The sequence below is a fragment of the Veillonella sp. CAG:933 genome (assembly GCF_000431435.1).
Taxonomy (GTDB): domain Bacteria; phylum Bacillota; class Negativicutes; order Veillonellales; family Veillonellaceae; genus Veillonella_A.
In genome coordinates this window covers 27229-84899 of sequence record NZ_HF986263.1, presented here as the reverse complement: position 1 = coordinate 84899, position 57671 = coordinate 27229, and the positions used below count along the sequence as shown (strand labels likewise).

Sequence of the window (57671 nt, the reverse complement as noted above, 5' to 3'; positions counted from 1 at the left end):
GTTATTATTCGTAACATCGTGCTCATGTTGAAGGCTCATGGTCTGATTGATTCTCGTCAGGGCACGTCCGGCATCAAGATTGCCAAATGTCCGTCGGACATCACCTTGTTAGATATTTTCAACGCCGTGGAATCCCTCGATAACGGTCAGCTGTTCAGTTTTCATGAAAACCCGGCTCAGGATTGTCCGGTCGGCAGTCACATTCATTGTGTGCTGGATGGCCGTTTGGAGCAGATTCAGAGTGCCCTTGAAAAAGAGTTGCAAAGTATTACGTTAGCATCGATTATTGAAGATGCGGAAACGCAAATTGCTAAAGATGAAGCAGCGGCCAATGCCGATTGTTCGGAGCTGGTATAAAAACTATGCTCGGAGCTGGTATAAAAACTAAATAATTGAGCAGAGAACCCCGTGTCTCGGTTATGTAAGAGCTTATCCTTCAGGAAAGTTACGTATCATGACCGAACGGGGGTCTTTTATATTGACTATGATATTTTTCAAAAGTTTATTGACTGAATAATCGTAAATTTTTTGAAAAATATCGATGTTATATTGCGGCCTTTTGGAGGCAGTGTGATATAATTAAATATATGAGACAGATATTCAAGATTATTTATTTTTCAAAAATATTGATAGCGAACTAATAAGGAGGTAAAAGATGAAATCGTATGACGTAATTGTGATTGGTTTCGGTAAAGCCGGCAAAACTTTGGCCGGTAAATTAGCAAAATCCGGCAAAAAAGTAGCGTTAATTGAAAAAGACGCTTTTATGTATGGCGGTACTTGTATTAATGTAGGTTGTATTCCTTCAAAACGTTTGATTACAGATGCGGCGTTGTCCCCTGATGCATCTTTTGAAGAAAAAGCGGCTTATTTTAAAAAATCTATTGAAGGTAAACGTCAATTGACCGCTGCGTTAAATCAGGCCAACTATAATAAAGTAGCTCAAGCAGGTGCTGAAATTATTGATGGCGTAGCATCCTTTGTTGATGCTAAGACTATCAACGTTAAAACTGCTGATGGCGATTTGACGTTGACCGCGGAACAGTTCTTGATTAACACCGGTTCCACGCCGGTAATTCCTAATATTGAAGGCGTACGTGATCCAGCGACCGGTGAACTTCAGGCAGGCAATAAACTTTACACATCCCAGACGCTCATGGATTTGGATGAACTTCCTGAACGCCTTACTATCGTAGGCGGCGGCTATATCGGTTTGGAATTCGCGTCCATGTTTGCCGAATTCGGCAGCAAAGTTACGATTATTCAAGATTCGGATGTATTTTTACCGCGTGAAGACGAAGACATTGTCGAAGTAATTCGCGAAGTTATCAGCGCTAAAGGCGTTGAAGTGATTACCGGTGCGGCTATTAGCGCTATTAAAGACGGCGTAGTAACTTACACAGCTGACGGCGCTACTAAAGAATTAGCCGGCGATGCTGTTTTGATTGCTACCGGTCGTCGTCCAAACACCGACGAGCTTCAAGCTGAAAAAGCGGGTATCAAAATGACGAACCGTGGCGCTGTTGAAACAGATGAACACTTACGCACCAGCGTGCCTAACATCTGGGCTGCCGGCGACGTTGTTGGTAAATTGCAGTTCACCTACATTTCCTTAGATGATTACCGCATCGTTTTGGATGACATGATGGGCAACCGTCAACGTACCACTGAAAACCGTGGTGCTTTCGCATACTCCGTATTCATTGAACCTCCGTTCTCTCGCGTTGGTTTGAATGAAAAAGAAGCTAAAGCTCAAGGCCTCGAATATCGTGTTCTTAAAATGCCGGCTAACGCCATTCCAAAAGCTAAAGTACTTCGCGAAACTGAAGGCGTGTTAAAAGCTTTGGTAGCTCCAAACGGCAAAATCTTGGGTGCACAACTCTTCTGTGCCGAATCCCATGAAATGATTAATATGATTAAACTCGCTATGGATCATGACTTGGGCTATGAAGTACTCCGCGACTTCATCTATAACCACCCAACCATGTCTGAAAGCTTGAACGATTTGTTTGCGTTATAAGATGCTCTTTATGAATAGTATCGAATTATAAACATAATGTAATAAAACAGCAAAACTCCTTAATATATCAATGTATTATCGATATATTAAGGAGTTTTTTGTAATTTATACATGTTAGAAGAAAATTTGACAATTTTAAGACCTTACAGGAATAAAATAACTACAATATATCAAGTGTGTAGTTAAGCAAGGTATAAATACGGAGGAAAGGAGACAGGAAGGTTGATGGATTCATGATTTAACAATCAAGTGGAGAGGTGAGAGGTATGAATAAGTACTCCATCGAGAGTAAGTTACAGTTCATTATTTACAGTATTTTAGGCATTATTATATTCTTTGTACCGGTTACAATTGGCGGAAAATCGACGATTCCGCTGGATCACATTGTTACGTATATTTTAAAAATCCCGTACTTCCAGCCGGTATATGGTGCTTTGTTTGTTATTCTAGGGGCGGTCTTGCCGTTTATCAACAAGACGTGGAATAAGAATACGACAACAACTGTGTTCTCTTTGCTGAATATATTGGGGATTCCATTTATTATCATGGCTCTCATGAATGTGGGACCGGAATTTTTAATGAATAAGAGTACGATTCCGTTTATTTATTCTAAAATCGTAGTGCCGGTTATTACGATCGTGCCGATTGGGGCTGTATTCTTGGCTTTGCTTATTAACTATGGTCTCATGGAATTCGTCGGAGTTTTCATGCGTCCTGTTATGAGACCACTGTGGCAAACGCCGGGGCGCTCCGCTATTGATGCGGTAGCATCCTTTGTAGGCAGTTACTCGGTAGCCCTTTTAATTACGAACCGTGTTTTCAAAGAAGGTCGTTATACTATTAAAGAAGCCGTTGTTATTGCCACCGGTTTCTCCACGGTATCAGCTACCTTTATGATTATTGTGGCCAAAACTCTTAATTTATTGGATGTATGGAACTTATATTTCTGGGCCACCGTTGTTGTTACCTTCCTTGTTACGGCTGTGACGGCGCGTATTTATCCAATCAGTAAAAAGCTGGATACTTATTACAACGATGTACAGGGGGAAGTGGAACGCGTTGTTGTGCATGATAAATTCAAAGTCGCTTTTGAAGAAGCCATGGAAGCCAGTTCCAAAGCGGACGGTATTGTGACCGGTACCTTTCATCATCTCCGTGACGGCCTCGTGTTGGCCTTAAAAATTGCACCGTCCCTCATGTCGATTGGTGTACTGGGTATTGTTATCGCCAATAATACGCCGGTGTTTAACATTTTGGCCTATACATTGTATCCGTTTACCTGGATTACGGGCTTTGAAGAACCGTTTTTAGTAGCTAAAGCGTTATCCCTCGGTATTGCGGAAATGTTCCTGCCCGCCGTTTTGGTTACGAAATTGAGCTTTGAAGTTCGTATGTTGGTTGCTATTACCTGCGTTTCCGAGGTATTGTTCTTCTCCGCATCCATTCCATGTATGATGGCTACGGAAATCCCGATTAAACTCAAAGATTATTTCATTATTTGGTTTGAACGTGTGGTCTTATCTATTTTGATTTCTGTACCAGTTATTTATGCGATTAAGTGGTTAATGTAGTGTTCCGTAATTATTTCTGATGATACGTAAATAATGCAGTAGTGTTGCATTTGGAGCGGTCAGACGGCTATAAGCGTCCTGTGAATTCAAATTGTGAATTATCGAAATAGATTAACAAACAAAATTAATAAATATTCCCTGATAAATTATATATCAGAAATCATAAGATAATATTCCTGTTGGTTGCCTAATAGATAACTCCTTGAACTTTTTGGGAGTTATCTTTTTTTGTTCCTTAAAACATTTAGTATAGTAACTTTGGTCACTGAAACCTACTGAGGTTGCAATTTCGGCGATAGATAAATTGGTATCTCTGATTAAGTCGATACTTTTGTTTATCCGATAGAGTATTAAGTAATTGAACAACGATTCTCCGGTGACTTTTTTAAAAAAGCGACTACATTCGCTTTTGCTGATGGAAACAGATTTTGCAATTTCCTCCAGCGTTATTTTTTCTTGAAAGTGATTTTGTATAAAGGAAAGAATTTGTTTTAACCGATCATTTTCATAGTAGCTTTGCGGGACTTCATCGCTGTCTTGTGAATTAGATTTTAGCAATAAATATGTTTCTTTAAAAATTTCCAATATATCAATTTCTACATCAACTTCAAATAGTTCCGGTGTTTCTTTTATTAATTGCTGAATGTTAATTATTTTATTTAGGATATTTTTTGAGTTGGACTCATTACCGGATAATTTTAAGGCTGCTGGAATAGGTGACTTAAGAATCGGGTTTATATATCGAGAATAAATTCGTCCGTGATTATCGTGGGCGATAAAAGATGGTGGAATATCTAAACAGATGTAAGACGCGGTTGAAACACTTTTATTTTGTTTAATGAGATGTATCTGCTGATAGTTAATAAAAAAACCGTCTCCTTTTTTTATTGAATATGTCTGTCGGGGAAGTTTTATATCAATGATACCTTCTGTTACATAACAATATTGAAATGCTTGATGCCAATGCCAATTAATGAACTCATAGGTATGGGGCGAAAATGTAGTTGTAAAAATTGAAATATTAAAACCGGGGAAAATAGGTTTTATTAATTCTTGTTTTGAATGATCAAAGGTAATTTTTTTCTCTTTCATTCTTACGACCTCAATATTTTTATAAAATTAAGATTTTTAGTGATATAACCATAAATTAATAAATGGTATAGTGAGTATAACAATAAATCATTGAAAAGGGAAGTGATGAGATGCGTATTTTTAGCAATGATGTTATGGAAGTGCTGATTAATAAGGGTTTAAGAGAATTTAGAAGTGATGGTTGTTTTGACTATAATGAAGCTTTAGCGGCTAAAAAATCACATGAGTCATTAGAGGCTTATCAAAAAACACCTTTGGTTCACCTTGATGGATTAGCAAAAAAATTACAAATTTCCAATATCATGGTTAAAGATGAATCGAAACGATTCAGTCTTAATGCATTTAAAGGTTTAGGTGGCAGTTATGCTATGTTTCGTATTATCTGTGAAGTTCTAGGTTTAGATTATCAAACAGCACAACTTAAAGATTTATTACAAGATAAATTTAAAGCGACCTTACAAGCGATTGAGTTTGTTACGGCAACTGATGGGAATCATGGTAAAGGTGTTTCATGGGCAGCCGGAATTTTTGGTTGTAAAGCACATGTCTATATGCCAGCCGGTTCTCAGGAAGTTCGGGCCGAGGCCATTAGAAATGCGGGCCCTGCCGATGTTGAGATTACAAAGTTTAATTATGATGATACTGTTAGATTTGCAAAGAGCCAAAGTGAAGCAAACGGTTGGTATCTTATTCAAGATACTGCTTGGGACGGTTATGAAAAAATCCCAACTTGGATTATACAAGGTTATTTAACTATGATTCTTGAAACGGTTGAAGAGTTGGGAACTAAAAAAATTAAACCAACCCATGTTTTTTTACAAGCCGGGGTCGGGGCTATGGCTGGCGGTGTAGTAGGCTTTTTAAGTGATTATTATAAAACAGATAAACCGATAATTGTAATCGTCGAACCGCAAGTAGCTGACTGTATTTATAGATCTAAGCTGATTGATGATGGCGCGATGCATTCTATTGAAGGCTCGCCTTTTACGATTATGGCCGGCTTGAACTGCGGTACACCGTGCAAAGTAACCTGGGGTGAACTAAGTAATCTGCCTGACTTTTACGTATCTTGTGCTGATAGTGTAGCAGCTTGTGGAATGAGAACATACCATAAACCGCTTTCCGGTGATGCTCAAATTATTTCAGGCGAATCAGGAGCAGTAACAATGGGGGTTGTAAAAACTATTTTAGCGGATGAACGTTACAAGTCATTGAAGGAAAGTATGCAATTAAATTCGGATTCTAAAATTTTACTCATAAATACTGAAGGTGATACGGATCCAGAGAATTATGAGGCTATTATTTCCGGAAAATTATTCAAAGAAAACTGTTAGATCTTCTTATAATAGGTTGGTTAATAGATAGAGGGATAGGTATGAATACGATGAAACGGGAGTTGACTTTTTCGTATGCCGCATTTGTAATGGGCGTATGTTTTGCTTTCATTATGATTCCGGCTGCTGTGTTTGGAGTTAAAATTCATGTTATGTTTGTACTATCGTGGCTAATTGCGATTCCACTTTGTATGAGATTGGGCTATACCTATAAAGAGTTACAAAGTGGGATGTTGGACTTTATTCCTAAATGCATTATGCCGGTTCTTTTAATATTAACTACCCCCGGTGGTAGGATTTCTTGGAAAATATTGGCAAATTCCAAGAGACTAAGGGATGTATGATTGGATGGTTTGATAACAATCGTACAGCCTGCAGCCAAAGCCGGCGCAATTTTCCAAGCAGCCATGAGGAACGGGAAGTTCCAAGGAATAACCTGGCCTACCACGCCGATTGGTTCATTTAAAATAAGGGCTAAGGTGTTTTCATCCAGCATATTGGCCGAGCCTTCTTCGGCACGAATAGCACCGGCAAAATAACGGAAATGATCAACTGCGAACGGCACATCCACAGCGCGCGTTTCACGAATCGGTTTCCCATTATCGTAGGACTCAACCATGGCAAAATGCTCTGCCTGTGCTTCTAATTTATCTGCAATTTTTAATAAATATTCTGAACGTTCCTGAGGACTTGTTTTTTTCCAAGTTTCAAAAGCAACACTTGCTGCGGTTACTGCTGCGTCAACGTCTTCTTTAGTCGCTTCCGCCGCTATAGCCAACAATTCACCGTTGGCCGGACTATGTACTTCATAGGTGCCACCATCACTGGCCGGTACCCATTTATTATTAATAAATAAACCGTATTCCTTCTTTAAGTTCAATGACATAATCCTACCTCCTTATAATTATCGAGTTATTAACGAATAATGCTTATCAGAAAACATCTAATGTTTTCTATATACTTATATTACGTCAATAATATGCAGATTTCAAGTCATAATTCCTAGGTATTTTGTATACATTATGATTGATTTAATTGAATTTCAGGTAAAAATAGAGCCGGCTTGTTTGTAGCCGGCTCTATTTGCATCAGAGACAATATTTACTTATTTATCATTTTGGAGCGCATCTTTCAAATGCTAACAATCTGATGACTTAATGCTCTAACGACCTGATGACTTGATGATTTAACGACCTAACAACCTAACAACCTGACAATCAGCTGCCCTGACAACTAGATAGCTAGGAGTAGCGGCTCTTTCCTCGTTGGCAAAAAGTCGCCAAATCGAGTGTTTCAATGTCAATTTCCGGAAAAAAGAAATAGATATAGAACTGTGTATCTTTGATGATTCGCTCCTGACTCTCAAGAGCATTTAGCTCACGAGCCTCTTCGGACATGTTAAAGCCGATTTCTAAAAGTTCTGCTTCAACCGACTGAACCAATCTCGTTTGAGTTTGAATCGCATCTTCTATGATTAAGTGATAGACATAGGCAAATCGATTCATCGCATTGGCAAATTTTTCTTTCAGTTCGCCATCAAGATTGAGTTGCTTGATGCGGAGAATATAGTCTGAGAACGTGTAGCAGGAGTCGATGAATTTGGATAGGTCACGTGGGTGCATGGGGGGCTCCTTGTATTAAACTAATTTTCTCTTTATGTTACAAATATTATGCCCTAGTGTTTCGGGAATTGATTTGTTCTATCCGCAACTGCTTGTAACCCATCATTATTCATTGGATATGCTAAAACATTACTCTGTTGTGATATTTCTGATTTATCAGTCCAGAGTTCACATTGGCTGATTACCGTACTAATGGCAAAATCATAGTCCTCTGGAGGATATTTGTATTTCTTTAACAATCGCTTAACCATTTTTCTCATAGAAGCCCTTGCTGTTTCTTTCTTTTGCCAATCAATTGTTCTATTCTTACGCAGCTGCTCAGTAAGCTCTTTAGTCAAAGCTACTAATTCGTCATTTTCATAAAAATCTTTAATATTTTCCGGTTTAGTTAACGCATCATAGAAAGCAAGTTCTTCCTGTGAAAGGCCCAATTTCTCACCATTTTTATAAAGATTCTTAATTTCCTCGGCTGTTTTCAAAAGTTCTTTTATAACTTCTTCATTAGTAATTAAGCCATTATAATAAGAATTCATTAATTTAGTGATTTTTTCAGAGAATTTTTCAGACTGTACAACGTTAGTTGACTTATAAACACTAACTTGATCCAACATCAACTTTTTCAACATTTCAACAGCTATATTTTTCTCCTTCATTTTTGAAATCTCATCCAAAACTTTCGGATCAAACAGGCTAAAAATCTCACCTTTAGCCTTGCTACTATCAAACAAACTAATAACTCCATTACATTGAATGGCTGCCTTTAACAATTCATTGATTTGTGCATTAATTTCATTAAGTGACAATGTTCTTCCGCCATCCCCACCATGCTTAATTTTAATTACAGTCGAACGAATGGCTTCCATATATGCAGCCTCTGCGCGTTCCCTTTCAAGAGTCATACTGGAGCAAAGCGAATGTGCTTGTTTCAGTAACAAAGCTTCTTTCAAAAATAAATCTACTCTCTCAGGTTCATGTGGATCTAGGACAAAATTTACACCACCAGATATAAGTCTGGCTTTCACAAGTGGTGAGCCATTAATAAAATCACTAAAGTCAAATCCATGCAATAAGTCTTTACATACTTGCAACTTCTCTTGGAATTTTGGATATGCTTCTTTAGCAATATCCATATCGCCATATTTAGACTGATCACGCTTAGTATATTCTTTCATGGCCGCTTTTAATGCCGATGCAATACCAACGTAATCTACAATCAAACCGCCTTCTTTATCCTTAAAAACACGGTTTACACGAGCGATCGCCTGCATTAAATTATATCCATACATTGCTTTATAGATATACATAGTGGCCAATGAAGGAACATCAAACCCAGTCAACCACATATCTACTACGATAGCAATCTTCATTGAATCATTATTATCTTTAAACCTAGTGGCCAATTTTTCTTTGTGAGCCTTAGTACCAATAACTTCTTTCCAATCTTCCGGGTCATTATTTCCGCCGGTCATTACTACGCCGACTTTTTCTTTCCACTCCGGACGAAGCTCCAATATGCGTCTATAAATCTTCATCGCAATTGGTCTGGAATAAGCAACAATCATCGCCTTACCGGTTAATAAATTAGCTCTGTATTTTTCATAATGCTCTATAATATCGCTACACAATGAATCGATAGTAGAATCAGCACCTAATACGCTCTCCATCTGGCCTAACATTTTTTTACTTTTTTCAATGGTCTCTTTATCTGACTGTTCTTCCAACACATCATATGTAGAGTCAATTAACGCCAATGTATTAGTATCTAATTTTAAATGGACTACACGGCTTTCATAATATACCGGTCTCGTAGCACCATCTTCTACAGCTTGAGTCATATCATACACATCAATATAATCGCCAAACACTTCTCGTGTATTACGGTCTTTAGCTGCTATCGGCGTTCCGGTAAATCCAATGAAAGTAGCATTTGGCAAAGCATCATGAATAATACGAGCATTACCAATAGACGTATGCGCTTCAAGTTCACCCGCTTCATTTTTTGACATTATAATACGTTCTTCAAAACCATATTGCCCACGATGAGCTTCATCCGCCATAACTACAATATTGCGACGCTCTGACAAGGGTTTCTCACCACGTTCAAACTTAAACATTGTTGTAAAAATTATGCCATTTACACTGCGATTTTCCAAAAGTCGAGTTAAATCTGCTTTACTTTCAGCCTGTTCCGGCTCCTGACGTAAAAACTGTGCACATTGCGAAAATTGAGTAAAAAGTTGATCATCCAAATCGATACGATCTGTCATAACAACTATAGTCGGGCTCTCTAGAACTTCTTGTAACAAATGAGCATAGAAGACCATGGATAAGGATTTACCCGAACCTTGAGTATGCCAAAATACACCGCCCTTACCATCAGTTTGTGTTGCAACCTTAGCTTTCTCAATCGCTTTTTTACGGCAAAATATTGGTGATATCCAGCTAGCACTTTAAATCGATTTGTAGGTGTTCCCGAAAAAAGGATAAAATTCTTTATAATATCCAACAATCGCTCTTTTTGAAACATACCTTCATAAAAAGTATCAAACGAGGCATACGCCGTTTCTTCATAATTACCATCTTTAGTTTTCCATTCCATGAAACGATCCATTCCGGATGTAATTGTACCGGCTTTATTCGTCGATAAATCACTAATTACGCAAATGGCATTATAGTAAAACAACGGTGGAATATCCTGCATATAATTTCTAATCTGATTAAATGCATTTTCTGCAGTAACTTCATCTTTAACAGGAGTTTTCAGCTCCATAACAACTAGCGGTAACCCGTTTATGAATAATATCACATCCGGACGCCGTTCTGCATTTTCAATGAGAGTAAACTGATTTACAACATAAAAAGTGTTATTGTTTACATTTTTATAGTCAATTAAACGTACAATTTGAGAATCCTCTACCCCATTCGCAAAAAACTTTACAGTGATGCCATTCTGCAAGTAATCCATAAATCTAATATTTTTTTCCAATAAACTGCCCGTTTCTAAATCATGTAGTTTAAGGAGCGCCTCATCAATTGCCTCTTTAGGTAGTTCGCGGTTAATACGTGCCAAGCTATCTTTTAATACATCTTCTAACAAAGGGCTTGTATAATCGCGTTCTACATCCGGCGCATAGAGATGAGAATAGCCCATTTCTTCAAACAATTCTATAATCGCCTGTTCGTATGTATCTTCATTAAATAAGTTTGGCATAATTAACCTCCTTTAGATTTTTTTGGTTAATGAGGTGGTGGAGAGATAAACAATAATTTAGTGGCTTAAGGTGTAAGTTCTCCTGTCATTAATTTTGGTAAAATGAAATTTTTTTGTTCTGCTAAAAGATAATTTTCTTTTTCATTTTTCTTCATATATTTAATAATAGGATGTACTAATTCCATGTATTTCTGAAGTTCTGCTTGAGGTAGCATAGGTATTAATAGTGATTTAATTGTTGTTAAACTCAAATTAGCCTGAACTGCTTGTTGCACATGCCTTTTATAATAGTCATTATGCCAATTGCCTAAAAAGGAACTATATAAATATTCAGGTAAAATCTTATCTTTATTTACTCTAATAATCGCAACAGCTTGATTTGTATTGGCAGGGAGAATACTATCATCTACTAGTGCAAACCGCCCTAATGTACCTGCAATTGTAAATAAAATATCCCCTGAATGAAGTATCGAACGTTTTAGGATAAAGTTAGTGGTTTTATTAATATATGAAAACTTTTCTCTATTAAACGAATGATTTTCAAGAATAGATTCAACTTTTATAAAATTTATTCCACTATTAGTAAAATTTTTTCCTAAAGTAGTAGGTGTTGTTCCTTTTGTAATTAATTTACATAATTCGGATAAAGGCGTTAATTTAAAAGAATGAAAATTCGGATTATTAATTACAAGATGATTGAATATAATTTTTGCTTGTTGCTCTAAATTATTGTTTATTCTTCTATTAATATCAATCTTCAATTCAATTGGTTTTATCATTGATACAATTTTTTTTTGTACTTCGACGTTTGGCAAAGTAATTTTAAACTTTTTTAACGCCTCAATAGTCAATGCTTTTTGTGTAGAACCTATACATTTAGAGTCAATCTGATTTTGTGCTTCATCTGATGTAAGCCAAAAATATAAATAATCAGGTATAATCTTTTCATTAGACCTCAGCCAAGTAAGGTTCCCATCTTTAAAATAAAAATTATCTTCGTTAACTAACCATGGAACACCTAATGTTCCTACAGAGGATAAAAGTATATCGCCTTTTTTTGGCACATCGTATTTACTTTTAATCTCTTCATATCGTTCTAGTGATATAAATAGTTCTGTTGATACAGTACTACCATTATGCTTTTCAATAATTTCTTTACCTCTATAGAATGGGATTCCCTCAGTTTTATATTCTTTTGCAAAAATTCTTTTACTTGATGAAATTGTACAAACATCACCTAAACTCATGACTTGCCACACTTTATTATCTTCCTTCCTAACCTATATATTTTCTGTGTGCTATTTTTACATTGCTTTGTCTAACCATAGCATATTGCAATGTTGTATCTATTTTTCGATGACCTAATAGCTGTTGTAATTGCTCAATAGGCATGCCTTTATCTATCGCCATCGTTGCTAGCGTCCTCCGAAACTTATGCGGATGTACTCTTTGCAACCCCAAATTCTTACCCAATTTTCTAAGTCGAGTTTCTATTCCATTAATACTTAACCTGTTGCAAGGTTCCTTTAAAGATACAAATAATGCCGGATTAATATCTGAACGACTTTCTAAATAGTTTTGCAGATGAATTTTAGTTCGAGCATCAAAATAAACTATTCTTTCCTTATTTCCCTTACCAAAAACAATACATTCTCTTTCATTAAAATCTATATCATTTCGATTTAGAAGAACCATCTCACCAACACGCATACCTGTTGATGCTAACATATCAATCATTGCTAAATCTCTTAATTCAGTGCAGCTATCACGTAAAAACTCCAACATCTCATCAGAATATATTTCTTTAACACTTACACCTGTTTTTACTTTGTGAATTCTACGCACTGGACTTTTTAGGATATAATCCTCATCTTCAAGCCAAGAAAAGAAGCTAGATAAAATCCGACGAATATTATCAATTGTCACCTTGCTAGATTTATTTTCTTCTTGATACTTTGTTAAATATTTTCGTATATCATCCGTTACAATTTGCTTAACAGATTTCCCAAGTGTTCCTAATAGTTTTTGTATTGTTGATTCGTAATATTTAAGTGATTTTTCAGAACATCCTTCAATTCGTTTTGCCGATAAAAATAATGCTAAATAATCCCTTTCTTCGGCACAACAGTCTTTATGTTTAACAAGATCATATTGAAACAAAACATGCTGCAATACTTCCTGCAAAGCTTCACATTGAGCATTATTCATATGGGGCAACATCATTTGGATAATATCATTAATAAAAATAGTCTTCATAGTTATCCTCTCATAAAAGAGAATAACTAAGGAGTGGAAAATTCTCACAAAATATTCCCCACTCTCGGAAATATAAATATATTCTTAAAATAAGATAAACAATAATTTAGAGCAACAAGCATTAACTCTATTTAAAGCATTTTTTATAGATTATCAACCTTATAAAGGAACGGTTCCACTATCATGGCAAAGAGTTTCGCTAGATGAAGTTTGTACAAAAATCACCGATGGCGCCCACTATAGCCCAATTGATACTCCAAATGCTCCTTATCCTATGTATTCAGTTAAAGATATGGAAACCTATGGTTTCACTAACAATGATTGCAAACATATTACTAAATCGGAGTTTGCCAAAATGAAGAAAAATGACTGCGTCCCCTTGCCTAATGATATTCTTGTAGCTAAAGATGGGAGTTACTTGAAAGAAGTTTTTATCTGTTCAGAATATAAAGAATGTGCGATATTATCTTCCATTGCAATATTTAGACCTAATAATAATATCATTGTGCCTGAAATTTTACTTTATCTTTTAAAGCAGCCCTCAATAAAAAAAGATGTGGGGGACAACTATGTATCCGGTTCAGCATTACCAAGAATTGTATTAAAAGATTTTAAAAAATACACTTTTATTCTTCCACCAATGGTAGAGCAAATAAAAATAAGTACTATTCTTCATGAGATTACAAGGAAAATTCAAGTAAATACAGATGAAATAAAAGTGCTTTCATCCTTGCGAGATTATTTACTCCCTAAACTGATATCTGGTGAGATTAGTGTATCTAAAATGCTTGTTGCTCTAAATTATTGTTTATCTGATTATTTAATTCAATTTTATCATCGATTGAAGATAAAATTCGCCCAATTCTTACCTGTTTCTCTACATTCTCAGGAATATCAACCTCTAAATCATTTATATCATTTCTGTTTACTGAACCAAAAACAGTGCCACTTTCTTTACTAATAAGATCAGATACATAATATTTCATCATATAATATAAAAACTCTTGATTACCATTTTTCATTCGTAAAGAACAGACTCCGCGGCCTAAACACATATCTCTGGGCGTAATATTCAATGCTCCTACTGGTGCTCGAACGCTCATTATAACATCACCAGATTTAGCTAATTTTGTCATAACCGTTGTATAAGTATCAAAAGTAGGATATTTTAATCCAAAAGTCCTGTTGCCCTGTAAAAAAGGATATCCTTCACCTACTTGATTATAATAAATAGACTTAGGCGATTGCCCCATAGTAATATCTACTATTTCTCCTAACTTACATTTCATACCCGATAGCCTCCAAGTTCTTTCGAATTTCAGCCTCTAGTTCATGACTTTTTTCAAACATTTCTGCAAGCTCAGATGTAAGTCTTGCCATTTTTTCTTCAAATGGCTCCCCATCATCTTCTTGCGCTTCAATACCTACATAACGACCTGGTGTAAGGATATAGTCTTGTTTAGCAATTTCTTCTGTATCTACTACAGCACAATAGCCTTTTTCATTTTCTAATGTACCATCAACGAAAGAGACATAGGTATCACCTATCTGCTTAATATCTTCTTCTGTGAGTTCACGGAGTTTACGTGTCACCATAGACCCCATTTTTCTGGCATCAATAAAGAGTGTTTTGCCTTTTTGTTTCTTTTGTTTATTCAAAAACCATAAAGAAACAGGTATCTGTGTCGTATAGAAGAGTTGTGTCGGCATAGCCACAATGCACTCAACTAAATCATCATTAATGATATTTTTACGGATTTCACCTTCACCACCCGACTGTGATGATAAAGCGCCATTTGCAAGAACCATCCCTATTTTACCTGCCGGAGCTAAATGATAAATCATGTGCTGTAACCAAGCAAAGTTGGCATTGCCTGCCGGTGGCATTCCGTATTTCCAACGAACATCTTCTTTTAACTGTTCAGCTCCCCATGGTGACAAGTTAAATGGAGGATTTGCCATAATATAGTCAGCGCGAAGTGTTGGATGCAAATCGTTCAAAAAAGTATCCGCTGAATACCCGCCCAAATTAGGTTCAATTCCACGAATAGCTAAATTCATTTGCGCCATTTTCCATGTAGTAGGGTTTGAATCTTGGCCATAAATAGAAATATTACTAATATTTCCGCTATGATTTTCTACAAATTGAGCAGATTGAACAAACATACCTCCTGAGCCACAGCAAGGATCATATACTCGCCCTTTATACGGTTGTAAAATCTCAACTAAGGTTCTTACAATGCACGAAGGTGTGAAAAACTCACCGCCTCGTTTACCTTCTTGTTCCGCAAACATTGATAAGCAATATTCATACGTACGTCCAAGTATATCCTTTTCACTGCCATGCTCAATCATCTTAATATTAGAAAATAGATCAACAACATTGCCAAGTCTGCCTTTATCTAATTCTGGGCGAGCAAAGTTTTTAGGTAAAATGTCTTTAAGTCGTTTATTTTCTTTCTCAATAGCACGCATTGCATTGTCAATAACTACACCAATTTCAGGGGTATGAGATTTAGAAGCTATATCACTCCAGCGCGCACCACTAGGGACAAAGAAAATACCTTCTGAAGTGTATTCGTCAATATCTTCCTCAAATCCATCGCCTTCTGCCACTAACGCCTTATGTTTATCTTCAAATCTATCTGAAATATATTTTAAAAAGATTAAGCCTAATACTACTCCCTTATATTCTGAGGCATCCATATTACCTCGTAGTACACAGGCTGCATCCCATATTTGTTTTTCAAATCCAACATTAACTGTATTTTTGTCCGCCACAATTTTTCTCCTTTACAAGCCTAATTAATCCTCAGTAAAGAAGTCTGTATCAAGCTTCTTCACGGTGTAAAGATTTTCAACAGAAACTCCAAGATTATATTCTATCATCAATTCCATAAGTCGTTTGCCATCAATGAGAACTATTTTTTGTAGCAATTGTTTCGCCACATATTCTCTAGCTTCTGATGAAACCTTAGCCGTTGTAATAAATATTCCTTTAGCCACACCTTGGCCGGCTAATGCCCCTAAAAACTTCTGAATTTCCGGGCGTCCTACTACCGAATCCGGTTTCCATTGTTTTGCTTGCGTATAAATTACATCAAATCCTAATCGATCCGCAGCAACCATACCATCTACACCTTCATCACCAGATAACTTTGTAACAGAATTTAAAGATAACTCAGCTGATCCATACCCCATTTTAATTAACAACTTAACAACAAGTTTCTCAAATTCATATGGTGTCATTTTCATTACTTCAATCAATAATGCATCCGCTAATGATGAATTTAGTTGATTCATTGCATATTCAATTAGCTCCTCCGGACTTTTATCATCAGATTTAGGAGCAAGAGGGGTATTTCCGCTACTTTGTATTCCTGGCTCAACGTGCACAAAATCGCGAAAAGCTTCAAATTGTTTTAAATAGTCCAATATAATATTATCTACACCATCTTTTAAAGCAGCTTTACCTAATTTAGTTAACAAATAAGAACCTCTTTGAGGTCTATCAATCAGTCCTGCTTTCTTTAAATAAGTACAAGCCCAGCTTATGCGTGTATTAACAACTAGTTGACCACTTTCTAACTGTTCAAGGCAATCATCTTTTGTCAATTTAAATGCAGAAATACAATACTCTCGAATTTCTTTTGAAGTATGCAACGTAGCATCACTTAAACATTCAATAACTGTAGGAAAAAACTCAAAATACTTAGGTATAGCCATAAACTCACCTCAACAGATACCTTTTACCTAATCATCTTACTAAGTTATCGTCACTTTTAATCTTATATTTAATTATACCTTAATCAAGGAGTTTTGGCTTGATAAAAATAAACTTATATAGCATTAATGCGGTTTGAATTCACATATCCGCTCAAACCGCATTTTCAAATCAGCATATATTGTTTCATCTTAAATCAATCAACAGAACTAACGCATTTTCACGTTTCCCGGTTTTAACGCCCCTTCGGCGTAATCCCCATTTCACTCAAATTATCAATGGTAAACGGATATTTCCTTGCCAGATCCCCCATATCTTTTTTGCTAAAAGCCCCGTACTTCATCCCATAGGCCTTCACCACATAGGCATTGCCGTAGATGTTCGTGCCGATTAGCATGCTGGCGTTGCCATTATAATAGTTGTCATCAAGCGGGCAAAAGAAGGGATTTATCAATTCAGCTTCCATCCTCTTGATGGAGTTTTTAGCATCAACCACAAATACATAGCCCGCCAGACGATAGGCCCCAAATATATCGACTTTGTGAAAACTTTCGTGCTTGCAAATATCCAGTATCTTGCCCCAACCATGGTTATCGGTCTCAATGGTAATAAATTCAGAATGGCCGTCATACCCGATTTTTAACACTTTATCCCGTTTCATAGCAGCAGTCCTCTATCCCCTAAATAGCAACGATCTCCTATAGCCTAATAAGTTTTGTAAAAAAACGCATTACCTTATAATATTCGACTACATGTAATGCGTTTCCTCTTTTATGAGCTAATTTTTCGGGTATTTTACCTGCTTTTTCTTACTAATTTCATATGGCTCGCTTGGTGCTATTTTGGCTCCTCATCGTCCCCTTTAATCGGAAATGGATATACTTTTTTCAACTCCCTAATATCCTCATCATAGAGGGCACGGTAAGTGCCATTATCAAATTTCACGACATAGGCATTTCCGAATATATTTCGTTCCGCAAGCTTTGAGGCATTTTCATTGAAAAGTTCGGCATCATCGGCTTTAGTAAATCCCTTCCGGGGGTCTTTATTAAACGGATTAATCGTGTTGTGACCATTTACAACGATATAAAAATTCTTGCCTAAATTTTTAACTTTAATTTTCCGTATACTACAGAAGTGTCTATGTCGTGCGGCACCGGCTATTCCGTCTTGACCATAGGGCCCCGCCTCTACTTCTACAAATCGAGATACACCATCACGCCCAATCTCCAGTTCTTTATATTTTTTCATAAAAACACGCTCCTTACTCCCACACGACAACTAATTATCCGATTCGGCCATTTTATTCAACGTCTCCGGCTCATTCCCGCTATCAACCTCAGCCACAGCAGTTTTTTCACAGGACAAACTCGCTACATACTCCACTAAAAGTTGTGCCAACCAATTGCCCCTACCAAGGCTTTTACCATTCACAACCTTCGTAGAATTATTAACCAAGCTATAACGGGCCAACACCTTGCCTTTTTCATCACGCAAGGTCATGCTCCCGCGCATTTCCCCGCGAATGGATGCCACCACGCGCCCGTCTTTTTTATACGGCAACATAACTTTATGCATCTTCATGTACTCCTCTTCGTCTTCATAATGAAGGCCTCGACTGCCTTCGATAAAATCTTTGCGAAACATAGTATCCCCCTTAACTCAGCATAGGCCTCTTCATCTATACATCTTTCTATATGCCACTTCATCTATACATCTTTCTATATGCCTCTTCATGTATGCATCTTCGTATATGCCTCTTCGCGTATATATCCGCCGGCAGGCCTGATTAACCAAGCACCTTTTGGATATATTCCATATCCTCGTCTTCCAGAAATTCTCTATAGCTGTCGGTGCGAATGATATACACATTGCCTTGCACCGGTTTGCCAAGCAGCTTTGAGGCCTTTTCGTTATAGGCCGTTTTGCCGATAGGCATCCACATGCCATAGTTTCGTTCACCAATGGTTACGTCTTCAAATACCATGCCTTCCGCCCGTTCTCTAAATTCCAAATACCCCGGCGCAACGCCACCGATGCTGTAAAAAACATTAACCGATATGACGTTATAGCTGCCATCCGCATTGATACGTAAAATTTCGGCGGTGCCGTCTTCGATTGGGTCGTAAAAAATGCTTTTTTTCGTAAACATACACATCCTCCTCACTATACAAAATCCTATTTATTCTCTTGTTCTGCTTTAGCCATCGCGTTCTCAATGAGTGCCTTTTTGCCTTCTGAAATCGTATCTAATTGCCTTTGAATGTTTTCTTCTTCAGCTGCCATTTTCAAAAATTCCTTAGCAAGCATCTCTTGTTCGTCACGAGGCACGATTGGAATTTGAACCTCCCCTAAATCGGTGATACTGATTGTCTTCGTGCGCGATGAAGGATTCATGTTTTCACTAATTCGAGTCAATTGTTCTTTTGCCAAATCCGAAGTCAGATACATAAACAAATAGATGGAATTTATTTCATTTTCATCAACGGTCAGCTTATAGGTATTGCCGCTGCAATATACATTGCGCCCCTTCAAATCATCGATAAAGCCGAATTTAAACGGTGCCGATTTACTCATAATAATTGTGTTTGTCTTCAGCGGTTTCCGATTTCCCGTTACTGTGACTGTCGTAAGCGAAGGCATTTTCAAAACATCAATCGTGCGGTTATTTAGATGTTTCGGCGTAATGTATTTTGCCAAATCACCGGTATCCGCCGTATCCGACTCATCGACTTTTTCATCGGCGCCACGTCGAATCTTGCACACATCGCCGAGGAAATAGGATGGACCCTTAAACAGCTCCTCCGTATCAGTCGTTGCCGTAGCGTTTCTATTGGTGTATCGATCCGGCGCCAAATCACATTGCGGCCCTTCATCCCGGCCTAAATTCCATACGTTAACAATTTCTTCGTCATCAAAACGATGGTGCCGTCTATGAGACATAGGGGCCTTCAAGAGGTCTTCAACAGCTACATCCCTCACTATATCTTCAATGACAGTTTCGTCATCAGTCATAGTTCCCGTGTATTTTTCACCATAGCGATAAAGATCGGCAATCTGTTTTATATTCTCGTCCGATAAATAGTACACCGGCTCTCTCTTAGTCCTGATTTCACCGGCATTAATCATGCGTACGTAGCGATTATCTTTTTTTGAAAAAATCCAGAGGATAGCGGCTTTCTTATTTCCCGGAATCAGGCGATTCGATAATAAGATAACGCTCTCCACCAAACCTTCTTCAAGCAGTTTACGACGAATCGCCCTATAAAGTTTATCTGAAGCGGCCTCAGTCGATGTAAGGGCCATGAGTTTACCGCCGGGTTGCAGTGAATCCAACGCTTTAAGAACATAGGGCCATTCTCCGTTATGCATAGCTCTGTCTGAACTGCTATAAAACAACTCAGCCAGTGAGCTTTGTAAATAATAGCCACGATATTGAATCTCCGTTAGCGGGTTTTTACGCGGTGGGCAAATAACGGCGGCGGCCCCTTCACTATTGGCCTGTTTTTCAATAAAAAGGTTTCCCAGTTGAAGGTCTGCTGCTTCACCCACCATGCACATCCGAATTTTAGTAACTACATAGTTACTTTCTTTCACTTCAATCCCCGATACCTGTGGTTTTGAAGAATTTTTCAAGAGTGACTGAATCAGAAATTGACCTTGTGCAAACCCCCAGTCGTATACAGACTCTTGACCTCTTAACAATTCAACAAACAAGCGATTAATACTTCTTCCCACATTGTATTCAGACTTCGACCGAATAATTGGCTCGGCGAGAAGGATATAGGCAAATAGCTCTTCCGTTTTACAAGGCTCTAAAGGTGGTAATACGTTCGGATAGTATTGTCTCAAATCAATATAATCCTTTTTAATTGAAGGCAGCTTAACCTCTTTTGCAATGTAGTCCTCTGCCTCGCTTTCAGTAAGTCTATGACGTTTCATAGTGAACATTAACGTAGCAAACAAAATGCTGTCCTTGAACGGGATAAGTGGTAAATCATCGTCAGAATCATAATAGTAATATTCGAAAACACTCGCCACTTTGCCGACAAACTTTTCAAGAACATCCTCACTGAATTCTTTTAACATACCAATTGAATAACCTAACATAACTAACTCCTCCTTACGTGAATACAAATTCGTCCGTTTTTATCTAGTAAGCTAACTAGATGAATTTATGGGTTTACTAGATAGTTTTTACTAGATATTTTCTACTAGATGGTTTTTGCTGACTAGATACTTTTTAGATTTACTAGATAACTTTTGGGCTTACTAGATAATCTATTGACTAACACTTTTATTCTTTTTGGTTTTGTATAACCATTTTAAAGAATGCTAAAAAAATTTAAAACGTTCTTACTAGATGATTTTAAAACCTCCTTTACAGGATGAAGCAACACTCTTACTAGATAAACTAACACTCTTGCCGGATGAGCTAACACTTTTACCGGATACATTGTTTCAGGCCTACCGGTTATTGACTCATCCGTATATTACGCTTAAGCCTCTAAGGAGCTTTCTCCTATTTATGAGCTTCAACCCCTCTCTGCACTTTCATTGTACAACCAAAATTACACGAAGTCAAATGGTTTTAAACAACCATTTTTCACTTGGTTGTTGTTTGGGTTATTGTTTTGGTTATTGTTTTGGTTATTGTTTTGGTTGCTATTTTAATTCTAATCTACTAATTTATTTATCTATTAAATATTAAACGTGGGCCGATCTATTTAACTGATTTTTAAAGTAAAACAGGCAATCATTTAATCAAATGATTGCCAAAATAACACTATTAAAATAATCGAGTAATATCTTTATTTAACAGGAACTGCTCTACGCCAACATAAACAATCCCATTATCATCACGCCAAGGTTTAATATAGTCACGTATAACCACAAGTTTGCCAAACGAATCCGGGATCCGCAGTAATGAAGCTATTTCCTGATTTCGTTTTTCAGGTTTATCAATCGATAGCGCCGATTGTATGTAGTATCTCTGATTGGATTGATTGACTATAAAATCAACTTCCAATTGCTTACGAGTATTTTTACCGGAATCAGTTCTAATATACTCCTCAACAACACCTACATCCACATTATAGCCCCGACGTACTAAGTCACAGTACAAAACATTTTCCATAATATGGTTTTCTTCCTGTTGACGAAAACTTAATCTTGCATTTCGTATACCCACATCAGTGTAATAATATTTTAACGGTGTTTTGATATATTTTTTTCCTTTAACATCATATCGATTAGCTTGCTTTATTAAAAAAGCATCAACAAAATAACTCAAATATCTACTGATTGTAGTCGAATTGATTTTAACTTGTTTTTTACTCAAAAAAGTATTAGCTAATTTTGTCGGATTCGTTAAAGATCCTATACTGGAAGCAATAATATTTAATAAATCTTCCAAAATGGACGTATCATTTTGAATTTGATAACGTTCTACTACATCCTTTAAATAGGTTCGCAAAAATAAATCACTTAAATACTTACTCTTTTCTTCGTGCGTTTGTAGTGAAAAAACTACCGGCATCCCGCCATAGGTATAATAATCAAGCCATGCATTGCGTTCCGGTCCCTCATATTTTTCATACATTTCTGCAAAGGAAAGAGGATATACTTGAATTTCATCCGCACGATCCCGAAATTGGGTAAGAATATCTGAAGATAGCATTTTAGAATTACTACCGGTTACATAAATATCCACATTAGGCAACTTCATTAACCCCAGCAAAACATCTATGAAGGTTAATTTTGCTGTATTATCATTAACGTATGGATTCTTAATCTCAGCTACAAATTGAATCTCGTCAATTAAAATATAATATTGTGTTGAAGTTCTCTCTATTTGCGATCTAAGATACGCGTCCAACTCGATTGGATTTCTATATTTGGCATTGCCAATTTCATCGAGAGCTAATTGGACAATTTGATTATCATGAACATTATTTTGATGTAAGTAATTAACAAATAATTTAAAAAGTAAATACGACTTTCCGCATCTTCGAATCCCCGTTATCACTTTGATTCTACCATTATGTTTTTTAGCCACTAATTTTTCAATATATTCCGCTCTGGCAAATTCCATTATATTCTCACCTCACTTCATATTTCGAAATTTTATTGCGGATTCCGCATTTTTTCCTCGACTATATTATAGCAATGATATTAACTTGCTTCAAGACAATTCGAAATTTTATTGCGGATTCCGCATTTTTTTGTCGAGTTTTTCTTCAAGCTTTTCTTCGGCATTTCTTCAAGTATGTAATAAATAGGCTTAAGAAACTTCCTCGTCAATCTACGGCCCTCAGACTATATTCGCATGCCTTTTACTTCACGCCCGATTGGTCTATTTATCACCTGTGAGTTCTAAATGGATATCGGCAGAGCTTATGAAAATATGATAAAATTAATACAAGCGATTCTTCATATTAAGGAGGAACCATACATGCGATATTTTTGGTTATTTATAGCAGTTTTTTGCTTCACCCTTTCAACGGAATCTTATTTTTCCGGTTTTGAAACAACAAGCCTTGTTATCCTTGGTTTTTTGGCTCTTTACCGTGCCATTCGTTGGAAAAAGAGTTTTAACCCTAAGCTAAAATTCAACAGCGGTAACAAAGAGCTGGACCGCTTCAACACGGAGCTTTTTAATAAAGCCATTACGGACTACAACAAAATGGAGCGGGAAATCAAAACGTTAAACGATAAATCGTTCCGCAAGCAGTTACAAAAAACACAAGGTATTGCCAAGAACTTTCTGACCTATCTGCAAGAGCATCCGGAACGTATCGGGCTGGCGCGCCGTTTCATCGATTATTATCAGGACCGCGCCATCTTATTGGTGCAAAAATACAAAGAATTGGATCGGACCGGTCTTCAGGAGCCAGAAGTGGAACATTCTAAACGAGAGATCAAACAGCTCCTCCATTATTACGACGAAGCCTATGCCGATCAGTTTACCAAGGTTCTTAACTCACAGCTCATCGATCTCGATGCGGAGATGAAGGTCATGAGGGAGAATATGTCGGCGGACGGGCTCAATCCGAATATTCAAGAGCGTCCACCAATCACTAAAGCGAATAATCCTCTCATCAATTCCCTGATTGAGCTTAGTGATAAATTTTTAAATCGTAAGTAAATGAACGCAGGATACCCACCCTAATGCAGGGTGCAGAATTCCCACCTAAGGCATGGCGTAGGATACCCATCTAATATATGGCTCAGAATCCCCACCTGTACCTTGCGTGAAGTTGGGCAGCAACATTGGTTAATTTTTAAATCGTAGACGAAAGTAGGGTGCAATTATGGCTGAAATTAATTTGAACGACCTCTTAGCGAAGAAACAGGCAGAAGCTACGGAAGATACACCAACCATTGAAACAACGGAATTGGTTCGCGTTAACCAACAAGTAGAGACGCTCACGCCGGAAGAACGTAAACAAGTAGATCAAATCAAAAACTCCATCGATTTAGTGACGTCCAATGCTATCGCCCAATACGGCATGGCGGCACAGGACAACATTGCGACGTTTTCAGACAGCATCTTGGCGACCGTGAAAAGCACGAATCACGAAGCGGCCGGCACCTTGCTTACCGACTTGGTAAAACAGGTTAACGAATTCGAAGCAGAGCAGGATGGCACTAAAGGCATGTTGGCCAATCTGCCGGTAGTCGGTTCCCTTTTCAAAAAAGTGGCGAACCTCAAAGAGTCTTACACTACGCTGGCTGTTCAAATCGATAAGATTCAAGCCGGTCTGGACAAGCAAAAAATGGTGCTCATGAAAGACGTGGCCATGTTTGACGGTTTGTTTGAAAAGAACCTGGAATACTTCAAACAGCTTCAGCTCTACATCCAAGCGGGCGAAGAAAAACTCCAGGAACTTAATGAAGTAACGATTCCTAAGCTGGAAGCCGATGCTCAGCTCTCCGATAATCCGATGGCTCACCAAGTGGTGCAGGATTTTAAAAACTCCGTGATTCAGTTTGAAAAGAAAGTGCATGACTTGAAGCTCAGCAAAATGATTGCCATTCAAACGGCGCCGCAAATCCGCATCATCCAAAATAACGACAAGATTTTGGTGGACCGCATCCAAACAGCCATCTACAACACTATTCCATTGTGGAAAAACCAGATGGTTCTTGCCCTCGGCCTCGGGCGTCAGCAAGAAGCGCTCAAGATGCAGCAAGCTGTTTCCGAAACTACCAATGAGCTCTTAAAACGCAATGCTGCGCTTCTCAAACAAAACTCGCACGAAACGGCCGTTGAAAATGAACGGGCCATCGTGGACATCGAGACAATTAAGCAGGTTAACGAAGATCTCATCGCTACCATCGAGGATACTATCCGTATCCAGAGTGAAGGACGCCAAAAACGCCAAGCTGCGGAACAGGAATTGCTGCAGATTGAAGGTAAGCTCAAAGACGCACTGCTTAAGAGTGCGGGGCGGGTGGAAGAACAAAAATAGTTGCTTTAATCATCAAATTGACTAGTATTGCTATACTATAAAATCTATATAAACAATTAGGCCTACAAAGTCAGAAATATCTAACTTTGTAGGCCTTTAGTTTTGTCAATTTATGTTCAATTACTGCCTGTTTTTAATACAAACTCTTCAGATTCTTTTATACATTCAATTTAAACAGCCCATGACGGTTACAATAGGCATAAATAATGCCATGCCCACGACTCATAAAACGGCACTCTGCATTTTGTTCAGGATAGAGTTTCACTAATGTATATCTATCTGATGTCACATACGCCATAAAGGAAATATAGTGCTGTTTCGTCATGGGATGCTCCATATGCACGAAAAAGTCATGCTCAATCTTCTCAACGTTAATGATATGTTCCGGAGATTCTTCCGGTGAATCTTCTTCTACAGTAAGAACCGGTAGTTTAACACCGCAGCAATTGAAGTCACCTTCACCAAAACTTGTAATGATATTGCCGCAGATTGGGCAGACATAAAATTTGAGTTTTTTTACATTGGCGGAGCAGTTATCATTGATAGCATATTCGCCGGCAAACAATTCTGCTACGGAGATACTGAGTGCCTCCGCCAATGGCGTAACCAAAGTAATATCCGGTAGACCCTTGCCGGTCTCCCATTTAGAAATCGTCTTGTCACTGATAAGTAGCTTTTCAGCTAATTCTTTTTGCGTGAGCTTCTTGCGTTCACGCAGTTCTTTTAACATCGTGCCTGATATATAATTCATAGCCATTACACCTCTTTCTTTTGCTATGGCTATCTTAAGATAAAATGGGGGTACTGGCTACCTACGCTGCGTAGAATGTCGAAAGAATCTAAGCTTTTATCATTAAACTATTCCCAAAACATTATTTATTCGAATGATTTTTCCGCTTCAGTCTCTTTTAAAGTTTTACCGTCCTCGTTTTTCCATACTGCTGGCCCACTAACATTATATCCAAGGACAAAACATGCAGCGGTGGAAGAACTCGAAAATAATATATCTTCAACTGTTTTCCAATCTTTAATTCTACCAGCTTTATAATGTTTATCTCTTAATTTAATCAATCCGGAACTGAATGATCTAGGGGCTGTTCTTTCATTAACAGAAGCTCCTGACAACAATACAAAACCTTCAGATGTAATCATAGCTGTAGCTGTTGCACTTCCAATATTTAAATATAACTTAGGATATTCTTGACGTGTTATCTCATTCTTTTGAACAATAGGTTCTAAAACTTTATACCCTAACGTATTAATTAAAACTTTAATATTATCAAGAAATTCTTCCATAGCAGCAATTTGAGATTCTTTTAAAATCGTTTTGCGATAAGTATTTTTAGTTAACACCAAATAACGTTTGCTATCTCTAGCCATATCAACTAATCGAGACTCAAGATATCTAATAAGAGCTTTATTTAAATCTCGACCTACAAATAATACTACTGTATTCCAATAATACGTCTCTTTTTCAGCCGCATAATCTCTTAAATGCTGCATTAATCTTTCTTGAATATTTTCAGCTTCACCAATGTACACAGAATCAGTGTCATCCTCTTCCTTGCAAAACAGATAATATACACCGGCTCCCTTTATATCTGTGCGTTTACATTCACTCACTTCAATTCTTGGAATCTTAATTGCTTTACCGTTCCAATTTGAAAACTCAGCCGTAATAAGACTATCAGCTGTCCCATTGGCCAAAAATAATTCAATTGATTTACCCCTAGCCATTCGTATACACTCCTTTATAATCATTCGCACTTCATATTTATCCGCAAATCTCCGCAATCCCCCCTGGCTATCCGCCAATCTATATCCTTAAAATGGTTTCCTTCATTCATTTCAAAGGTTACATCTATATTCTGTTCTCTTAAATGCTTAACAATAGCTTCTGTATTATCCTGTACCGTTTTAAGAATCTGATGTTTCGTTTTAGATTCCTTATCACCTAAAGAGAAGTATAATTTTTCCGGAATACGCTTCATTTGATGCGATTCAACATATTCCTTAAAGTCCGGGAACCAAAACGAACTGGACATGCAGGCAGCCCGTTCAAATACATCACAGTTATAAAGAGCATACAAAGCAAAAAGTCCCGCCATAGAATAACCGGCAATATATGTTTTTGTCGGTGTACCGTCTATTAACTCAAGTCCTTTTGGCAACGCCTCATTTAGGAGCCAATCGAGATACACAGAAGCATCGCCGGTAAATGGCGGCTCTTGTTTTGAAATGAGAGGAATTTCCCACGGTGACAACTCAGAATTCCAATTAAGCTTACTGATAACAAGAAGATTTATATCAAAATCGCCCATTTTCTGAAGTTCTGCCAACACGCCGGAACTATCGTCTTCAAACATATTCAGTACAACTAATGGTTGATTGGGCTTTTCAGCTTTATATAAGGTTATATCCTTGCCTGATAGTTTAAAACACTCTTTCATAAGTTCCCCTTCCATATGATTACTTTTCAATATCAGCCTCTAAGTCATCAATATCGTCATCATCGTCGTTCAAATATCCCCATATTTCTTCGCGATTATATTTTTCAAGCAAAAAATTACAAAGTTCAGCCAAATACATAAGATTACATTGGTATTCCACTTCAGGTCCCGGATTTACCTCAAATTCAACCAAGGTAAATATACTCGGATCATTCTCATCGACACCAATATAAAACAACTTCTTTTCTAATTCCACAAGGTCTTTTTCTAAATGCCTACGGACCATTATTAATTCTTCAAGTGTGTCATTCTTATGCTGTTCTACAAACTCTTCCGGACTTATCATCATAATAGTACCCTCTTGATTTTATACACTTTTAATAGTAATACGTCTGATCAATATAATAACGCCAGCCAATTTGATTCATGCCATACTCAAATACCCCATTATGAGGGATTACTACGGTAGTGTGTCCACCTCTCATCGTATTTGTACGATAGCGCCACATATCGTTTCTGAACTTAGAAAAATTCCAAACCACGATTTGCTTTAATTGGCCATTTTTGACGAACTTAGTGGACACTGAAAAACCTCGACCATTCGAATCAGAACTATATGTTATTGTATCGTTCATAACATATATATCAATATTTTCATAATTCCAATGATCTACCCAAACATCCGTAGCGCTTGCCGAATTCATACCGGCGAACATAAAAACTAACCCTAAACAACAAATAAATAATCCCTGCCATAACCGCTTCATATACCTCATCCCTTTCAATCAATGAAACGCACTACTTGATATTTACTTACAGTATAGCACAAGCGTTTTGTCCGGTACACAAAAACATAGTTCTCATGCCACTAGCAAGTTAGTCAGCGCTTTTATAAATATTTCTGTAATGGGTGTAAATATCTGATATTTTTTCCACACGATATAGCAACGGGTTTCCAGCTTAGGCGACAGCGGTCGCCATATTAACTCATCACACTGCGGCACTAAATGTTCAAAAATAAGCTGCAGGCCTACGCCGTTTTTTACAAACTGACTGCCATTATAAAACAAGTTTACATTCCCGATAAAGTTCAACTGATTCACTTTTTCACCACACCAACGGGAGATATCATTTTGAATCGTCTGCTCCGAAGCAATCAGGTTTTCACTAACAAGATCATCAAAAACAATGGCCTGTTTCGCTGCCAATGGATGGTCAGGCCGCATCAATACACCATAGGTATCAGTGCCCGGCAGTTCAATATAATTAAAGTTATCAAGGCTCGGCGGCTCCACAATTAAGGCGAAGTCCAATATGCCTCGCTCAATGCGCTCAATAACCTGCTCGGTATTGCCGCTGGTAATGTGAAAATGAAGTAACGGATACTGTAGTTGTAACTCGTGAAAAACAGTGGCAATATGATGAACCAAATACGTTTCTGCACAACCGAAACGAATCTCGCCACCTATGAGATTATCCATGTCTTGAAATTCCTGCATCGTTTTATCGACCAAAGACAGAATATCCTCCGCTCGTTTTCTCAGCAAAACGCCTTCCTCCGTGAGCACAAGATTACGCCCCTGTTTTTGAAAAACCTTCTTCCCCAAGGTATCTTCCAACTGTTTCATCTGAACAGAGAGGGTGGGTTGTGATATATGCAATTCATTGGCAGCCGCTGTCATACTGCCTTCCCTTGCTATCGTCAGGAAATGGCGCAAAATAGTGGTATCCATACTGCATCCCCTTTCGGTTTAATCGATTAAGATTTTTAATAGATTTCAATTTATTATTGATATTGGTAATTTGTCTTTGTAGCCATTATACTATGGTCATACAGTTGAAGTAAACAAACAACGACCAATTAGAAAGGGGTGACACGAATGCCCGAAGCTTCAGATATTAGGGGTATCATTCGACAAAATCTCCTTGATGCCGGCTGTAGTGAAACGATGACAAAATCTTGTATGGATGAATTCACACAAGGTAAACGAGTCCAGCTACACAGACGCTTATTGGCTCATCGTAAGGAATTATTGAATGTACTTCATTGTAAACAACAACAAATCGACTGTCTGGATTATCTTATTTATCAATTAACAAAATCTAAAAAGTAAACGATTACGGAGGAGACCCTTATGAAGAAATTATTCAAAACGAAACGAATTCTTATGACCTTAGCATTAGGCACACTCATGACAGCTACCGGCATCGCGGCCCAAACAGTTTCGGCGGCCGGCCCTGCAGTAGCACAAGCCAACGCACTCATTTCACCGGGTGTAATCACCGAAGACCTTAAACTTACCAACGAATGGGATAAAAAGTTTAAAAAGAGCGATAAAGTAAATCATCAAAAAGTAACGTTCCACAACCGCTACGGCATTACTCTCGCAGCCGATATGTATGTGCCTAAAAATATCAAAGCCGGCGAAAAATTACCGGCTATCGTAGTGGTGGGCCCGTTCGGCGCCGTTAAGGAACAGGTATCCGGCCTGTATGCCCAAACTTTGGCAGAACGCGGTTATATTGCCATCGCCTTTGACCCGTCTTTCACCGGTGAAAGTGGCGGTAATGTCCGCAATGTAGCATCACCGGAAATCAACACGGAAGATTATTCTGCCGCCATCGATTTTCTTACCACACAAAGTCTGGTTGATACTGACCGCTTAGGCATCTTAGGTATCTGCGGCTTCGGTGGGATTGCCTTAAATAACGCTTCCATGGATACTCGTGTAAAAGCCAGCGTTATTACAACTATGTACGACATGACCCGTTACTATGCGAATGGCTATAACGATGCCAATGACAGCGCCGAAGCACGTCATCAGACGTTAGAAGAGCTTAATGCACAGCGTACGGAAGATTATAAAAACGATACCTTCGTCCGCACCGGTGCCAATGTAAATCCGGATTTATTACCAGCTGATGCACCGAAATTTATCCGCGACTATGCTGAGTATTATGCAACGGACCGAGGCTACCATCCACGTTCCGTCAACTCCCTTGGCGGTTGGAATAAAACATCCGCCTTATCTTTTATCAACATGCCGTTCTTACAACGCTCCGATGAAATTCAGAGTGCCGTATTGATCATCGCCGGTGAAGAAGCGCATTCCCGTTACTTCAGTGAAGATGCCTTCAAAAAACTTAAAGGGGACAACAAAGAGTTGATTATTGTTCCGGGTGCATGGCATACTGATTTCTATGATAATCCAAACTACATTCCGTTTGATAAAATCGATGCATTCTATCAACAATATTTGAAATAAGTAAAACCTGAAAAAGGTCTCACTCAGATATTAATCGAATGGGACCTTTCATTTATTTGTAGTATTTTATTTAAGCAATGACAGGAACGCCCTCTCCATTCCACTCATTTTTTATCTTCGGACCACCATTGGTCTCATTACCTCTCATTATACATGACTCGGGCATACAGCAAAATCGTTTTTCCTAAATATACAAATGTACTTGATAATTTTACAAAAACAACGATTTCTTCTTGATAATACACTGAAGTAGTTCTATACTTAAAGTAGCAAATAGTCGGTAGTAAGTACTATTCTTTTTACACTTAAAGGAAGTGAATTCTTATGTCTGAACACGACAATCAACAAGACAAAAAGCACGTTCACGATCATAACCATGATCACCACCACAATCATGAGCATCTTCACGATCATGACCATGACCACCATCATCCTCATACTCATGAACACGCTCATGATCACGCACACGACCACGACCATGAACATGATTGTCTCGCCGACCACGTACATCCTCATGACCACAATCATCCTCATGTACATGGCGACGTTAACGACTACATGAAAGCCGTTGCGGAATATCGCAAAACTTTTGCCTCCAAACAAGACGTTTTGGACAAAACGCCGGATCCTGCGGTACGTGAAATGATTCTTCGTATGGAACAAATCGGTTGCGATACTACTTTTGATCGTTTTGACAAACAAAAACCACAGTGTACCTTCGGTTTAGCCGGTGTCTGCTGTAAAATCTGTAACATGGGTCCATGTAAGATTACACCACAAGCGCCACGCGGTGTCTGTGGTGCCGATGCAGACCTCATCGTATCTCGTAACTTATTGCGCAGTGCCGCTGCCGGCGTGGCTCAACACGGTGCGCACGCTCGCGAAGTTATTTTTCCTTAAAATTTGTTGCTGAAGGTCGTTTGAATTTACCGATTATCGGTGTTGAAAAATTACACCAAGTTTGCAAAGCCTTTGGCATCCCGGATGACACGGATGATGTTAAAGCCTTAGCCGGCAAATTGGCTGATGTTCTCTTGGCCGACTTATCTCGCGCCACACCGGATGACTACGAAGCCATCAAAGCCTTGGCTCCGGCTGAACGCCAAAAAGTTTGGCAAGATTTGGACATTATTCCAATCAGTGCTTATAACGAAGTATTCGATGCTTACCACCGCACCGGTTGCGGTACCGATGGTGATTGGGAAAGCATTATGAAACAATTCTTGCGTTGCGGTCTTGCTTTCTGCTACACCGGCGTAGTCGCTGCCGATATTGCTACCGATGTTCTCTTCGGTATCGGTCATCGGGCGACTTCAAAAGTAAATGTCGGTGCTTTGAAAAAAGGCTATGTTAACATTGCCGTTCACGGTCATTTACCAACCTTAGTGAGCGAAATCGTTCGTGTCGGCCGCACTCAGGAATTCATCGACATGGCGAAAGCCCATGGTGCCGAAGGGATTCAGTTCTACGGCGTATGCTGTTCCTGCTTGTCCGCTATGTACCGTTACGAAGGCGTTATTCCTTTGTCAAACGCCGTTGGTGCCGAACTCGTTTTAGGTACCGGTGCGCTTGATTTATGGGTAGCCGATGTACAGGACGTATTCCCTGCCATCATGGATGTGGCGCGTTGCTTCAAAACAACGGTCGTGACTACTAACGATGCAGCTCGTCTCCCAGGCGCTGAACATTATGCGTATGATCATCATCATTCCAACATTGAAGACACTGAAAAATTGGCGCGCAAAATCGTAACCCGCGCTATCGAAAGCTTTGCTAATCGTCGCGATGTGCCGGTTTTCATTCCACCATACAAAGTAACCGCCGATGTAGGCTTCAATGCTGAAAACATTGCTGAAGAATTCAATGGTTTCGGTGCTTTTGTAGATGCTTTGAAGAGCGGTCAAATCAAAGGTATGGTTAACATGGTTGGCTGTAACAACCCGCGCGTTATTTACGAACGAGCCATTGTTGATATTGCCGACGAATTATTGAAAAACAACATTTTAATTTTCACAAACGGTTGTGCATCCTTCCCACTCTTAAAATTGGGCTATTGCAGTAAAGACGGTGCGTCCAAAGCCGGTAAATCCTTACAGGAATTCTTGGGCGGCAAATTACCACCGGTATGGCATGTAGGCGAATGCGTAGATAACACGCGTGTATCCACCGTTTTAGCCGGCGTCGCTCAGGCAGCGGGCAAAGACATTAAAGATATGCCTTACGCCTTCACCAGTCCTGAATGGTCCAATGAAAAAGGTCTCGACGCTTCCCTTGCATTCCGCATGTTCGGTATCAACTCCTACCACTGCGTAGAACCACCGGTACAAGGCTCCACTAATGTGGAAAACTTCTTAAAACACGACACGAAAGACACGCTCGGTTCTGTTATGACCGTTAATACGGATCCAAAAGCCTTGGCTAAACAGATTATCGAAGGCATCGAAGAAAAACGTCGTAAGTTAGGTTGGGACTAGTGGAAGCCTTATTAGTATAAACTAGTCAAAATTTCTGGTTTGTAAAAACTAAGTGAGAATTGCTAGTTACTATAAACTAAATCAGAATTACTTTTTATGTGCGAATCGATATAGAAAGTGATTTAATTCAGCTCTTATAAAAACTAAAAATAGTATTCAATAAATCCCTCCTCTTAACGTTAAGGCTCAGATTCTAACGTAAGGGGGAGGGATTTTAATGTCAATTTACTAATTCCATCCCTATCATCGAAGCCGCCTTTAATCCTTATAACTCTTTTCATGTTATAATTGTTCTAAGAAAGAATTAGTGAGTATATGAAATAAAATATTTTTAGGAGGTTCAATATGTTTTTTCCTTTCCCGGACGGATTACATCCTCAAGGAGATGTAATTATTTATCAATCAAATGATACCAATATTACCACTAATGTGCTTTTTAAAAATGAGACATTTTGGATGCCTCAAAAAGATATAGCTCAATTGTTCAATGTTGAACGTTCAACCATCAGCCGCCATTTACAAAATATTTTTAATGAACACGAACTTGATAAATCAGTGGTATGTGCAGAAATTGCACATACCACTAAACATGGTGCTATAGATGAAAAAACTCAGACCAAAAATGTCACCTATTATAACCTTGACGCCATCATCGCCGTTGGCTACCGAGTTAATAGTAAAGAGGCTACTCAATTTCGTATATGGGCCACAAATACACTACGAGAATATATTGTAAAAGGATTCGCCTTAAATGATGATTTACTAAAAAATGGTCGTCAATTCGGCAAAGACTATTTCGATGAATTATTAGAACGTATCAGGGAGATTCGTGCTTCTGAAAGACGTTTCTATCAAAAAATTACCGATATTTTTTCACAATGCAGCTATGACTACGATAAAAATAGCCAAGAGGCTCAACTATTCTATTCTACTGTTCAAAATAAGCTCCATTGGGCCATTACAAATCATACGGCGGCTGAAATTATTCATGAGCGTGCGAATCATCAAAAACCACATATGGGATTAACAACGTGGAAAAATATGCCTGATGGCAAAATACTCCAAAGCGATGTTATCACTGCAAAAAACTATTTGACTGAATCCGAGCTACGAGAATTAAACCGAGTAGTAACAATGTTCCTAGATTATGCGGAAAATCAGGCAGAAAGACAAATTGCCATGAGCATGTCCGATTGGTCAGGCAGACTTGATAATTTCTTGCAGTTCAATGAGTATGATATTTTAAATAACGCAGGAAAAATATCCGCCGAGGTAGCAAAATCACTTGCTAAAAGTGAATATAAAAAATTTCGCGTCATCCAAGACAAAGAATATATCTCTGATTTTGATAAAATAGTCAAGAAAATTAAGTAAAAAACTATCTCGCCTAATACAATAGATATTATATTTTGCATTACAATTATTTAATATCATTCCTCAATATTGCATTTTTATTCTCTTGAGTCTATAATTACTTTTAAGAGGTGGAGGGTGTTTCACCCTCTTGCTTTTTTACTTTTTAGAAGCCTTGTAAATCAGTATTGCAGCTGCCAGATTGATGATACTAATTACAAGGCTTATATCTTTTTATATTCATCAAGTGCTCTTAAATTTTCAAAAAGGGACCCTCCGCCGTTATGGCGCTGGGTCCCTTTTACATATATTCATTTATGCTATATTCTCGAAAAGAACGTAAACTGAAATCTCTACCGGGAATCAGTCTTTTTATTTGCCGGTCTTATCTCCTGTATATTCAATGACGATAATAGCGCCCTTATTTTCCATCTCTGTAATCGGCTTGCCATCTTTACCTAGCGCATTACCGCCGTTATCCGTAGCAACGTAGATCTTTGTAGTATCCGGGCTTACAAGAACATTGCGGTAACGGTTATTAGTCTTGAATAATTTTTCTACATCGCCCTGAACTTGTTCACTTTTACCATCAAGTTTCACACGATAAATGGCACCATTCTTAAGCGTCGTAATGAGCAAGGAATTCTGCCACTCTGTAATCTTCCCGTCTGCCGGATAGTAGGCAACACTGGAAGGAGCAATGGTTGGCCAACCTACATAGTAAAGTGGTGCATAGGTTTCATCGGCAAAATCATAGCCATTGCGAACAACGTTAAAGGATTTAAGCGGATCTTTAAGGTTCGGAGCATTAAAGTCTGTTTCCAACTGAGTCGGAACGCCTGCCGGAATATTGTTTGAATCAAATTTTGCCTGCAATTCTTTGGAAGCCTGGGAATAGTTGGCATACACATAGGATTCATTATCTCTATAACCTGCCACATACGGCCAGCCATAGTTGCCGCCTTTTTCAATAAGGTTCAGTTCATCATCTGTAGACGGACCATGTTCGGTCGCAAAGAGTTTATCACCAACAAAGGCGAGCCCCTGAGTATTGCGGAACCCATAGGCATATACATGACTTTGGACACCATTTAATACAGGGTTATCTGAAGGAATGGAGCCATCTGCATTGAGACGCAAAATTTTGCCCGGATAGAGACTATAATCATTAGCGGCTACCTGCTCTGCTGTTGGTAACATCTGAGCCTGGATTTCCTTGGCTACGCGAGTCCCCTGATTATTCCCTTGGTCACCGATGGTATAGTAAAGCTTACCATCCGGTCCGAAACGAAGTCGACCGGAGTTATGATCAACGCTGGCCGGCAGATTATCGAGGATAGCTGTTTCATCACGAAGTGTCTCGGTCTTAGGATCATAAGTCATACGGACAATACGAGCATGCTTTTCACCATTCACTTCATAGGTATAAGCCGTGTAGACATAATTATTTCCTTTAAGGAACTGTGGGTCCAGTGCGAGGCCCAGAACGCCTTGATGAGGCGGCGCCGCCACGGCATTATTAAAGGTGTACAATACCTTATGCTTACCCTTTTTCGGGTCAACCTTAGAAATCGATTTTGCCTGACGTTCGGTTACCCACAACGAATTATCCGGTCCCCAAAGAACTTCCCACGGAGAACCCAAGCCATCTACAAGGACAGTCGCCTTAAAAGGCGCTGCAATATTGACCTTGTCTCCATGGGCTGCCTCAGCCACCATACTAAAACCTGCTGTTGCCGTAATGGCAAAAAGACCACAAAGTACTTTTGCTGCTAATTTCTTCATACGGTTCTCCTTTCACATAAAAGTCCTTCATACTTAGCTATCTCTAATCGATTATTTTCGACTAGAGATAGCCTATAACCGTGCTGAATCGTGAAGTCTTTCCGGTCCTCAAGACGGTAAGCTGTACTTCACATTTCATTCATATCTCTTATTATTATAAATAAAAAACAGTTACTTGTATACTGAACACCTAAGCGAAAGTGTCTATAGTTTATTTTATTGACTCTATCTCGTATGATTCTTCAACTTTAGCCTTAACATATTCTTCAAACATATACGGTGCTTCCTCTTCTTTTAAGATACTACCAATATGCATGGCTCGATTCTGTAGCACATTTTCTTCATCAAGCAATAAATTTCTTAGGAATAACTCAAGGAATTCCGTTGTTGCAAAAACACCGTTTTTCAAATCGCTATAATTAGCCCTAACCAACGCGTTTCTAAAATACCAAGCATGCTTGGCAAAAATATTGTTCGTAGCAGCAAAGCCCAATGTGCTCAAATACTTAATAAAGAATACAGCCGTTGTCCGTGTATTACCTTCGCCAAATACATGAATTTGCCACAAGCCGGCTACAAATACGGCAAGATGGTGAATAATCTCATCCATGGACAGATTTTTATAAGAAAACTTCTTTTCTTGTGAAAAATCATACTCCAGCGTTGCCCGTAGTTCTGAAGCACTGGCGTAAAGAACAGTTGCTCCGTTCAGCACCCATTCTTTTTTTGTAATATTATAATCACGATATGTCCCTGCATGAGGATAGATGCCCGTAAAAAGCTTTTTATGAATGGCCAGATACTCATTTGGGGTAAAGCTGAAAGCATGTTCTGAAAGAAGTGCTGCAATACGAACAGACACTTTATCGGCTTCTTCTGTCCGATTCGACGCATCCGTGTTCGGCTTCGCCTCGTAATAATTTTGCAAAAGTTGCTGAGCATCTTCCAAGGAAATCTCGCCTTCAATATTTCGAATCGCCGTATCCAATAAATACTTCGAAGGCTGCAGACCATCAACGGCCTGCAGGCCGATAGCCGTCTGCCATGCATAACCTTTTTCACGCTTAGCCGGTTCGGATTCTTTTATATATTCTTTGAAGGGATCTTGGTCCGGCACATCTTTGGGATGTTCAACGGGGTGTTCAAATGCATCTTCATACGATTTTTTCGGCACCATATATCACCTCATCATTTTGATTAACAGCAACTCTTTATTAGTTGTCGTCGACTCTTGTTATTAAAGCCACGGCTTCAACATGTATGGTAGTGACATCAAAACATATCACTCCACCGGCTCACCATATAGGCGTTTCATGCCATCATATGTTACTAACCATATACGTTTTGATTGCCTAGCCTCAACGCCTATCTTAAATCGTGGTGGCTTTCCATTTCTTTCAATACAAGCTTGACGCAATGAATCTGTACTCTTTCCCCATAATTCCGCTGCTTCTTCCAGAGTTAATACTTTATCAATGTAATTCATCGGAGCCTCCTACATATATAATATCCTATAACACATCCGGTAATCAAAGCTTTTACGGCTTCCTTATCAAAGTCTATAAAATATATTAAAATGGCAATGCCTATAATTGCTATAATGTCTTTCATCGTATTCACTCCTTATGATATAATGAAAGTGTCAGGAGAGGTTTCCCTCTCCCTTCACCGCTCTCTTATCGTTTTTGTTTTCGACGACGCTTACGATTTGAGGGCTTTTCTTTTTTTCTGAACTCTAGCCATATCATTACTACTAATGTTATGAACCATTCAACATCTACTTTATCAATCATTTCTACCTCCTTTCTATGGTTTTATTATACCGTATATACGGTATAATGTCAAGTAAAAATAAACAAAAAAAGTGCCCAAAAAGCTAGATTTTATCTAACCTTTTGGGCTTTCTTCTTTTTCACATACTTAACGCAATATGCTACGAGATAAACGGATCACCGTACCTTTCACCACTGAGCCATCGTATACATTACCGTGGCTCCTTTTATTTTAGAGCCATCAAATTGTACTAATCCTTCTACCCTGCCGGCTTGATAGCCTACCGTCGGATATACTTTATCATCAATAACTGTAACACCGGCTTTTATCTTATGTTCTTTGTTTAGGTTGATTTTATAAACATCAACCTTCTGCTTATCGGTATTCGGTACAACCACTGTTCTATCTGTATTAGCAGTGGCTTCTTTTGGTATATCCGGTAATTTATTTTTAATTGCCTCAGCAGTTTTAACCGCAGCCTTTTCCACTGTAGGTGCTACTACTGTATACGTTATAACCGGCTTAGATTGAGGTATTACATTTACTATTTCTTCAGCTTGCTTAGGTGTAACTTTTATTTCTTTGGCCAATTCCACCGTATTTGACATTGTAGATTGAGGTATAACTTTCGGCTTTTCAACTTTTTCCTTACTATTAATATAAAACGCCGTTGTAATAACAATTAATGCTACTGCAATGGCTGCATATAGTATATAACATATTTTTTTATTTTCCATTATATCCCCATCCTTTAACAATTCCCTAAGCAGTCCAATAATCAGTAATGCCACGAGCGATTGCTCGGACCATTTTGTCTAAGTCGTTTTCCAGTATAGCTAGATCTTCCATGTTATCGATAAACGCTAACTCTACTAATACGGCTGTGCCCATTGTTCCATTTAGCACATAGAGCCCTGGACGCTCCTTAATACCTCTATCAATAGTATTAACACTTCTGATAATTTGTGACTGAATAAATTCTGCCAAATGATGTCCGCTATAAGAACGATATAGCGTTTCTGTACCACGTGCCGTACCATTAAAGGCATTGCAGTGTAATGACACAAATAGATCCGCACCCCAATAATTTGATTCATCACAAATCTCTTGCAAATCATCAGATTGCAATGCTTTCACTTCAATTCCAGCCGCTTCTAAGTAACCCATTAATAGTTTGCCGGCCTTAGCGGCAATGTCACTTTCACGAGTACCAGTTACAGGATTAACGGCTCCCGGATCAGGTATACCTCCAGGTGCATGGCCTGGATTTACAAATACTTTCATGATGTGCCTCCTAAAATTTAACTTTATTTTCGATTTTGTCTTTAACCAGTTCTAAAAATTTTTCCATACTTTTATTACCTCCATCCCGGAGGTTTTCTAAAATACTTAGAAACTCTGAAGATCCAAGATAAAGCCAAACAAGATTGACTGCAAAAGAGTTCTTACCTGCCATCCAATCAAATAAAAAAGCAGCCGCCGTGGCTGCTACATAAGTAAGGACCTTCTTACAAAATCCTTTTCGCATGTATTCACTTTTAATTAAATTCAAATCAAAGGCCGTTGGAATTGCCCGGTATTTTTCCCAAACCGCAATGTGTTCCGGATCATATCCAAATTTTTCTACCAGCATTATGTAAGCCACACTAGCCCACTTGGTTACTAGATCAAGACATACAAGCAAAATAAATATACCTAATACTTGCACATGCTTTAACCCAATCAACCAAATCGCTACTGCGGCTACAACAGACAAGGCACTTTTAACCCACCATGCGGAAATCAATGATTGCCACATATCTTGTAAATACTGTACATACATCATTCATTGTTCTCCTTTTCTGCCGCAATCTCTTTATCGCATTCCGCAATCGCATCAATGTATACATTTAAAACACAATCTTCATCAGGGCAACGACCATCTTCAGTTAGTTCCGCTGCACAATATTCACAATATAATTTCTTTTCCATGTTATTAAACCTCCTTGATTGCATCAATCATAGCCTTATTATTGGCCTGATACTGGTCACGTAACTGTGCTGCTAACTTATCATTGCCTTGCAATAAGGCTGTCAACATTCGTTCTTGTAGCGGTTCATTAGCCGCATCAGTTTCTGCCTTAATCTCCTGAATTTTGGCTTTTCGCACTTCCGCTGCTGTCGGTACATAAGGTGTAGGCAATACCGGCTTAGTGTAGCACCATACATATTTGCCATCTGCCAATTTAGCCTGTATGCTGCCATTCTCGTCTCTTAAACATTGTTTGCCGGGATACGCTTCTTTTGCTAACGCTTCCAATTCTTCCCATGTATCGCCATGGACTTCAAGCCAATATGATGCTAATCGTTTGCTTTCTCCGTTTTTATCCGGATCATCAAGTATAATTAAATATTGATTCATAACATTATAATTCCTTTCTTTAAAAACAATGGAGGTTAAAAAATGAAACTACCTAATAACTATGGCTCCATCAGCAAACTATCCGGTAATCGCCGTAGGCCCTTCATGGTGCGTAAAAGCCTTGATGGTACACAATTAGTTATCGGCTATTTTGAAACAAAAGAAAAAGCCCTACAAGCATTAGCGGACTATAACCGCCAACCTGCTGAGCTACCAAGAGAAAATATTACTTTGACTACCTTATACAAGCAATGGCTGCCGCATCATGCTCCAACTCTTTCTAAATCCGGAGTATCTAGTTATACAAATGCTTACCGGCACATCCAATCTATTGCAACTATACCAATACAACAACTCACATACGATGATTTTCAGGGCGTTCTTGATGCCATGAATTTATCATATGCGAGTAAAAAGAAGGTACGATCACTTATTAACCAGTTATGCAAGTATGCAATCAAGAAAGAACTCATGCAGCGTAACTACGGTGATCTTGTAACCATTGGTAAAAATACTAAGGTACGCCCGCACAAACCTTTTACCCGGCAACAGATAAATAAGCTATGGCAACTCAATACACCTGAAACTGACGGAGCTCTGATTCTTTTATACACCGGCATGCGGTGTGGAGAGTTACTTAATCTCCGGCGGAAAGATGTTAACCTAAAAAGTAAATTCCTAACCATCACCAAATCTAAGACAAAAGCCGGAGAAGGAAGAGTTATTCCAATCCACAATCGAATTCATCCTATTGTTGAACGTCTCTGTTCTCAATATCAAGATCGTTTATTTCCCATTTCATATACCAATTTTTCCAAACATTTTAATCGAATTACAAATGGCAAGCATACAACCCATGACTGCCGTCACACAGTAGCAACCATGCTGGATCGTGCCGATGCAAATCCAAATGCTGTGCGTGCTATCCTGGGTCATAAAAATGGAGATGTCACGATCAAGGTTTACACTCATAAAGGCTTGCGTGACCTGCGTAGAGCTATTGCTTTATTAAAATGATGCTGCTAACTTGATACTAACTATACATTTAATAACTAGACTAGCTGTACTATTATTAGAATCTTAATGTTGCAAATTAGCTACTAATAGCACTAATTACCGGTGCATATTTACTCCAGTTCGGTGCCGATTTGTAAGCATCCACGGATCCGCTTGGAACCATAATGCTAATTACTGATCCACCTGCCCCCAGCATAAAAGTTCCGTTTAATGCAGGTGGCTTAATTGCCCTAATAATTAATGTTAAATCAATACGGCAACCGGAAAATGCACTATTGACTACTGAAGTACAAGCTTCTCCTAATTCCACAACTTGAATTCCATTGCTGTTGTTGAAAATATTGGCTGTAAGAGCAACAATACTCGGTAAACGGATTGTGCGAATATTACCACATTGAGCAAATGCAAAAGGCCCAATACTCTCAACTTTTAATAGGTCTAAATCTGTTAAGCTTGAATTAAACGAAAAACATTGTTGACCGATACTTGTTAGAATATCAGAATTTGGCACTGCTATTAATTTATTACATCCATAAAATGTGCTAGTCGGTAAAACAGTAACCTTACCTATATTGGCACTAATCATCTGCTGACAATACTGAAATGTAGCCGATTTGTTATTTAAAGTTTCAAGATTAGATGCATCAAATGATACCATATTACAATTACTAAATGCATTGTCAGTGCTAATTGATTTTAAATTGTCATTCTTATAGCTATTTATAATCTGCCCATTATATAGTTTACTGTTAATCTCTTTCTCAGTTCCTACATAATTTCCAAAGTTATATGATCCGCTTGCTACTACTTCAAGATGTACACCGCTTGCAAGTTTTTTAATCATATCCGGCATATCTGCTGGTTTTATCTCGGTGATTCCTGTTTTTTCCTGAATAACATCCCCTATGTTATTCAGATTTTGCCTTAATTCTTTAATCGTATCATCTAGCTCTTTCGTATCAACAATCCGATTCACGGCAACGTTTAACCGTGGCGTATCCCCTCTAATTTTTACTTTATACTGATGACACTTCATTTATTTCCCTCCCTAAATGCAAGTCCCGGAGATATTAATAATTCTCCCTGCACAATCCTCTGAGCCTTGCCATTACAAATTCGTTGGATATCATAATACAACTTATTGTATTTAGCATGACTATTATTAGCAACTAGTTTAGCAGTAATATCACGATTTAGCCTTAATACAATTTCGCCATTATTAACAACTTCACAATCACATTTAATAGCTAATGGATCACTGTAGCGATAAGATGCTCCAAAAATAAACTTACTATTTGATGTATCTATTAAACTTCCATTATCATCAGTTAAATTAAAAGTTATTTGATGATCGTCTCCCTGATTGATTTCTAAATCAATCTTTTCTACTTCATTGTTATTGTAAATCAATTTATCACCTCCTAACTTTTATAATCTGTATTTAATTTTTTTCATCCCCAAGGTATAAAAGTTTCTGGAACTACTGGAGGTTCATTAAATTCGGGGTATTCCGAAGGTGAACAATTAGTGGCTTATCCTATTCCATTTAAGAAATTGTTAGGGTTTACATCTGGGTTAGTTGATACTTCTACTACCTTTGCCGAACATGCCTCTGTAAATCCTAATAATTCAAATGCACATATATTCTTACATGCCTTAACAGCCACAAATGTAGAAATAACAACTTGGATCTGGCTTGTGGGAATATAGCCAAGGTGGAGCTACTCCTCGACCATCCAATAACGCAACAACTGCTACTTTTGCAACATCTTTTGGCAGCACTGATTATATTATTGTGCCGGTAGGCGTTATTGATGCAAATGACAATAAATGGAATCTGACAGTCAACGTGTTAAAAGATTACAAAACGGCAGATAGCTGTACTTTTAGAACATCTGACTCGATAGCCCCAGCTTGCTATTATTTGGCAGCGGGAAAACTCATAGCTTAACCAAGGTGGAGATTTCTCGTTAAATAGTAATGGTAATGGGACGATAACTTTACCTATAACATTTTCTAATAATTTTAAATTTTTTGGAACGCCTAAATTTGGCACTGATAATTCTCCTTGGATACTGGGTTTAAGATATACATATAATGCAAGTACATTAAGTAACGTTGAAGTTAGAGGTATATTTACAGTCCAAAACACTGGAGCACAAAGCGGCTACTTATTATGTGCGTGGAGCATCAGTTTTGGCAAGCTATTCGGGGGATTGATTATCCAAGGTGGATACACTTATCATGCAGGGGCTAAGAGTGTGCTATTTAATACACTCTATAAAAAAGCATTTGGAGTTTTATTAATGCCTACTGTAGCTCCAGAATTGACGAGTAAACCTCCGCACATGGTATTATTCAATAACGATGGGGTCGGTGGAGTAAAAAATGATAGTTTTAATGCCATTGCTTATTATGATGTATTAAATCGTGATTATAATGATAATGTCGCCTTTTTTTGGCTTGCATTTGGAGTTTAAATACCAATACTTAACCATAAAAGCCAAACTTCATTTATCCCAACATAGTCATCGATAAAATTATTTTGATTAATATTTGAGTAATAGTCTTTATCTAAAATCACATTTACCGAACTTACTTCGCCGCTATGGATTGCAATTGAAAAAAACTTACGACTAAAGGTGGTTGGTAATACAAATGTTTTTTTTGACTCATTAGCTCCACCTTGGATAATCAATCCCCCGAATAGCTTGCCAAAACTGATGCTCCACGCATTAGGATTATCAAAATTATACTTAACTCCTAATGCCGTAAGTTTTTCTTGGTCAAGTGCACTAATTACTTGCTTGTTAAAATCTTTAATATTTGTAACCGGAAGAGATGCAACTAGCGATAATAAATCCGTAATGCTGCTCTGAATCCCTTTAATATTATTAGCCGGATTGCCCACCCATGTAGATTCCCCGGTAATGGCCTTAATTCGATTACCAATCATATCAGTTAAGGCTGTAATAGTTTGAGCCGTATTAGCAGCTACTACCGCATCATTAATCCGATGTGTATTATTACCATATTTACGCAACTCATCACTAATCATCGTCAAAACTTCTTCTGCCGTGACCCACATCGTATTTGATAGTGAAATCGTTACATTATCCGAATTTGAATAACCAATACCCATTGTTACGGTTTTGGCCACTAATGTGCTGCTAGATGCCGCCTGAACAAAATCCGGATTTGCATCCACCATACCCGCAAATAAAATTTCACCTTCATCCGGATCCGTTGCAAAAATACCAATTTCAGAAATGTTTTGGGCTGTTGTAAAATTAGCATTTGTCAATCGCACTGTTACAGTACAAGTATTATTTTTCTGAACCTTAGTAATAATTTCCGCATTATCAATTTCTCGTACTAACCGTGCCGCATTTTCAATGTTAGTCAAATTGCCGCTGCCAAAAGCGACTCTTGTAATATTTAATTTGGTGTTGCCGGCCGTAACCTTTGCAATAAGTGCCGTGCCTTTATTGGTTACTTTCGCACCTTGCCAATTAGCCATTGACTACCTCCTCATTATTAATAATCATGCCTATACCAATTCTTGTGCTTGCAACCGGTGTAGGATCTACAACTACACTGGTGTGATCAATACCTGCAGCAAAGGCCACATGCCATGTAGTTTCTTTTATTTCAATAAAATTAAAGCCATCAAAAATGCTGCGTGCATTCTTGACGGCATAAACACTATCTCGTAATTCATTTAATTTATCCGGCTCAGTAACAGCTTCGCCATAAATGTTTACTTTAAAATGATACGGACTACCACCGTAATCGTACCAATCTTGATATTCGGCCGTACTATAAATGGCTGATACCATATCCTCTACGGCCTGTGGTGTTCCCTTCCGCCGATGCCATGCAATTGATTGTCTAATCAGATTCCGCTTCACTTCATTGGTCATGTCGTAGCGGAAGAAATCAACATGGAATTGCCAGGCTAATAGATTAAGTATTTCTGTTGGCAGCTCATCTAATCTGGAATATAATTCTAATTTTTTTACATCATTAGAAACATCATCAACCAATGCATCCACGGCCTTAATAATCAGCTTAATATTTTCATCATCAAGACTGGAAGGTAAGATATCAATGAGTTTCATTTCTTCAACATCAATCATCTTCTAACCCTCCATATATAATATTTTTGCTACTATTCCAGGCTATTTCGTTGTTGGCCACCGCTTGATGTACAAATGCCGGCTCAACACGTTTTGCCCCAGCTTCCATAATTCGATGGATCAACTCGGATGGCTCAATGTCACGCCCCATTTTTGAACGCTGCCATACAATGTAATCTTCTACGGCTTGGTTAACCGCCAATTGAATGGCCCCCTGTGTAGTTTCTTTTGATTTTGCAATGTAGTACGTTGCCGAAAAATTGAACATCTTCTTTTTTGGCTGCCGCACATTTACCTTATCCGTACACGGCCGTACCGTTTTGTTGGAGCAAGCTACTTTTACTTGATCCAAAACTTCTTGTTCCGGTAATTCACCATCTTCCATTAATACATAGAGGTCAACTTCACCTTCACGTTCAAAGTTTCTATCCTCCGGCCCCTCTACGTAAGTATCGATGATGCCTGTATTTGCTGATAAAGCAAAATATTCATAGGCCCCCTTTGGTCCGGCCGATGAAAATCGCTCCGGTGCTAAATGGATACGCTCCCGATATGGCTCGTCTGTTTCAACGTCAGACCCGGCAGCACTTGCATCAGTATTAACCACACTAGCCACCCATGGCACAGGATCCACCAACTTGTTAATCTGACCGGCCATATATCCATTACCTAGCTTGCCGGCAGTCATGCAATATGCAATAGCAGTTGCTGTCAATTGTCCCGGATTAATGGTTATATCCTTGTCAAAATTAAAATATACATTATCGCCGGCAGTGACTCGTGTGCCGGCCGGAATAACAACTGCCGATGTACGCTTTTCCGACAATGTAATCAGCATTGTTGTTTGAGCACTTTTAGCCGCAGTTCGGGCCGTCCCTACAAGCAAGCCCAAATGATCCAGCCCCCAGGCCCTGGAGTATGCTAATAAGTTTTGTTTCCCGGCAAAATCTACTCGCCGCCTAATGCCCGTTAGTGCATAGGTAATGACTTTAAATGTCAGATACGTTGGATCCGCCGGAGCTAATGCATGTCCGCCCAAGGCATTAAATATTTGTACTAAGTTGGCCATGATTTTGTCCGGATTAGATTCAGCAAATGAAATATCCGGCAATCCGGCTTTTACCAGCAATTCAGATGTATCTTCCGTATCAAATGTTAATAATTCTTCGATTGCCATTTACTTCACCCCCTTTACCGCTATTGTCAGAATTGGTCTCAAATGACCTATCTCCAGCACTTCATATTTAAGGCTTGTAATTTTTGCCCTTGGCTCATATTTTCTAACTTGCCTAATGATTTCTGTGCTAATTTTTGCCTGTGCCATCAATGTTGGTGAGTCAATGATTGTACTATCAAGGCCAAAATCTCTAAAGAGTGGTACTGTTCCTCTTACCGTAGTGATAATCATGCGTACGTTTTGCACAACCTCCGCTTCAATCGATTCCGGAGCCAGGCTAATTTTGCCGGTGACTGAATTAATTACTGGATTGAGTAGCACTATCAGCCACCTCCTTAGTTGTTATGATTGTGTCATTGATATACTCGCTCAATGTAACATTTACTTTTGCATAGATAATGCCGCCTTTTGGTCCAAATAACACATCACTCATATCGGCTTCTTTCAGCACCCATTGATCAATACCAATCGGAGTGTTATTTAGTACAAAATCTACAACAGCTCCGTTTTCAACGTATTCTTTTAACTGCTCAAATTCTTCTTCCGGTGTAACGCCATACATCGTATGCAGCTGAATACTAAACGATATTTCTTCGAGATTTGGTCCAACGTATTCCAATTTAGGCTTATTTAGTAAAATTGCATGCTCTGCATAGCGTGCAGATACTTTTCGGCTATAATCACTAATAGTACGTAATGTTCGAGTGCTTGCTACAAAATATACATCACCCAATGATCCTACTACCATATAATCACCTCCTACTGTGGTTTACCGGTACTACCACCGCCCGGCACCACACCGCCATGAGTGTGATTAACTAGCGATATGCCATTTACAACAACATCACCGGCCCCTTGAATATTAATCGTACCGGCCTTAATATTAACTGTTCCCGGAGATTCAATACTTAATGTGCCGCTACTTGTATCCATGGCCACAGATGTACCGTCACTAAACACGGCCGTTTCAACATTTGCATCAGCCACCGGCGGTGCATCTGCACCGGAATACATGGCACCAATAATCCAGCCTTCGTTTAGATTTTTGCTATTGGGATCAAAAATAATAAGCACCTGTTCCCCTACTGCATAGGAGTGTTGGTGCTTATTATTGAGTGTATTCTTTTCCAAAATCTGCAACGGTCCTGTTACCTTATTATCCTTATCCGGTATTACAGCCCTTGCCGTATGAGTTGTCGGGTCTATGGCATCAATATACCCTTTTACTATAATTTGATTAATTGTAGCCAATGAGAGCCCTCCTTATATCTAAACTGGTAACATAATTACCGGATAATTCTACATCCACTTCTCTGATTACGTATTTTCCATCAAATACACCAAAGTTATTCAACATAATACAAGCCCCGGCATACAAATCCGGCCGGCCTTTCAATGTAATCTTACCGGTGGTTTCTTCCTTGTTTTTGTTAAATAATTCCTTTTTTGCCAAACGTAGTGCAGCCGCCGTATCAGCCACTTCTTGATTAATTTTGAGTACCTTTTTCTCTGTGGTTCCTTTTAATTTGTTGTTCTGCTCCGGTGCCTCAAAGGTAGCGGATATTTTTTCTTTCTTCTTGGATTTTTGATAGGTCACTGTGCAGGCCGTATAGATATCACGCACTTTACTGTGAAATTCGTAATCTTCCATATCTTCCAATGCTAACTTATCAATAATCGCAATTGGATCTTGTGCATCATATTTAGCCTCATCAAATACTACAATTTTCCCATCAGATACCTTAGTGCATAAGCCATTGTCTTTACACAGACGTTCCAAAAACACCAAATCCGGTTCTTCCGTTTGCTCTACACGATCAAGAGTCGGATTATCCGCTGAGTCATATACAAGGCCTAAACTTGCACTATTGGCCAAGTCCTGTGCCACAACCTTTAATTGCACCTTTTCCCATGATCGAGTGTTATTTATATCCCTAGCTACGCCATCCGGAACAGAGACTGTATTGAGTTGCACGGTAGATCCGGAATTACCAGAAGCCAGTCCGATATCATCTATGTAAAATTTACCAAGCGGAATATTAATATCAGTAGTTACATCATAATACCAATGAATTAGGATTAAATTCACAGTTATCTGAGCATTTTTTGACGGATACCAATCGCCCGACCAAAGGCCTTGCCGATCATCTAATGTCAAATCAAAGGTATCCGCCTCGCCACTCATCACATCTTTGTAGCTGGCTCCAATTAAATATTTTGCCAAATCTACACTAATGTCTTTTGATTCGTACAAAATCTGCAAGGCTGCACATCTAGCCGGATATATCGGATTCAATGCCAATGGAGCCGCTTCAGGTAAATATTGAGTCAACCTTCTAATGTCTAGCATGTCAACGCCTCCACGGTGGCAAGTTCACTATCGTTTTTTTAGTCACAGAAGGAATCTTCAGAGTAATACCGGATGGCAACATATCGTAATTAATATAATCAGGATTTGCCTTCATGAGCACCGACATAAATCGTTCATCACCCATCTGTTCTTTAGCAATCACATCCCACATATCACCTAATCTAGTAGTGTACTTAGTTGCCATAGGCCGCTCTTGCCTCCTTCCGTTTTATTTCATCTAATACTTTTAAAACTTCTCGTTTAATAGTCGCTGCAATATTCTTAGATTCTGCTTCCGTACTATTGCCGGTAATAGTAATATTGAATTCAAATGATGGATTAATAGCTATTTCACTACTATTGCTTGTAGTATTTTCCATCATTCTAGGAGCCTTAACCGTTGGTGCCGATTGCCCGGCCATACGTGGTGCCAAGTATCGTACCGCTCTTGGTTGATAATTCTGCTCTTTCCCGACAGCATTTACTCCTTCAGTATTTTCTGGCAATATACCGAGCATTTGCCCGGCTTTTTGCCATAATGCAATGGATCGTGGCTTACCATCGAGAGGGATGGCTGCTTCTGCACTATCCTCAGCAAACCAAGTAGTAAATGCACCCTTGCCGTAAATACCGCCTTTAGCGTTTTTCTTTTCGACGCCACCGCCATCATCGCCATTAATCATATTTTTAACGATGTTAATGGTTCCTTCTATCGGATTTGCTAAGAACTCTTTAATGCCTTGCCATTTTTGCATCACCCAGTCCCCGGCTTCGCCTAAGGAGTCTTTAATTCCGGAGCAGAACTTATCCATAGCTGCCTTTGGATCATTCCATAAAAGCACAAACCATGCCTTGATTGTATCCCAGTTAGTCACTAATAAATAACCAACTGCAATCAATCCGGCAATACCGGCAATAACTAATCCTATCGGATTGGCCAACATGGCTGCATTCAATAGCCATTGTGCCCCGGTCCAGGCCATAGTTACGCCTCTCACTGCAGCCATAGCCGCACTATAGGCAACTACACGCCCGGCACTCATTAAACCTCTACCTATTACCATGGCACCGTTATATAAAAATTGACCAGCAGCCGCTGCCTTTGTTGCTACGCTTGTAGCTAATACGGCTCCATGATAGGCAACTAACCGGCCAACTGACATCAATTTACTACCGGTGGCCAGTGCAAAATTATATACTGCATGGCCTGCAGCTGATACTTTTGCCGCTATTCCGGTAGCTTTTGTAGCAATCGCATTACGCATACTTGCTAATGTATGCGTATTTGTTGCCGTGGTTGACAACAATTGAGCAGCCTTATACGCTTGCCATGCTTCCTTAGCTTTTAAGATTGGAGCTAAGACTGATGTAACCGCCCATGTTATTCCGGAAACCGCTGCTACTGTTGCCAACAATCCACCAACACCACCGACTACTACGGCCGTTAATGTTTGATGCTCTTTAGCAAAATTAGCTGCACCTTGTACCATCGGCGTTAAACTATCAAGCAATTCTTTTGCCGGCGGCAATAATGCCGTACCGATTGTGATGCCTAAATTATTCAATGCATTTCTGGCCAATTGCATACTATTACTCGTAGTTTGCATACGAGTATCAAATTCCGCTTGCATCGAGTTAGCGTATTTTGATTGATCCGCTACCGTGGCCAAATTATTACGCAATGCATCCAAGTTTGTTAATAATGGAGCAATTGCCTTAATGCCTTCGGCTCCGAACAAATCCTTCAAAACTGCCGTTTGCTTATATTTATCCAACTGAGACAATCTAGCAAATACATCTTGCAAAGCTCCACTGGCATCCGTTTGCATCCTCTTGGCCATTTCAACCGCATCAAGACCCAGTGCATTAAAGGCAGCTGCCTGTGACTTAGTCGCACCTTCCCCGGTAGTCATGGCCAAGATAATCTTCTGTATCCCGGTAGCCGCTACTTCTGATTCCACGCTGGCCGCCGCCATAGTAGCACCTAATGCAGCGATTTCACCGGATGCCAAACCGCCTACGGCCCCTAAAGGACCAACACGAGATACAATATCACTAATCTTAGCACTGGATGCAGCTGTCGTATTACTTAAATAATTGACTTTATCCGCCAAGGATACAACTTCCGGTTGTGTCATTTTAAATGCAGTTCTCCATTCGGCCATGGTTTGGCCGGCTTCTTCTGCACTCATATCAAAGGCCACGCCCATTTTAACTGCATCAGTTGCAAAAGCTTTCAAATCTTCTCGTGCAATCCCGGCTTGACCACCGGCTGCTACGATTTGAGCAATACCTTCTGCTGACATTGGAAGTACTGTACTCATTTGTTTAATATCTTCACCCATCTGCTTAAATTGTTCCGGAGTGTCAAAATCAACAACTTTTCGCACATCCGCCATGACATCTTCAAAGGCCATAGCTTCCTTGATTGGAAAGCCTAATGTTGCCACCGCAGCCGCTCCGGCTTTAACAGCCATGCCACCGGCTTGGTCTCTAACATTTTCAACATTAGCCCGCAATGCTTTTGTTTTTTCCACATTATTTAGTGCTTTAGCTGCACGTTGTTGCCGCTCATATGCCTTGGTAAGATTATCCATCGTCTTAGTGTAATTCACCGCATCAACCTTACCATCCTTGTAGGCCTGTTTTAAATTGTCCATTTCCTTTTGCAAGGACTTAGCATAGGTCTGAGTTTGACGCATTGTTTTAGCCGCATTAGAAAAGGCAGCCTTGAATGACCCTGCTGTATTGGCCGTAATATTAAATTGTGTCGTATACGTTTTAGCCATTCAATTAATCACCCTTTCTTGCTAGCTATACGTTCATTCCAACAGTTTATCCATTTAAAAAGCACCGGTACCGGTTTCTTTTCCCAAAACGCTATCGATGTCTTTGTTTCCAACGACATTTTTAACAATTGCTCACGTAAATAAGGCACTATTTCTTCAGGCGTTAATCCAGAAATTGCAAAAAATTTGCTGCGGCCTCAGTGATCTTGGCCACATCTTTAAATGTCATTAAGTCCCGGATATCTTCAAATTTAATTTTTTCTTTACAAGCCTTAACCGCTACCATGGCACGATATTTTGCACCCCATACGATATTAGGTGTAATTTCACCGAGCATACGAGATTCTTGTTCCAATTCAAAGAAATCTGCACTAGTCAATTTATTAAAATCAAAGTGCAGTTCTATCACTTCTTTGTCATTAATCATTACCGGCTTAACCAATTTAATAGTTTCCATGTTATCCCTCCAAATAAAATAGGCGTAGCCTAAGCTACGCCCTATCTATCACACTACTTCTAGATCCTACATACCTAACAAGGATCTAATTTCTGCTAAATAATCTGTACCGCCAATATTGCAAATATAGTTGATTACATCAACTTCCAACATCGTTTTACCCTTATTGGTCACCTTTAAGTAGGTAAGAGACAACGTTACGGAGGTTCCCATCTGTGTCGATGGTTCTGCGTTACCTTGCTTAAAGCTTTTAGTAACACCTTTCGCAACAACACGCCACCCTTCCGATTTGGGAGAACCATCACCCCCATCTACATTATTAACGGCCATACGGCAATCAATATAATGGCTGGTAGGTGCAAATAAAGAATAGGTGTGTTTAGTTACCGTGTTAAAGTCTAAGCCTAATTCCATGGCCTTTAATAAGCCCGGTGCGATAGAGTCAAATTCACCGGCCACACCGGCCCCCTTCATGGTTTCTGTTAAGTATTCAATGTCCGGTAATGTTACTTTGCTGATACCGAGCATGACATTGCTGGTGTTGTTGTATACACGCATATCATGAAGTCGATCAGGAATATTATGTGTATTCATAGTTCCTCCTTATTTATTGAGCATTATTAAACAATTGTTGTAAGTAGGATACATCGTATTCCAATACAAATTCCACATATTCGGCCGGTACTAAGTAGCCCAAGTACAAGTGGAATTTAACGTGACCATTAATAAGGCTTGTATTCGGATTTTCATCACGGCGAAATTCTACACGGCCACCTAATAATTTTTCATCGGCAGTAAGTCCTGCTAACCAAATATTAATGGTATCAGTAATCTGCTCGCACCAGCGTGGACGGATTGGACCATCAACTTTAGAGAAATACGATAATACCAAGGTGGCACTAATCCAGTTAGCCATTCGGCGGAGTGGATTAAAGTTATCCTTTGGATCTAAGTTTGCCGGATAACAAGCAGTACGGTTGCCCCAACTACGCCATCCACCAACAAAGTTTGTTGCCGTTGTAATACCTTCGCCGTTGAGCACATTGGCATCTTTAATACTTAATAACACATCAGTACCATCATCTAAGCAAGTCCCATCGATTTTGATTACATGGTTAGATGGCGAAATGTACGGAACATCTTCGCCCTCTGTCGCATCAATATAATAGGTTAAGGCTGCATTTAATGTACCCATGTGTAAAATCTTGTCGCCGATTTTTGCTTTTGGCCAATGGATCATTAAGTTCTTATCCACAAAATTCTTTTCATTTTTGTAGGCCGGAACATCACTGTATTTGCTTAAAGTATCATCTGCAGGCAAATCTGCATATACCATAGCCTGGAATAATCCATTAATGGCTTCCCCTTTGGCATTTAAAATCATGGCTACTTCATTGTCCATGGAATATTTAGGAGCTAACAAGATTCCTGGCACAATACGCAATTTCGGAAATACGTTTTCAATGGCTTCAATACCTTTCTTGATGCCTGTTGTCGTATCTTCACCGCCGATGATATCCTGCTTAGTAACGGCCGTTGGATCTACTTGTTCGTAGGTCACCGCCAAATTAGCAGTATTTTTCACCGCATCACTGTCGAGCAAGGTAATTACCAAATTACCATCATCATCATGCAAGGCTGTGTAATCAACATCTTTTGTTAAATCCTTTTGATTAGTGCTATCTTTAACTTTTAAAGTAGGTACAATAACAGGTTCCGTAATTCTTGCCACTTTATTAGTCAATTTAAGTGCCGTTTGTGTACCGGCCTTTTTGTGCTTTGTAATATCCAGCACGTTGATAAATACTACCGGTGCTACATTATACAAATAAAAATATGCGTACATCGCTTCGCACGCATCATAATTAGCAAAATCACTACAATACCCTAACTGAGCTTGTGCATCGCCAATGTCGTTACAATATACCGGCACATTGGCTGGCACCGGATCCGTTGCTAAGTGTACCGGAGCAACCCCGATAACAACCGGCACATCGGCATTTACTGTTGCAATCTGCTGTAAGGATGTCGCTTTTTCGCTAACACCAATACCATGCTTAATTTCCATAATTTCCTCCTATTCCCAATTAACGATTGGCTGCATCATATTCCGGTGTGCCTTTAGTATTCATCTTTTGCACTTTATCCGCATAATCTGCAGTTTTCACAATCAAACGCCGTAAATATGGCTTTTCATTCAATTCTGCTTCAATGTAGTCTGGAATACCACCAAAGTACACTGCATTCTTTACCAATTTATATCCCGGCTGTGTTGGCCCAATATAAATATAGTTAGCAGTTTCCGGTTGTTTTTCCTCAACCGCTTCAGCCTTCAAAGTTTCTTCCGGCTTAATTACCTCATCCAAATTCTTCGCCATCCCAATTCACCTCCGGTACTGGCTTTCCTATTTCGTAGCTAAAATACATTAACCCTTCCATATGGTTTACCCCTTGTTGTTCGGGTACTTCCCATCGGAAAGGTTCAGCTAATAAAAAACATCCGGATAAAAATCTAACTTTATCCAGGTGTTGCCTAACATGTTCTATTAAGTTAAATAAATCACGCCAACATTCATCTTTGTTGGTGTCATAAGTCCCAAAAGCAATATATCCTTTGCAAACACCGCCTTGATTGGCTTTTCCGTCTTGTCCCTCAGTTAACTTGATTAACACATAAGGGTACAAGCTATCATCCAAATTATCGTTACGGCGATTGTTCTTTTCTTCGATTGGAATAAATTGCTGATATACCGTTACTTTATTTTCTACGCCATCCACCCTAATAGGTAGAGAGTACCCGGTTAAGGCACTCTCTATCTCCTTTTTTAAGGCATCGGATAAGGCTAACGGTGTAAACATTACTTATCACCTGCCAAAATTTGTTCTACATTATGATATAAGCGTTTATCAAAAGTTTCTTTGATATCTTTTTCAATGGTATCTCGTGACTCATCACTGCCGGCCATGGCTGCAATAGACGGCCCGAATAATTGATCAATGGCAGCTCGTCTTTGCATACCTTTGAATACGCCGATTTTATTTACCCGTTTCATATATTTACCGGGCAAACGCTTATATATCCCAATGTGGCCATTTGTCATTACCGTCTTAAATGCTCCCGGTAATGCATTACCGCCATTTTTAACATTTGCAGTTAACACTCTACCTCGACCAAATGTCATTTTTTTTGGACTGTGAGCAAAATCTCGTAATGGCTGTGCACCGCTCGTAACATTAATAGTGGCCGTTATATCATCTCCAGAATCCGGTTTAGTTACTTTAATCGCCTGCTTTATCAATCCTACCTTGCCGATATAGTTGTAATTATCACGGATTGTATCAGATATCGTTTTACCAGACCGTTTAGCCGTTTCATTGATTGTACGACGTAACGCTTTAATGGCCCCATTGGGTATATTTTCTAATTTCTTTTCTAATGCTTTAATTTCTGAAGTGTCAATAAGTATCATCCTACATCACTTCCTAAAATTAAGATGGCCAATCCGCAATCATCTGTGGCCGATATAACACTATATGTCAAGCCATCAACTCGGCAATAGTCGCCTTCTGCCGGTAAACGCACCAAGTCTCTGACTTTTGCATGGACATATAGGTATACCTCATAGCTGCCATCAAAGCCAGCCCGAAAGCGATCATTTAATAATTTACTCGTATTTTTTTCAACGATGGCCAAAACTTCCTTATCATCAATGATATGCATTTCGCCAAAATCCGAAAATAACACATTATCAATATCACGCTTAATTTGATTGCGTAAACAGCTAGCCAATTTTAACCGCTACAACACCGGCTGTTGCGGCGGCTTTATCGCTAACCGCAATACCGGCCAGAGTATTACCGTCAGCTGTAGTTGTGATTTCTTTGTTAGCTTTAGACCAATACACCGCATCACCAACGGCCATTTTATCGGATGCTTTTGCCTGGATTTCATAAACACCGGCAATGCCTACTGTTCCGGAGCTACCAGCCGGAATATTTTCCAACGCTACCCCGATACGAGTCGCAAATGCTACTACATTGCCATAAGCAATGGCTTCTGTTGCTGTAAATATTACAGTTTCCCCTTTATTAACGTATGTTGCCATAGTTGTTTACCTCCTATTCTGCACTCTTATACAAGCCTTTGTGATCCAATGCCTGTACGCCATAATCCATGTAAATACGATATTCCATGCCTAATGTATCCCATGCAACACGAGACTCAATTGTAGGCACGTTCTTACCATTTAGATAAGATACTTCAATGGTATCCACACCTAAGCCCGGTTCTGCTGCCAAATACCAAGTTGTTTCGCTAATTGCATCCAATTCCGCATCAACAACAACTGTGAGAGAAGATGCAAATGGATTTACAACCGCTGCATTGGTCTGGCTAGGATCAGACATGGAATGAATCAATTGATATGCTTTTGTTTCTAAAGCAGCAGGCACAATCAAATATTTAGGTGCGATACCTAATGTTTCTTTGTTGCGAATGTTTTTCTGAACACGCATTGCACGGCGGCCTTCCGATAAGGCCTCTACAGTAAGATCTGCCCCATTGCCTAAATTGCCCTTTTTGGCATCGTACAATTTACCGTCACTCAATACTTTGTATACCAAACGGTTAATACCACGGCGAGCAGCTGCTGCATAAGAACGTGGAATTTTAGTCAACATTCTTAAATCATCATTGATGATGGCTTGACGAGTAATACCGAATCCACGACCGAAGGTAAGTAATACACGATCTACACCGGCATCCGTTAATTCATCAAACTTAAATTCGCCGTTTTCTTTAATTTCAACCAATTCACCGGCTTCAGAAATACGTACCGTTTTGTTTTGTTTAAAATCGGAAAGACTGCCTTTCGCTGTAAACTGTTCGAATGTTGTTGGTGCCGCTTGATACGCTGTACCGGCGGCTTTATTTACG

General features: G+C 38.9%; 61 protein-coding genes and 4 pseudogenes (1 of these 65 running past the window's edge). 13 read left to right on the top strand and 52 right to left on the bottom strand.

What is annotated here, in order from left to right; all coding sequences use genetic code 11:
- From QZL64_RS14445 to QZL64_RS14435, 3 genes are all read left to right on the top strand, one after another.
- Positions 1 to 357, top strand: partial view of an Rrf2 family transcriptional regulator gene (locus QZL64_RS14445; RefSeq protein WP_021842660.1) — the 3' portion only. The gene continues 117 nt to the left of window position 1, outside the view; only the last 357 of its 474 coding nucleotides appear in the window; its start codon lies beyond the left edge, outside the window; its stop codon occupies positions 355 to 357.
- Positions 358 to 655: 298 nt separating this feature from the next.
- The gene (locus tag QZL64_RS14440; protein WP_021842659.1) at positions 656 to 2020 is read left to right on the top strand and encodes an FAD-dependent oxidoreductase; all 1365 of its coding nucleotides are present in this window, start codon (positions 656 to 658) and stop codon (positions 2018 to 2020) included.
- Positions 2021 to 2286: 266 nt separating this feature from the next.
- Positions 2287 to 3591 (top strand): YjiH family protein, encoded by a 1305-nt coding sequence (locus tag QZL64_RS14435; protein ID WP_021842658.1) that lies wholly within the window; start codon positions 2287 to 2289, stop codon positions 3589 to 3591.
- A gap of 153 nt (positions 3592 to 3744) precedes the next feature.
- Here the strand turns inward: QZL64_RS14435 and QZL64_RS14430 are convergent, their stop codons facing one another.
- Positions 3745 to 4683: an AraC family transcriptional regulator gene (locus tag QZL64_RS14430; protein ID WP_021842657.1), complete on the bottom strand. Its 939-nt coding sequence runs from the start codon at positions 4681 to 4683 to the stop codon at positions 3745 to 3747.
- Positions 4684 to 4793: 110 nt separating this feature from the next.
- Here QZL64_RS14430 and QZL64_RS14425 point away from each other — a divergent pair, with 110 nt between their 5' ends.
- Positions 4794 to 6017: a diaminopropionate ammonia-lyase gene (locus QZL64_RS14425; protein ID WP_021842656.1), complete on the top strand. Its 1224-nt coding sequence runs from the start codon at positions 4794 to 4796 to the stop codon at positions 6015 to 6017.
- A gap of 271 nt (positions 6018 to 6288) precedes the next feature.
- Here QZL64_RS14425 and QZL64_RS14420 read toward each other — a convergent pair.
- From QZL64_RS14420 to xerA, 7 genes and pseudogenes are all read right to left on the bottom strand, one after another.
- Positions 6289 to 6903: pseudogene (locus QZL64_RS14420) on the bottom strand (aldehyde dehydrogenase family protein); the annotation flags it as partial.
- 355 nt (positions 6904 to 7258) lie between these two features.
- A complete protein-coding gene (locus QZL64_RS14415; RefSeq protein ID WP_021842653.1) occupies positions 7259 to 7639 on the bottom strand; it encodes a hypothetical protein in 381 nt (126 codons plus the stop codon).
- 53 nt (positions 7640 to 7692) lie between these two features.
- Positions 7693 to 8769: a DUF3387 domain-containing protein gene (locus QZL64_RS14410; protein ID WP_296309753.1), complete on the bottom strand. Its 1077-nt coding sequence runs from the start codon at positions 8767 to 8769 to the stop codon at positions 7693 to 7695.
- Between the two features lie 78 nt (positions 8770 to 8847).
- Positions 8848 to 10008 (bottom strand): annotated as a pseudogene (locus QZL64_RS14405) (type I restriction endonuclease subunit R); the annotation flags it as partial.
- Complete coding sequence (locus tag QZL64_RS14400; protein ID WP_296309750.1) at positions 9927 to 10790, bottom strand: type I restriction endonuclease; 864 nt, start codon at positions 10788 to 10790, stop codon at positions 9927 to 9929. The pseudogene QZL64_RS14405 and the gene QZL64_RS14400, both read right to left, overlap by 82 nt.
- Before the next feature lie 125 nt (positions 10791 to 10915).
- Positions 10916 to 12109 (bottom strand): restriction endonuclease subunit S, encoded by a 1194-nt coding sequence (locus tag QZL64_RS14395; RefSeq protein ID WP_021842650.1) that lies wholly within the window; start codon positions 12107 to 12109, stop codon positions 10916 to 10918.
- A 16-nt stretch (positions 12110 to 12125) separates the two neighbouring features.
- Positions 12126 to 13106 (bottom strand): site-specific tyrosine recombinase/integron integrase, encoded by a 981-nt coding sequence (gene xerA, locus QZL64_RS14390; RefSeq protein WP_021842649.1) that lies wholly within the window; start codon positions 13104 to 13106, stop codon positions 12126 to 12128.
- 94 nt (positions 13107 to 13200) lie between these two features.
- Here xerA and QZL64_RS14615 point away from each other — a divergent pair.
- Positions 13201 to 13815 (top strand): annotated as a pseudogene (locus QZL64_RS14615) (restriction endonuclease subunit S); the annotation flags it as partial.
- Positions 13816 to 13885: 70 nt separating this feature from the next.
- On the opposite strand, the gene QZL64_RS14385 reads toward QZL64_RS14615, so the two are convergent.
- The 9 genes from QZL64_RS14385 to QZL64_RS14345 form a co-directional block, all read right to left on the bottom strand.
- Complete coding sequence (locus QZL64_RS14385) at positions 13886 to 14395, bottom strand: restriction endonuclease subunit S (protein ID WP_021842647.1); 510 nt, start codon at positions 14393 to 14395, stop codon at positions 13886 to 13888.
- Positions 14385 to 15887, bottom strand: a complete 1503-nt coding sequence (locus QZL64_RS14380; RefSeq protein WP_021842646.1) for a class I SAM-dependent DNA methyltransferase — start codon at positions 15885 to 15887, stop codon at positions 14385 to 14387. The genes QZL64_RS14385 and QZL64_RS14380 overlap by 11 nt, the downstream gene beginning before the upstream one ends.
- A gap of 24 nt (positions 15888 to 15911) precedes the next feature.
- Positions 15912 to 16832 (bottom strand): restriction endonuclease, encoded by a 921-nt coding sequence (locus QZL64_RS14375; protein WP_021842645.1) that lies wholly within the window; start codon positions 16830 to 16832, stop codon positions 15912 to 15914.
- Positions 16833 to 17065: 233 nt separating this feature from the next.
- Entirely contained in the window at positions 17066 to 17491 is a 426-nt protein-coding gene (locus QZL64_RS14370) for a hypothetical protein (protein ID WP_021842644.1), read from the bottom strand.
- 176 nt (positions 17492 to 17667) lie between these two features.
- Complete coding sequence (locus QZL64_RS14365; RefSeq protein WP_021842643.1) at positions 17668 to 18081, bottom strand: hypothetical protein; 414 nt, start codon at positions 18079 to 18081, stop codon at positions 17668 to 17670.
- 30 nt (positions 18082 to 18111) lie between these two features.
- Positions 18112 to 18477, bottom strand: a complete 366-nt coding sequence (locus tag QZL64_RS14360; RefSeq protein ID WP_021842642.1) for a hypothetical protein — start codon at positions 18475 to 18477, stop codon at positions 18112 to 18114.
- 142 nt (positions 18478 to 18619) lie between these two features.
- Positions 18620 to 18982 (bottom strand): hypothetical protein, encoded by a 363-nt coding sequence (locus QZL64_RS14355; protein WP_021842641.1) that lies wholly within the window; start codon positions 18980 to 18982, stop codon positions 18620 to 18622.
- Between the two features lie 26 nt (positions 18983 to 19008).
- Positions 19009 to 20940, bottom strand: coding sequence for a type I restriction-modification system subunit M/S (locus tag QZL64_RS14350; protein WP_021842640.1), 1932 nt, complete (start codon positions 20938 to 20940; stop codon positions 19009 to 19011).
- A gap of 679 nt (positions 20941 to 21619) precedes the next feature.
- Positions 21620 to 22924 carry an ATP-binding protein gene (locus QZL64_RS14345; RefSeq protein WP_021842639.1) on the bottom strand — a complete coding sequence of 435 codons (1305 nt, stop codon included), beginning with the start codon at positions 22922 to 22924 and terminating at the stop codon, positions 21620 to 21622.
- Positions 22925 to 23284: 360 nt separating this feature from the next.
- Here QZL64_RS14345 and QZL64_RS14340 point away from each other — a divergent pair, with 360 nt between their 5' ends.
- Positions 23285 to 23977: a 5-bromo-4-chloroindolyl phosphate hydrolysis family protein gene (locus QZL64_RS14340; protein WP_021842638.1), complete on the top strand. Its 693-nt coding sequence runs from the start codon at positions 23285 to 23287 to the stop codon at positions 23975 to 23977.
- A gap of 166 nt (positions 23978 to 24143) precedes the next feature.
- Positions 24144 to 25304 (top strand): toxic anion resistance protein, encoded by a 1161-nt coding sequence (locus tag QZL64_RS14335; protein WP_021842637.1) that lies wholly within the window; start codon positions 24144 to 24146, stop codon positions 25302 to 25304.
- A gap of 157 nt (positions 25305 to 25461) precedes the next feature.
- Here QZL64_RS14335 and QZL64_RS14330 read toward each other — a convergent pair whose 3' ends face one another.
- From QZL64_RS14330 to QZL64_RS14305, 6 genes are all read right to left on the bottom strand, one after another.
- The gene (locus QZL64_RS14330) at positions 25462 to 26055 is read right to left on the bottom strand and encodes a helix-turn-helix domain-containing protein (protein ID WP_021842636.1); all 594 of its coding nucleotides are present in this window, start codon (positions 26053 to 26055) and stop codon (positions 25462 to 25464) included.
- Between the two features lie 125 nt (positions 26056 to 26180).
- Positions 26181 to 27041 (bottom strand): GIY-YIG nuclease family protein, encoded by an 861-nt coding sequence (locus tag QZL64_RS14325; RefSeq protein ID WP_021842635.1) that lies wholly within the window; start codon positions 27039 to 27041, stop codon positions 26181 to 26183.
- Positions 27042 to 27061: 20 nt separating this feature from the next.
- Positions 27062 to 27754: an alpha/beta hydrolase gene (locus QZL64_RS14320; protein WP_296309743.1), complete on the bottom strand. Its 693-nt coding sequence runs from the start codon at positions 27752 to 27754 to the stop codon at positions 27062 to 27064.
- A 19-nt stretch (positions 27755 to 27773) separates the two neighbouring features.
- Positions 27774 to 28103 carry a hypothetical protein gene (locus QZL64_RS14315; protein ID WP_021842633.1) on the bottom strand — a complete coding sequence of 110 codons (330 nt, stop codon included), beginning with the start codon at positions 28101 to 28103 and terminating at the stop codon, positions 27774 to 27776.
- Between the two features lie 28 nt (positions 28104 to 28131).
- On the bottom strand, positions 28132 to 28521 hold the full coding sequence (locus QZL64_RS14310) for a hypothetical protein (protein ID WP_226974377.1): 390 nt from the start codon (positions 28519 to 28521) through the stop codon (positions 28132 to 28134).
- A 93-nt stretch (positions 28522 to 28614) separates the two neighbouring features.
- Entirely contained in the window at positions 28615 to 29487 is an 873-nt protein-coding gene (locus QZL64_RS14305; RefSeq protein ID WP_021842631.1) for a LysR family transcriptional regulator, read from the bottom strand.
- Positions 29488 to 29634: 147 nt separating this feature from the next.
- Between QZL64_RS14305 and QZL64_RS14300 the strand changes: the two genes are divergently transcribed.
- From QZL64_RS14300 to QZL64_RS14285, 4 genes and pseudogenes are all read left to right on the top strand, one after another.
- Positions 29635 to 29868 (top strand): hypothetical protein, encoded by a 234-nt coding sequence (locus QZL64_RS14300; protein WP_021842630.1) that lies wholly within the window; start codon positions 29635 to 29637, stop codon positions 29866 to 29868.
- Positions 29869 to 29889: 21 nt separating this feature from the next.
- Positions 29890 to 31020 (top strand): alpha/beta hydrolase, encoded by a 1131-nt coding sequence (locus tag QZL64_RS14295; protein WP_021842629.1) that lies wholly within the window; start codon positions 29890 to 29892, stop codon positions 31018 to 31020.
- Positions 31021 to 31344: 324 nt separating this feature from the next.
- Positions 31345 to 33494, top strand: a pseudogene (gene cooS, locus QZL64_RS14290) (anaerobic carbon-monoxide dehydrogenase catalytic subunit).
- A 345-nt stretch (positions 33495 to 33839) separates the two neighbouring features.
- Positions 33840 to 34868: a virulence RhuM family protein gene (locus QZL64_RS14285; RefSeq protein ID WP_021842626.1), complete on the top strand. Its 1029-nt coding sequence runs from the start codon at positions 33840 to 33842 to the stop codon at positions 34866 to 34868.
- 351 nt (positions 34869 to 35219) lie between these two features.
- On the opposite strand, the gene QZL64_RS14280 is transcribed toward QZL64_RS14285, so the two are convergent.
- The 8 genes from QZL64_RS14280 to QZL64_RS14245 form a co-directional block, all read right to left on the bottom strand.
- Positions 35220 to 36632, bottom strand: coding sequence for a glucose/sorbosone family PQQ-dependent dehydrogenase (locus tag QZL64_RS14280; protein WP_021842625.1), 1413 nt, complete (start codon positions 36630 to 36632; stop codon positions 35220 to 35222).
- A gap of 211 nt (positions 36633 to 36843) precedes the next feature.
- Entirely contained in the window at positions 36844 to 37809 is a 966-nt protein-coding gene (locus tag QZL64_RS14275; RefSeq protein ID WP_021842624.1) for a Fic family protein, read from the bottom strand.
- Positions 37810 to 37914: 105 nt separating this feature from the next.
- Positions 37915 to 38118 (bottom strand): helix-turn-helix domain-containing protein, encoded by a 204-nt coding sequence (locus tag QZL64_RS14270; protein WP_021842623.1) that lies wholly within the window; start codon positions 38116 to 38118, stop codon positions 37915 to 37917.
- 475 nt (positions 38119 to 38593) lie between these two features.
- Positions 38594 to 39142 carry a hypothetical protein gene (locus QZL64_RS14265; protein ID WP_021842621.1) on the bottom strand — a complete coding sequence of 183 codons (549 nt, stop codon included), beginning with the start codon at positions 39140 to 39142 and terminating at the stop codon, positions 38594 to 38596.
- 25 nt (positions 39143 to 39167) lie between these two features.
- On the bottom strand, positions 39168 to 39689 hold the full coding sequence (locus QZL64_RS14260) for an N-acetylmuramoyl-L-alanine amidase family protein (protein ID WP_021842620.1): 522 nt from the start codon (positions 39687 to 39689) through the stop codon (positions 39168 to 39170).
- Between the two features lie 10 nt (positions 39690 to 39699).
- Complete coding sequence (locus QZL64_RS14255; protein WP_021842619.1) at positions 39700 to 40230, bottom strand: phage holin family protein; 531 nt, start codon at positions 40228 to 40230, stop codon at positions 39700 to 39702.
- Positions 40227 to 40376, bottom strand: a complete 150-nt coding sequence (locus QZL64_RS14250) for a hypothetical protein (RefSeq protein WP_021842618.1) — start codon at positions 40374 to 40376, stop codon at positions 40227 to 40229. The genes QZL64_RS14255 and QZL64_RS14250 overlap by 4 nt, the downstream gene beginning before the upstream one ends.
- Before the next feature lie 4 nt (positions 40377 to 40380).
- Positions 40381 to 40806: a hypothetical protein gene (locus tag QZL64_RS14245; protein ID WP_021842617.1), complete on the bottom strand. Its 426-nt coding sequence runs from the start codon at positions 40804 to 40806 to the stop codon at positions 40381 to 40383.
- Positions 40807 to 40848: 42 nt separating this feature from the next.
- Between QZL64_RS14245 and QZL64_RS14240 the strand changes: the two genes are divergently transcribed.
- Positions 40849 to 41823 carry a tyrosine-type recombinase/integrase gene (locus QZL64_RS14240; RefSeq protein ID WP_021842616.1) on the top strand — a complete coding sequence of 325 codons (975 nt, stop codon included), beginning with the start codon at positions 40849 to 40851 and terminating at the stop codon, positions 41821 to 41823.
- 76 nt (positions 41824 to 41899) lie between these two features.
- Here the strand turns inward: QZL64_RS14240 and QZL64_RS14235 are convergent, their stop codons facing one another.
- From QZL64_RS14235 to QZL64_RS14225, 3 genes are all read right to left on the bottom strand, one after another.
- Entirely contained in the window at positions 41900 to 42859 is a 960-nt protein-coding gene (locus QZL64_RS14235; RefSeq protein ID WP_021842615.1) for a leucine-rich repeat domain-containing protein, read from the bottom strand.
- The gene (locus QZL64_RS14230) at positions 42856 to 43233 is read right to left on the bottom strand and encodes a hypothetical protein (RefSeq protein ID WP_021842614.1); all 378 of its coding nucleotides are present in this window, start codon (positions 43231 to 43233) and stop codon (positions 42856 to 42858) included. The genes QZL64_RS14235 and QZL64_RS14230 overlap by 4 nt, the downstream gene beginning before the upstream one ends.
- 442 nt (positions 43234 to 43675) lie before the next feature.
- A complete protein-coding gene (locus QZL64_RS14225; protein ID WP_296309739.1) occupies positions 43676 to 43879 on the bottom strand; it encodes a hypothetical protein in 204 nt (67 codons plus the stop codon).
- 205 nt (positions 43880 to 44084) lie between these two features.
- Here QZL64_RS14225 and QZL64_RS14220 point away from each other — a divergent pair, with 205 nt between their 5' ends.
- Positions 44085 to 44303, top strand: coding sequence for a hypothetical protein (locus tag QZL64_RS14220; RefSeq protein ID WP_295241126.1), 219 nt, complete (start codon positions 44085 to 44087; stop codon positions 44301 to 44303).
- On the opposite strand, the gene QZL64_RS14215 is transcribed toward QZL64_RS14220, so the two are convergent.
- The 18 genes from QZL64_RS14215 to QZL64_RS14130 all read right to left on the bottom strand — a co-directional run.
- Entirely contained in the window at positions 44300 to 45343 is a 1044-nt protein-coding gene (locus tag QZL64_RS14215) for a phage tail protein (RefSeq protein WP_021842612.1), read from the bottom strand. The genes QZL64_RS14220 and QZL64_RS14215 overlap by 4 nt on opposite strands.
- Complete coding sequence (locus QZL64_RS14210; RefSeq protein WP_021842611.1) at positions 45336 to 45962, bottom strand: phage tail protein I; 627 nt, start codon at positions 45960 to 45962, stop codon at positions 45336 to 45338. Before QZL64_RS14210 ends, QZL64_RS14215 begins: the two co-directional genes overlap by 8 nt.
- Positions 45955 to 47139 (bottom strand): baseplate assembly protein, encoded by a 1185-nt coding sequence (locus QZL64_RS14205; RefSeq protein ID WP_021842610.1) that lies wholly within the window; start codon positions 47137 to 47139, stop codon positions 45955 to 45957. The genes QZL64_RS14210 and QZL64_RS14205 overlap by 8 nt, the downstream gene beginning before the upstream one ends.
- On the bottom strand, positions 47140 to 47460 hold the full coding sequence (locus QZL64_RS14200; protein WP_021842609.1) for a hypothetical protein: 321 nt from the start codon (positions 47458 to 47460) through the stop codon (positions 47140 to 47142).
- Positions 47438 to 47887, bottom strand: coding sequence for a phage tail protein (locus QZL64_RS14195; protein ID WP_021842608.1), 450 nt, complete (start codon positions 47885 to 47887; stop codon positions 47438 to 47440). Before QZL64_RS14195 ends, QZL64_RS14200 begins: the two co-directional genes overlap by 23 nt.
- 11 nt (positions 47888 to 47898) lie before the next feature.
- Positions 47899 to 48390 (bottom strand): phage baseplate assembly protein V, encoded by a 492-nt coding sequence (locus QZL64_RS14190; RefSeq protein ID WP_021842607.1) that lies wholly within the window; start codon positions 48388 to 48390, stop codon positions 47899 to 47901.
- Positions 48377 to 49489 carry a phage late control D family protein gene (locus QZL64_RS14185; protein WP_021842606.1) on the bottom strand — a complete coding sequence of 371 codons (1113 nt, stop codon included), beginning with the start codon at positions 49487 to 49489 and terminating at the stop codon, positions 48377 to 48379. Before QZL64_RS14185 ends, QZL64_RS14190 begins: the two co-directional genes overlap by 14 nt.
- A gap of 1 nt (position 49490) precedes the next feature.
- The gene (locus QZL64_RS14180) at positions 49491 to 49694 is read right to left on the bottom strand and encodes a tail protein X (protein ID WP_021842605.1); all 204 of its coding nucleotides are present in this window, start codon (positions 49692 to 49694) and stop codon (positions 49491 to 49493) included.
- A complete protein-coding gene (locus QZL64_RS14175) occupies positions 49684 to 52278 on the bottom strand; it encodes a phage tail tape measure protein (RefSeq protein WP_021842604.1) in 2595 nt (864 codons plus the stop codon). The genes QZL64_RS14180 and QZL64_RS14175 overlap by 11 nt, the downstream gene beginning before the upstream one ends.
- Before the next feature lie 163 nt (positions 52279 to 52441).
- Entirely contained in the window at positions 52442 to 52735 is a 294-nt protein-coding gene (locus QZL64_RS14170) for a hypothetical protein (protein WP_021842603.1), read from the bottom strand.
- 66 nt (positions 52736 to 52801) lie between these two features.
- A complete protein-coding gene (locus tag QZL64_RS14165) occupies positions 52802 to 53329 on the bottom strand; it encodes a phage major tail tube protein (RefSeq protein WP_021842602.1) in 528 nt (175 codons plus the stop codon).
- 13 nt (positions 53330 to 53342) lie between these two features.
- Positions 53343 to 54803, bottom strand: coding sequence for a phage tail sheath family protein (locus QZL64_RS14160; RefSeq protein WP_021842601.1), 1461 nt, complete (start codon positions 54801 to 54803; stop codon positions 53343 to 53345).
- A 19-nt stretch (positions 54804 to 54822) separates the two neighbouring features.
- Positions 54823 to 55113 (bottom strand): hypothetical protein, encoded by a 291-nt coding sequence (locus tag QZL64_RS14155; RefSeq protein WP_021842600.1) that lies wholly within the window; start codon positions 55111 to 55113, stop codon positions 54823 to 54825.
- Positions 55094 to 55594: a hypothetical protein gene (locus QZL64_RS14150; RefSeq protein WP_021842599.1), complete on the bottom strand. Its 501-nt coding sequence runs from the start codon at positions 55592 to 55594 to the stop codon at positions 55094 to 55096. Before QZL64_RS14150 ends, QZL64_RS14155 begins: the two co-directional genes overlap by 20 nt.
- Positions 55594 to 56205, bottom strand: coding sequence for a hypothetical protein (locus tag QZL64_RS14145; protein WP_021842598.1), 612 nt, complete (start codon positions 56203 to 56205; stop codon positions 55594 to 55596). Before QZL64_RS14145 ends, QZL64_RS14150 begins: the two co-directional genes overlap by 1 nt.
- Entirely contained in the window at positions 56202 to 56525 is a 324-nt protein-coding gene (locus QZL64_RS14140) for a hypothetical protein (RefSeq protein ID WP_156705859.1), read from the bottom strand. Before QZL64_RS14140 ends, QZL64_RS14145 begins: the two co-directional genes overlap by 4 nt.
- A complete protein-coding gene (locus tag QZL64_RS14135) occupies positions 56518 to 56841 on the bottom strand; it encodes a DUF2190 family protein (RefSeq protein WP_021842596.1) in 324 nt (107 codons plus the stop codon). The genes QZL64_RS14140 and QZL64_RS14135 overlap by 8 nt, the downstream gene beginning before the upstream one ends.
- Positions 56842 to 56854: 13 nt before the next feature.
- The coding region (locus QZL64_RS14130; protein ID WP_296309735.1) for a phage major capsid protein at positions 56855 to 57671 on the bottom strand (817 nt) is incomplete at its 5' end.

Coding starts and splice junctions, on each gene's coding strand:
- QZL64_RS14315 (WP_021842633.1), bottom strand. CDS start 28,103: ATGATGATAAGTCCGGAAGAGTTTGTAGAACAGCATAAGAATGACACA.
- QZL64_RS14155 (WP_021842600.1), bottom strand. CDS start 55,113: ATGGCGAAGAATTTGGATGAGGTAATTAAGCCGGAAGAAACTTTGAAG.
- QZL64_RS14370 (WP_021842644.1), bottom strand. CDS start 17,491: ATGAAACGGGATAAAGTGTTAAAAATCGGGTATGACGGCCATTCTGAA.
- QZL64_RS14265 (WP_021842621.1), bottom strand. CDS start 39,142: ATGGAAAATAAAAAAATATGTTATATACTATATGCAGCCATTGCAGTA.
- QZL64_RS14410 (WP_296309753.1), bottom strand. CDS start 8,769: ATGGATATTGCTAAAGAAGCATATCCAAAATTCCAAGAGAAGTTGCAA.
- QZL64_RS14250 (WP_021842618.1), bottom strand. CDS start 40,376: ATGGAAAAGAAATTATATTGTGAATATTGTGCAGCGGAACTAACTGAA.
- QZL64_RS14400 (WP_296309750.1), bottom strand. CDS start 10,790: ATGGGCTATTCTCATCTCTATGCGCCGGATGTAGAACGCGATTATACA.
- QZL64_RS14365 (WP_021842643.1), bottom strand. CDS start 18,081: ATGAAAAAATATAAAGAACTGGAGATTGGGCGTGATGGTGTATCTCGA.
- QZL64_RS14270 (WP_021842623.1), bottom strand. CDS start 38,118: ATGAATTACATTGATAAAGTATTAACTCTGGAAGAAGCAGCGGAATTA.
- QZL64_RS14185 (WP_021842606.1), bottom strand. CDS start 49,489: ATGCTAGACATTAGAAGGTTGACTCAATATTTACCTGAAGCGGCTCCA.
- QZL64_RS14320 (WP_296309743.1), bottom strand. CDS start 27,754: ATGAAAGAGTGTTTTAAACTATCAGGCAAGGATATAACCTTATATAAA.
- QZL64_RS14160 (WP_021842601.1), bottom strand. CDS start 54,803: ATGGAAATTAAGCATGGTATTGGTGTTAGCGAAAAAGCGACATCCTTA.
- QZL64_RS14325 (WP_021842635.1), bottom strand. CDS start 27,041: ATGGCTAGGGGTAAATCAATTGAATTATTTTTGGCCAATGGGACAGCT.
- QZL64_RS14330 (WP_021842636.1), bottom strand. CDS start 26,055: ATGAATTATATATCAGGCACGATGTTAAAAGAACTGCGTGAACGCAAG.
- QZL64_RS14150 (WP_021842599.1), bottom strand. CDS start 55,594: ATGTTTACACCGTTAGCCTTATCCGATGCCTTAAAAAAGGAGATAGAG.
- QZL64_RS14165 (WP_021842602.1), bottom strand. CDS start 53,329: ATGAATACACATAATATTCCTGATCGACTTCATGATATGCGTGTATAC.
- xerA (WP_021842649.1), bottom strand. CDS start 13,106: ATGAAGACTATTTTTATTAATGATATTATCCAAATGATGTTGCCCCAT.
- QZL64_RS14210 (WP_021842611.1), bottom strand. CDS start 45,962: ATGATTGATGTTGAAGAAATGAAACTCATTGATATCTTACCTTCCAGT.
- QZL64_RS14195 (WP_021842608.1), bottom strand. CDS start 47,887: ATGGTAGTAGGATCATTGGGTGATGTATATTTTGTAGCAAGCACTCGA.
- QZL64_RS14215 (WP_021842612.1), bottom strand. CDS start 45,343: ATGGCTAATTGGCAAGGTGCGAAAGTAACCAATAAAGGCACGGCACTT.
- QZL64_RS14245 (WP_021842617.1), bottom strand. CDS start 40,806: ATGAATCAATATTTAATTATACTTGATGATCCGGATAAAAACGGAGAA.
- QZL64_RS14440 (WP_021842659.1), top strand. CDS start 656: ATGAAATCGTATGACGTAATTGTGATTGGTTTCGGTAAAGCCGGCAAA.
- QZL64_RS14255 (WP_021842619.1), bottom strand. CDS start 40,230: ATGATGTATGTACAGTATTTACAAGATATGTGGCAATCATTGATTTCC.
- QZL64_RS14375 (WP_021842645.1), bottom strand. CDS start 16,832: ATGGCTATACCTAAGTATTTTGAGTTTTTTCCTACAGTTATTGAATGT.
- QZL64_RS14435 (WP_021842658.1), top strand. CDS start 2,287: ATGAATAAGTACTCCATCGAGAGTAAGTTACAGTTCATTATTTACAGT.
- QZL64_RS14285 (WP_021842626.1), top strand. CDS start 33,840: ATGTTTTTTCCTTTCCCGGACGGATTACATCCTCAAGGAGATGTAATT.
- QZL64_RS14335 (WP_021842637.1), top strand. CDS start 24,144: ATGGCTGAAATTAATTTGAACGACCTCTTAGCGAAGAAACAGGCAGAA.
- QZL64_RS14240 (WP_021842616.1), top strand. CDS start 40,849: ATGAAACTACCTAATAACTATGGCTCCATCAGCAAACTATCCGGTAAT.
- QZL64_RS14300 (WP_021842630.1), top strand. CDS start 29,635: ATGCCCGAAGCTTCAGATATTAGGGGTATCATTCGACAAAATCTCCTT.
- QZL64_RS14205 (WP_021842610.1), bottom strand. CDS start 47,139: ATGGCAATCGAAGAATTATTAACATTTGATACGGAAGATACATCTGAA.
- QZL64_RS14175 (WP_021842604.1), bottom strand. CDS start 52,278: ATGGCTAAAACGTATACGACACAATTTAATATTACGGCCAATACAGCA.
- QZL64_RS14280 (WP_021842625.1), bottom strand. CDS start 36,632: ATGAAGAAATTAGCAGCAAAAGTACTTTGTGGTCTTTTTGCCATTACG.
- QZL64_RS14180 (WP_021842605.1), bottom strand. CDS start 49,694: ATGGCAACTAAGTACACTACTAGATTAGGTGATATGTGGGATGTGATT.
- QZL64_RS14275 (WP_021842624.1), bottom strand. CDS start 37,809: ATGGTGCCGAAAAAATCGTATGAAGATGCATTTGAACACCCCGTTGAA.
- QZL64_RS14415 (WP_021842653.1), bottom strand. CDS start 7,639: ATGCACCCACGTGACCTATCCAAATTCATCGACTCCTGCTACACGTTC.
- QZL64_RS14350 (WP_021842640.1), bottom strand. CDS start 20,940: ATGTTAGGTTATTCAATTGGTATGTTAAAAGAATTCAGTGAGGATGTT.
- QZL64_RS14170 (WP_021842603.1), bottom strand. CDS start 52,735: ATGGAAACTATTAAATTGGTTAAGCCGGTAATGATTAATGACAAAGAA.
- QZL64_RS14295 (WP_021842629.1), top strand. CDS start 29,890: ATGAAGAAATTATTCAAAACGAAACGAATTCTTATGACCTTAGCATTA.
- QZL64_RS14235 (WP_021842615.1), bottom strand. CDS start 42,859: ATGAAGTGTCATCAGTATAAAGTAAAAATTAGAGGGGATACGCCACGG.
- QZL64_RS14345 (WP_021842639.1), bottom strand. CDS start 22,924: ATGGAATTTGCCAGAGCGGAATATATTGAAAAATTAGTGGCTAAAAAA.
- QZL64_RS14355 (WP_021842641.1), bottom strand. CDS start 18,982: ATGTTTACGAAAAAAAGCATTTTTTACGACCCAATCGAAGACGGCACC.
- QZL64_RS14340 (WP_021842638.1), top strand. CDS start 23,285: ATGCGATATTTTTGGTTATTTATAGCAGTTTTTTGCTTCACCCTTTCA.
- QZL64_RS14260 (WP_021842620.1), bottom strand. CDS start 39,689: ATGAAAGTATTTGTAAATCCAGGCCATGCACCTGGAGGTATACCTGAT.
- QZL64_RS14145 (WP_021842598.1), bottom strand. CDS start 56,205: ATGATACTTATTGACACTTCAGAAATTAAAGCATTAGAAAAGAAATTA.
- QZL64_RS14310 (WP_226974377.1), bottom strand. CDS start 28,521: ATGAAGCGGTTATGGCAGGGATTATTTATTTGTTGTTTAGGGTTAGTT.
- QZL64_RS14430 (WP_021842657.1), bottom strand. CDS start 4,683: ATGAAAGAGAAAAAAATTACCTTTGATCATTCAAAACAAGAATTAATA.
- QZL64_RS14360 (WP_021842642.1), bottom strand. CDS start 18,477: ATGTTTCGCAAAGATTTTATCGAAGGCAGTCGAGGCCTTCATTATGAA.
- QZL64_RS14385 (WP_021842647.1), bottom strand. CDS start 14,395: ATGAAATGTAAGTTAGGAGAAATAGTAGATATTACTATGGGGCAATCG.
- QZL64_RS14425 (WP_021842656.1), top strand. CDS start 4,794: ATGCGTATTTTTAGCAATGATGTTATGGAAGTGCTGATTAATAAGGGT.
- QZL64_RS14135 (WP_021842596.1), bottom strand. CDS start 56,841: ATGGCAACATACGTTAATAAAGGGGAAACTGTAATATTTACAGCAACA.
- QZL64_RS14305 (WP_021842631.1), bottom strand. CDS start 29,487: ATGGATACCACTATTTTGCGCCATTTCCTGACGATAGCAAGGGAAGGC.